The organism is Dokdonella sp. (genome assembly GCF_035511235.1).
GTDB lineage: Bacteria > Pseudomonadota > Gammaproteobacteria > Xanthomonadales > Rhodanobacteraceae > Dokdonella.
In genome coordinates, this window is the sequence record NZ_DATKFQ010000017.1 from 1 (window position 1) to 57,671 (window position 57,671).

General features: G+C 70.6%; 47 protein-coding genes (1 of these 47 running past the window's edge). 15 read left to right on the forward strand and 32 right to left on the reverse strand.

What is annotated here, in order from left to right:
• The first annotated feature begins 329 nt into the window (after positions 1 to 329).
• Entirely contained in the window at positions 330 to 1,343 is a 1,014-nt protein-coding gene (locus VMR06_RS08695) for a hypothetical protein (RefSeq protein ID WP_325375242.1), read from the forward strand.
• A 371-nt stretch (positions 1,344 to 1,714) separates the two neighbouring features.
• Positions 1,715 to 2,179, forward strand: coding sequence for a DUF962 domain-containing protein (locus VMR06_RS08700; RefSeq protein WP_325375244.1), 465 nt, complete (start codon positions 1,715 to 1,717; stop codon positions 2,177 to 2,179).
• A gap of 513 nt (positions 2,180 to 2,692) precedes the next feature.
• Here VMR06_RS08700 and VMR06_RS08705 read toward each other — a convergent pair.
• The 9 genes from VMR06_RS08705 to VMR06_RS08745 all read right to left on the reverse strand — a co-directional run bounded on the left by VMR06_RS08705 (position 2,693) and on the right by VMR06_RS08745 (position 16,049).
• Positions 2,693 to 5,194, reverse strand: coding sequence for an efflux RND transporter permease subunit (locus VMR06_RS08705; RefSeq protein WP_325375246.1), 2,502 nt, complete (start codon positions 5,192 to 5,194; stop codon positions 2,693 to 2,695).
• Positions 5,191 to 6,330: a hypothetical protein gene (locus VMR06_RS08710; protein ID WP_325375248.1), complete on the reverse strand. Its 1,140-nt coding sequence runs from the start codon at positions 6,328 to 6,330 to the stop codon at positions 5,191 to 5,193. Before VMR06_RS08710 ends, VMR06_RS08705 begins: the two co-directional genes overlap by 4 nt.
• 208 nt (positions 6,331 to 6,538) lie before the next feature.
• The gene (locus tag VMR06_RS08715) at positions 6,539 to 7,915 is read right to left on the reverse strand and encodes a DUF1329 domain-containing protein (protein ID WP_325375250.1); all 1,377 of its coding nucleotides are present in this window, start codon (positions 7,913 to 7,915) and stop codon (positions 6,539 to 6,541) included.
• Positions 7,916 to 7,932: 17 nt separating this feature from the next.
• Complete coding sequence (locus VMR06_RS08720) at positions 7,933 to 9,831, reverse strand: DUF1302 domain-containing protein (protein WP_325375251.1); 1,899 nt, start codon at positions 9,829 to 9,831, stop codon at positions 7,933 to 7,935.
• A gap of 30 nt (positions 9,832 to 9,861) precedes the next feature.
• Complete coding sequence (locus VMR06_RS08725; RefSeq protein WP_325375253.1) at positions 9,862 to 12,021, reverse strand: Ig-like domain-containing protein; 2,160 nt, start codon at positions 12,019 to 12,021, stop codon at positions 9,862 to 9,864.
• A 153-nt stretch (positions 12,022 to 12,174) separates the two neighbouring features.
• Positions 12,175 to 13,050, reverse strand: coding sequence for an NAD-dependent epimerase/dehydratase family protein (locus VMR06_RS08730; RefSeq protein ID WP_325375255.1), 876 nt, complete (start codon positions 13,048 to 13,050; stop codon positions 12,175 to 12,177).
• Positions 13,051 to 13,992: a hypothetical protein gene (locus VMR06_RS08735; RefSeq protein WP_325375257.1), complete on the reverse strand. Its 942-nt coding sequence runs from the start codon at positions 13,990 to 13,992 to the stop codon at positions 13,051 to 13,053.
• A 13-nt stretch (positions 13,993 to 14,005) separates the two neighbouring features.
• Positions 14,006 to 15,055 carry a sensor histidine kinase gene (locus VMR06_RS08740; RefSeq protein ID WP_325375259.1) on the reverse strand — a complete coding sequence of 350 codons (1,050 nt, stop codon included), beginning with the start codon at positions 15,053 to 15,055 and terminating at the stop codon, positions 14,006 to 14,008.
• A 37-nt stretch (positions 15,056 to 15,092) separates the two neighbouring features.
• Complete coding sequence (locus VMR06_RS08745; protein WP_325375261.1) at positions 15,093 to 16,049, reverse strand: sodium:calcium antiporter; 957 nt, start codon at positions 16,047 to 16,049, stop codon at positions 15,093 to 15,095.
• A gap of 203 nt (positions 16,050 to 16,252) precedes the next feature.
• Here VMR06_RS08745 and VMR06_RS08750 point away from each other — a divergent pair, with 203 nt between their 5' ends.
• Genes VMR06_RS08750 through def form a run of 4 tightly spaced genes read left to right on the forward strand, consistent with a single transcriptional unit; the run spans position 16,253 to position 19,018 of the window.
• On the forward strand, positions 16,253 to 17,161 hold the full coding sequence (locus tag VMR06_RS08750; RefSeq protein ID WP_325375263.1) for an AsmA family protein: 909 nt from the start codon (positions 16,253 to 16,255) through the stop codon (positions 17,159 to 17,161).
• Positions 17,158 to 18,210 carry an A/G-specific adenine glycosylase gene (gene mutY, locus VMR06_RS08755; protein WP_325375265.1) on the forward strand — a complete coding sequence of 351 codons (1,053 nt, stop codon included), beginning with the start codon at positions 17,158 to 17,160 and terminating at the stop codon, positions 18,208 to 18,210. Before VMR06_RS08750 ends, mutY begins: the two co-directional genes overlap by 4 nt.
• A complete protein-coding gene (locus VMR06_RS08760; protein WP_325375267.1) occupies positions 18,198 to 18,464 on the forward strand; it encodes an oxidative damage protection protein in 267 nt (88 codons plus the stop codon). The genes mutY and VMR06_RS08760 overlap by 13 nt, the downstream gene beginning before the upstream one ends.
• Positions 18,465 to 18,478: 14 nt before the next feature.
• Positions 18,479 to 19,018, forward strand: a complete 540-nt coding sequence (gene def, locus VMR06_RS08765) for a peptide deformylase (RefSeq protein ID WP_325375269.1) — start codon at positions 18,479 to 18,481, stop codon at positions 19,016 to 19,018.
• An 84-nt stretch (positions 19,019 to 19,102) separates the two neighbouring features.
• Here the strand turns inward: def and VMR06_RS08770 are convergent, their stop codons facing one another.
• Positions 19,103 to 19,519 carry a DUF6491 family protein gene (locus VMR06_RS08770; RefSeq protein WP_325375271.1) on the reverse strand — a complete coding sequence of 139 codons (417 nt, stop codon included), beginning with the start codon at positions 19,517 to 19,519 and terminating at the stop codon, positions 19,103 to 19,105.
• A gap of 195 nt (positions 19,520 to 19,714) precedes the next feature.
• Between VMR06_RS08770 and VMR06_RS08775 the strand changes: the two genes are divergently transcribed.
• Positions 19,715 to 22,981, forward strand: a complete 3,267-nt coding sequence (locus VMR06_RS08775; protein WP_325375273.1) for a S41 family peptidase — start codon at positions 19,715 to 19,717, stop codon at positions 22,979 to 22,981.
• 63 nt (positions 22,982 to 23,044) lie between these two features.
• On the opposite strand, the gene folP is transcribed toward VMR06_RS08775, so the two are convergent.
• The 3 genes from folP to rlmE form a co-directional block, all read right to left on the reverse strand.
• Complete coding sequence (gene folP, locus VMR06_RS08780) at positions 23,045 to 23,944, reverse strand: dihydropteroate synthase (RefSeq protein WP_325375274.1); 900 nt, start codon at positions 23,942 to 23,944, stop codon at positions 23,045 to 23,047.
• Between the two features lie 112 nt (positions 23,945 to 24,056).
• Positions 24,057 to 25,988, reverse strand: coding sequence for an ATP-dependent zinc metalloprotease FtsH (gene ftsH / locus VMR06_RS08785; RefSeq protein WP_325375276.1), 1,932 nt, complete (start codon positions 25,986 to 25,988; stop codon positions 24,057 to 24,059).
• A 160-nt stretch (positions 25,989 to 26,148) separates the two neighbouring features.
• Entirely contained in the window at positions 26,149 to 26,766 is a 618-nt protein-coding gene (gene rlmE, locus VMR06_RS08790; RefSeq protein ID WP_325375400.1) for a 23S rRNA (uridine(2552)-2'-O)-methyltransferase RlmE, read from the reverse strand.
• A gap of 84 nt (positions 26,767 to 26,850) precedes the next feature.
• Between rlmE and yhbY the strand changes: the two genes are divergently transcribed.
• Entirely contained in the window at positions 26,851 to 27,144 is a 294-nt protein-coding gene (gene yhbY, locus VMR06_RS08795) for a ribosome assembly RNA-binding protein YhbY (protein ID WP_325375278.1), read from the forward strand.
• A 25-nt stretch (positions 27,145 to 27,169) separates the two neighbouring features.
• Positions 27,170 to 27,565: an Mth938-like domain-containing protein gene (locus VMR06_RS08800; protein ID WP_325375280.1), complete on the forward strand. Its 396-nt coding sequence runs from the start codon at positions 27,170 to 27,172 to the stop codon at positions 27,563 to 27,565.
• A gap of 18 nt (positions 27,566 to 27,583) precedes the next feature.
• On the opposite strand, the gene VMR06_RS08805 is transcribed toward VMR06_RS08800, so the two are convergent.
• From VMR06_RS08805 to surE, 5 genes are read right to left on the reverse strand one after another with little or no spacing between them, the layout of a single operon-like run.
• Positions 27,584 to 28,453, reverse strand: coding sequence for a sigma-70 family RNA polymerase sigma factor (locus tag VMR06_RS08805; RefSeq protein ID WP_325375282.1), 870 nt, complete (start codon positions 28,451 to 28,453; stop codon positions 27,584 to 27,586).
• A 9-nt stretch (positions 28,454 to 28,462) separates the two neighbouring features.
• Positions 28,463 to 29,425, reverse strand: a complete 963-nt coding sequence (locus VMR06_RS08810) for a peptidoglycan DD-metalloendopeptidase family protein (protein ID WP_325375284.1) — start codon at positions 29,423 to 29,425, stop codon at positions 28,463 to 28,465.
• A 9-nt stretch (positions 29,426 to 29,434) separates the two neighbouring features.
• Positions 29,435 to 30,040 (reverse strand): YqaA family protein, encoded by a 606-nt coding sequence (locus VMR06_RS08815; protein WP_325375286.1) that lies wholly within the window; start codon positions 30,038 to 30,040, stop codon positions 29,435 to 29,437.
• Positions 30,037 to 30,711: a protein-L-isoaspartate(D-aspartate) O-methyltransferase gene (locus VMR06_RS08820; protein ID WP_325375288.1), complete on the reverse strand. Its 675-nt coding sequence runs from the start codon at positions 30,709 to 30,711 to the stop codon at positions 30,037 to 30,039. The genes VMR06_RS08815 and VMR06_RS08820 overlap by 4 nt, the downstream gene beginning before the upstream one ends.
• Before the next feature lie 13 nt (positions 30,712 to 30,724).
• Positions 30,725 to 31,501, reverse strand: a complete 777-nt coding sequence (surE, locus tag VMR06_RS08825; RefSeq protein WP_325375290.1) for a 5'/3'-nucleotidase SurE — start codon at positions 31,499 to 31,501, stop codon at positions 30,725 to 30,727.
• A 217-nt stretch (positions 31,502 to 31,718) separates the two neighbouring features.
• Between surE and VMR06_RS08830 the strand changes: the two genes are divergently transcribed.
• Complete coding sequence (locus VMR06_RS08830) at positions 31,719 to 32,264, forward strand: Smr/MutS family protein (RefSeq protein ID WP_325375292.1); 546 nt, start codon at positions 31,719 to 31,721, stop codon at positions 32,262 to 32,264.
• Positions 32,261 to 33,976: a hypothetical protein gene (locus VMR06_RS08835; RefSeq protein WP_325375294.1), complete on the forward strand. Its 1,716-nt coding sequence runs from the start codon at positions 32,261 to 32,263 to the stop codon at positions 33,974 to 33,976. The genes VMR06_RS08830 and VMR06_RS08835 overlap by 4 nt, the downstream gene beginning before the upstream one ends.
• Before the next feature lie 39 nt (positions 33,977 to 34,015).
• Here the strand turns inward: VMR06_RS08835 and VMR06_RS08840 are convergent, their stop codons facing one another.
• The 13 genes from VMR06_RS08840 to VMR06_RS08900 form a co-directional block, all read right to left on the reverse strand.
• Complete coding sequence (locus VMR06_RS08840) at positions 34,016 to 35,722, reverse strand: BatD family protein (protein WP_325375296.1); 1,707 nt, start codon at positions 35,720 to 35,722, stop codon at positions 34,016 to 34,018.
• The gene (locus VMR06_RS08845; protein ID WP_325375298.1) at positions 35,719 to 37,647 is read right to left on the reverse strand and encodes a VWA domain-containing protein; all 1,929 of its coding nucleotides are present in this window, start codon (positions 37,645 to 37,647) and stop codon (positions 35,719 to 35,721) included. Before VMR06_RS08845 ends, VMR06_RS08840 begins: the two co-directional genes overlap by 4 nt.
• A 13-nt stretch (positions 37,648 to 37,660) precedes the next feature.
• Entirely contained in the window at positions 37,661 to 38,665 is a 1,005-nt protein-coding gene (locus VMR06_RS08850; protein ID WP_325375300.1) for a VWA domain-containing protein, read from the reverse strand.
• A complete protein-coding gene (locus tag VMR06_RS08855) occupies positions 38,658 to 39,137 on the reverse strand; it encodes a DUF4381 family protein (protein ID WP_325375303.1) in 480 nt (159 codons plus the stop codon). The genes VMR06_RS08850 and VMR06_RS08855 overlap by 8 nt, the downstream gene beginning before the upstream one ends.
• Positions 39,134 to 40,051, reverse strand: coding sequence for a DUF58 domain-containing protein (locus VMR06_RS08860; RefSeq protein WP_325375305.1), 918 nt, complete (start codon positions 40,049 to 40,051; stop codon positions 39,134 to 39,136). Before VMR06_RS08860 ends, VMR06_RS08855 begins: the two co-directional genes overlap by 4 nt.
• Positions 40,052 to 40,290: 239 nt before the next feature.
• Positions 40,291 to 41,277: a MoxR family ATPase gene (locus VMR06_RS08865; RefSeq protein WP_325375307.1), complete on the reverse strand. Its 987-nt coding sequence runs from the start codon at positions 41,275 to 41,277 to the stop codon at positions 40,291 to 40,293.
• A 99-nt stretch (positions 41,278 to 41,376) separates the two neighbouring features.
• Complete coding sequence (locus VMR06_RS08870; protein WP_325375311.1) at positions 41,377 to 42,534, reverse strand: EAL domain-containing protein; 1,158 nt, start codon at positions 42,532 to 42,534, stop codon at positions 41,377 to 41,379.
• A 165-nt stretch (positions 42,535 to 42,699) separates the two neighbouring features.
• Complete coding sequence (locus VMR06_RS08875) at positions 42,700 to 44,976, reverse strand: hypothetical protein (RefSeq protein WP_325375313.1); 2,277 nt, start codon at positions 44,974 to 44,976, stop codon at positions 42,700 to 42,702.
• 74 nt (positions 44,977 to 45,050) lie between these two features.
• Positions 45,051 to 47,309: a type IV pilus secretin PilQ gene (gene pilQ, locus VMR06_RS08880; protein WP_325375315.1), complete on the reverse strand. Its 2,259-nt coding sequence runs from the start codon at positions 47,307 to 47,309 to the stop codon at positions 45,051 to 45,053.
• Between the two features lie 22 nt (positions 47,310 to 47,331).
• On the reverse strand, positions 47,332 to 47,868 hold the full coding sequence (locus tag VMR06_RS08885) for a pilus assembly protein PilP (protein WP_325375318.1): 537 nt from the start codon (positions 47,866 to 47,868) through the stop codon (positions 47,332 to 47,334).
• 1 nt (position 47,869) lies between these two features.
• Positions 47,870 to 48,592, reverse strand: a complete 723-nt coding sequence (locus VMR06_RS08890) for a type 4a pilus biogenesis protein PilO (protein ID WP_325375320.1) — start codon at positions 48,590 to 48,592, stop codon at positions 47,870 to 47,872.
• The gene (locus VMR06_RS08895) at positions 48,589 to 49,377 is read right to left on the reverse strand and encodes a PilN domain-containing protein (RefSeq protein WP_325375322.1); all 789 of its coding nucleotides are present in this window, start codon (positions 49,375 to 49,377) and stop codon (positions 48,589 to 48,591) included. The genes VMR06_RS08890 and VMR06_RS08895 overlap by 4 nt, the downstream gene beginning before the upstream one ends.
• Positions 49,377 to 50,435, reverse strand: a complete 1,059-nt coding sequence (locus tag VMR06_RS08900) for a pilus assembly protein PilM (protein ID WP_325375324.1) — start codon at positions 50,433 to 50,435, stop codon at positions 49,377 to 49,379. Before VMR06_RS08900 ends, VMR06_RS08895 begins: the two co-directional genes overlap by 1 nt.
• A gap of 238 nt (positions 50,436 to 50,673) precedes the next feature.
• Here VMR06_RS08900 and VMR06_RS08905 point away from each other — a divergent pair, with 238 nt between their 5' ends.
• The 3 genes from VMR06_RS08905 (at position 50,674) to VMR06_RS08915 (ending at position 55,619) form a co-directional block, all read left to right on the forward strand.
• The gene (locus VMR06_RS08905) at positions 50,674 to 53,157 is read left to right on the forward strand and encodes a penicillin-binding protein 1A (RefSeq protein WP_325375326.1); all 2,484 of its coding nucleotides are present in this window, start codon (positions 50,674 to 50,676) and stop codon (positions 53,155 to 53,157) included.
• A gap of 2 nt (positions 53,158 to 53,159) precedes the next feature.
• Entirely contained in the window at positions 53,160 to 53,810 is a 651-nt protein-coding gene (locus VMR06_RS08910) for a hypothetical protein (protein ID WP_325375328.1), read from the forward strand.
• Positions 53,811 to 53,912: 102 nt separating this feature from the next.
• Positions 53,913 to 55,619, forward strand: a complete 1,707-nt coding sequence (locus VMR06_RS08915) for a PQQ-dependent sugar dehydrogenase (RefSeq protein WP_325375330.1) — start codon at positions 53,913 to 53,915, stop codon at positions 55,617 to 55,619.
• 60 nt (positions 55,620 to 55,679) lie between these two features.
• Here VMR06_RS08915 and VMR06_RS08920 read toward each other — a convergent pair whose 3' ends face one another.
• Positions 55,680 to 56,990, reverse strand: a complete 1,311-nt coding sequence (locus VMR06_RS08920) for a NupC/NupG family nucleoside CNT transporter (protein ID WP_325375332.1) — start codon at positions 56,988 to 56,990, stop codon at positions 55,680 to 55,682.
• A 234-nt stretch (positions 56,991 to 57,224) separates the two neighbouring features.
• On the opposite strand from VMR06_RS08920, the gene gltB reads away from it, so the two are divergent.
• A protein-coding gene (gltB, locus tag VMR06_RS08925; protein ID WP_325375334.1) for a glutamate synthase large subunit crosses the window boundary here: on the forward strand, positions 57,225 to 57,671 show its start. 4,020 nt of this gene lie beyond the right edge of the window; the window shows 447 of its 4,467 coding nt (coding positions 1-447); it begins with the start codon at positions 57,225 to 57,227; the stop codon falls past the right edge of the window.

A 57,671-nucleotide genomic window follows, 5' to 3' on the forward strand; every position in this document is an offset into this window, starting at 1 on the left:
TGGATGTAGTCCTCCAGCCGATCAGGGAGCAGGAGTCCCTGGGAACGATCGACTTCATCTACGAATCGCTTCATGCAGAGCCCCAATTGACTGGCGCTGAAATCTTGCCAGCCAGATGGGGGTTTTCACACAGCCTCGGCCGATAGCGGACCGTACCTCTGGTCAACCCGACGCCGTGGTCGGCCATCACCGGGACCGAGGATCATCTTGGCAAGAACCGGCTGGGCGGGGAATTTTATCCGGCAACCTCATGAAGCGATGAGGGTTTTCCGATTCTATGGGGCATTTTTACACGTATCTCGGCTGAACCCCAAGGCGAGCGCGCACAAGTGCTGGAGCAATCGGGCGAGGATCCGATCGGCGCCTACCGTGCCGCCATCGGCCATATGCGCATCGCCGTGGAGCGTGCGCCGCAGGCACCGTTCCTGCGCCTGAACCTGGCCAATGCGCTGGGCATCCTCGCCTACGCACTGGCGCAGCGCGGCCAGCCCGACGTCGAGCTGACCCGGCAGGCCATCGCCCAACTGCAGGAAGTGGTGGCGGCTCAACCCGGACGCGCCGATGCATGGCATTCGCTGGCCAACAGCCACTGGGATCTGGCGATGGCCCGGAGCTGGCGGGGCGAGGATGCGCAAGCCTCGATTGCCGAGGCCGATCGCCTGTTCGACCACGCCGCCACCCTGGCACCCACGCAACTGGCCATCCCGTTCAACCACTACAACCTGTCGTTGTTCGCCGCCGCCGAAGCCCTGCGCGACGAACAGCCGGCGCAACACTGGCTCGCACGCGCCGAAGCGCTGGCCGCCGCGATCGACGCGCGCACGCAACAGGACTGGATATCGCCGTGTCCACGCGCCGAGTACGCGCTGCGCCGGCTGCAGGCGGCCACCGTGGCCGGACGCTACGAGCCCGCCACGCACGCACAGGCCGCCGCGCTGCTCGAACGTGGGCTGGCCGCGCAGCCCGACAGCGTCGACTGCGCGCGCCGGCGCATCGAACTGGCCGCGATCGCGCTGCCGTTTCTCGACGCCCGGCGCCGGCAGCGGGAACGCGAGGCCGCCGCCGCGCTGCAGGCCCGGCATCCGCGATCGCTCGAGATCCATCTGGCCTGGGCCGGTGTGCTCGCCGCCCGGGCTCCCGTGGATCCCGCAGACGCCGCCGCACTGGACGCGCAGATCGCTGCGCTCGAACGCGATACCGGCGGAAACTGGATCGGGCGTCTGCGTCCGCTGCATGCCAGACTGGCCGCACTCGCAGGCGAAGGGCGGCTCCCGGATGCGGCCGGTACCGGACTCATCGCCGAAGAGCGCGCCGGTCGTAGCGCGGCCCGGCCGGACCACTGAAGTCGCGCCCGGATCCGCTCTCGACGCGCGAACCTGGACCACGGCGCATCGAGTCCGGCTCGCCGATGCGCAGGCCCCGACTTGGCCCGAGGAGGAATCGGCGCATTCGCGGTCGTCACCGCGGGCCGGCGAATGACGCGCGACCTGCGGGCCGCCCTTGGCCGAGCGCTTGGCGGAGGCGCGACCGGCCGCTCGGCGACCGCCGATTCTCGTCCACCATCGCGCGGCCGCTGCAGGCCCGATGGCCGTTGCGGACGGTCTGCGAGAGTCCGCTGTCCGGCTCGATCCATCTGCGCTTGTGCGCCGCATCTTTATCGCCGCCGTACGCGCGCGTACAGTCGCGCCGTCCTTCGATCGCGATGGGGTGCCGCGTGCGCACGGTCAACGAATGGTTCGGCAACTACAGCCGCGATCACCAGCACCCGACCAACCGGCTGATCCACTGGATCTGCGTGCCGGCGATCCTCTGGGCCGTGCTCGCCGCGCTCTGGGTGATCCCGGTGCCGGCGGCGCTCGGCCGCCCGGGCTTCTGGGCCGGCATGGCGATGGTGCTGGCGTTCGCGTTCTACTGGCGGATGTCGCGCCCGGTCGCGCTGGCGATGCTGATCGTGTTCGTGCTGTTCGGCGTGCTGACCGAGGCGCTGTACCGCCTGCTCGGCCCGGTCGATCTGCTCTGGCTGGCCGGCGGCGTGTTCGTCGCGGCCTGGATCGGCCAGTTCGTCGGCCATCTGATCGAAGGCGCGCGCCCCTCGTTCTTCACCGATCTGGCCTATCTGCTGATCGGCCCGGCCTGGCTGGCCGGCAAGATCATGCGCAGGCTGCATATCGCCTACTGACCAAGCAGCGCTCGCGACCCGCCGATCGCGGAACTCGGCACAATAGCCGTCGCGCTCCAGCCGCTCTTCGCCGACACTCGGCCCGGGCGGCCTCGACCAGGCAGGAGCGATCCTGCCGTGCCGGCTTCTCGCGCCGCGGTCTCGACGGGCAAGCCTCGGCATATGCGGCAAGCGCCACGCTCCGTACGTGTCTGACCAAGTGGCGAGTTCTGGGGCCGGAGCGGCATGAACAGCCCGCTTCTTCTGCCTCCGCCGGCCCGACGGGCCTGGCCGTGTGGCCGTTCGACGGTATTGCCGATGTCGCGGTCCGGGTGCGAGCGAGCCTGAACCGGCGCCCGGCCGGCATCAGACGCCCCGTATCCGGCACGCGTGATCAGCGTCGGCGGATGTGGATCAGCTTGCCTGCCGCCCACTCGGTTTCACCGCATCCGAAAGCCGCACCGGCCTTTCCTGCCGGACCCTGGCGCGCCGGCGCGTTTCCTCAAAGGCTCGCCGTCGAGACGGTGTCCTCGCTCACACCACGCGCTCGCGCGGACGCAGCAGCCAGCGGCACAGCGCCGGCAGGAACACGATCGCCGCGATCATGTTGACGACGAACATGAAGGTCAGCATGACGCCCATGTCGGCCTGGAACTTCAGATCCGAGAACACCCACGTGAACACGCCGACCGCCAGCGTCAGCGCGGTGTAGAAGATCGCGATGCCGGTGGTCTTGAGCGCGGAGAAGTACGACTCGGTCAGCGGCTTGCCGGCCTGCATCGCCTCGCGCATGCGCGCGAAGATGTAGATCGCGTAGTCCACGCCGATGCCGACGCCGAGCGCGATCACCGTCAGCGTGTTGACCTTCATGCCGATGTCGAGCTCGACCATCAGCGCATGGCCGAGTTCGGTCACCAGCACCAGCGGCAGCACGATGCACAGCGCCGCGAGCGGGTTGCGGAAGCTCAGCAGGCACATCACGAACACCGCCGCGTAGAGCAGCAGCAGCATCGTGCGCTTGACCGCGCGTACCTCGTCGTTGGTCGCGGCCATGACGCCGACGTTGCCGGTCGCCAGGCGCAGATTGATGCGGTGGCTGGTCGTCGTCTCGCCGCGCGCCTGCGCGGCGGCGGCCTCCTCGGCCAGCTGCTTACGCAGGTTGACGTCGGGTCCGGCGAACAGGCCGTTGTCGTCGCGGAACTGCTTGACCGCGGCGACGACGCGGTCGATCGTCGTCGCGCGGTGATCGGTCAGGAACATCATGACCGGCATCGCGCTGCAGTCGCCGTTGAGCAGGCCGGTGTCGGTCTCGAAACCCTGCGTGTCCTGGCGCAGCGTGTCCGAGTCGCGCGGCAGCGCGCGGTAGCGCACGTTGCCCTCGTTCCAGCCGGCATGCACGAGCTTGGCCGCGCTCGGCAGCGTCATGACCTGGGCCACGCCTTCGACGTTGCGCATGTGCCAGGCGAAGCGGTCCAGCGTCTCCATGACCGGATAGCTGCCGATGCACGCCGATGGCGCGGCCTCGGCGATCACGTTGAGAATGTCGACGCCGAGCGCGAATTTCTCGCTGATCAGGCGCGCGTCCTGGTTGTAGCGCGCGTCCGGGCGCAGCTCGGCGACGCCCTCCTGCGCGTCGCCGATCATCACGCGGCTGCCGTAATGGCTGGCGGCCAGCCACGCGGCGACGCCGATCGCGATGATCACGGCGGCCGGCACCGGCCGCGCGAAGCGCGCCAGCACGGCCCAGAGCTTGTCGAACTGGGTCAGCTGGCGCAGCCGGTACTCGCGCTTGCGCGGCAGGTTGCGCAGGCGCGTGTAGGACAGCAGCACCGGCAGCAGGACCAGGTCGGTCAGGATCGTCAGGCCCACGCCGATCGTCGCGGTGATCGCCAGCTCGAAGATGATCCGCACCGGGATGATCAGGATCGTCGCGAAACCGATGCAGCCGGCAATCAGCGCGACTGAGCCCGGCACCAGCAGCATGCGGAACGCCAGCCGCGCCGCGGTCGCCGGATCCACGCCCTCGCGCCGGCGCAATTCCTCGACGCTGCCGTCCTCGAGGCCGCCGAAGAACAGCTCGCCGCGGAAGCGGTTGATCATCTGCTCGCCGTGGCTGACCGCGATCGCGAAGATCAGGAACGGCGTCAGCATGTTCATCGGATCGATGCCGAAGCCGAGCAGGCGCAGTGCGCCGAGCATCCACAGCACCGAGATCAGCGCGCAGAACACCGTCAGCGAGGCCAGCTTGGCCGACGAGGAATAGACGAACAGCAGCAGCCAGGTGAACGCGATCGTCAGGAAGAAGAAGCCGATCACCGAACGCGCGCCGTCGGTGATGTCGCCGACCATCTTGGCGAAGCCGATCACGTGGACGCCGATGTGCTCGTTCTCGTACTTGCCGCGCAGCGCCTCGAGTTGGGCGGCGATCTTGTTGTAGTCGACGTGGATGCCGTGTTCGGGATCCTCGGGCACCAGGTCGACCCAGACCATCGCGCCGGAGAAGTCCTTGGCGACCAGACGCCCGACGATGCCGGCCTTGACGATGTTGTCGCGCACCGTCGCGAACTGCTCGGGCGTCGGCGCGAAGCCTTCGAGATTCGGGCTGAAGCCGTTGGGGATCACGTTGCCGGCGTCCAGACCGTCCTCGACGACCTCGATGTAGCGCACGTTCGGCGTGAAGATCGAACGCAGTCGCGCCTCGTCGACGTTGTCGATGCTCTTGGCCTCGAGCGTGATGTTCTCCATCGCCTGCATGAACGGCAGGTTGAACATGTCGCCGCCCTTGTCGACCACCGCGATCAGGATGCGGTTGGCGCCGCCGAAATCGCGCTCGTAGTCGAGGAAGGTCTGCATGTACTCGTGCTGCAGCGGCACCTGTTTCTTGAAGCCGGCGTCCACGCGCAGCTGCGAGGCGAAGAACGCCATCGCCAGCGTGATCAGCGCGAAGACGACGAGGACCGCCGGCCGGTTGCCGAACACGAGCCGCTCGGCGAAGCGGTGGAACGCGCCGGGATGAGTCGCACTGGCCGGATTCATGGCAGCTCCACCTCGCCGACGCCGTTCTCGCCGACCAGCAGCAGCCGGCGTCCGTCCAGCGCCACCGCGCCGGCGAGTACGCCGGCACCGGGCTGGGCCATCGTCTCGAACGGCGCATCGGCGCTGCGGCGCATCAGCACCACGCCGTTGGCGCCGACCAGGACCGCGCCCTCGCCGTCGAGCGCACTGCCGCCCATCAGGCCTTGCTCGGTCCCGCTGGCGCGACGGGTCCAGCTCTCGCCGAGGTCGCCGGTCTCGAACACGTTGCCGCGCAGGCCGAACGCGAGCACGCGATCGCCGGCATAGCCGATCGCGCCGAACATCGAGCCGTCGTATGGCAGCTGGATGCGCTGCCAGGTGTCGCCGCCGTCGCGCGAGCGGAATGCGCTGCCGCGCTCGGCGAGGATCATCAGACCGCCGCTGCCGGTGCGCACGATCGCGTTGAGATGGGGATCGGACTCCTCGCCGAGCGCGAGCTCGTCCTCGCTGAAGACCATCGAGCCGTCCTCGCCGTCCTGCGCCGCGTCGGCCGCGGGCGAGGCCCCGGCTGGCGCGGGCGCCGCTGCGGCCGGCTCCTTGGACGCGTTCGCCGGCGCGACCGCGAGTGTCTCGGGCTGCCAGCTGGCGCCGCCGTCGCGCGTGACCAGCATCCGGCTGTAGGCGCCCACGGCGATGCCGTGGCGGTCGTCGACGAACAGCACGTCGAGCAGCGGCGCGCCGTGGCGCGGATCGGCCGCGGCCGCTGCGCCGTCCTCGTAGCTGTCGCGGTGCTGCACGTTCCAGTGCACGCCGCCGTCGGCACTGTGCACGATCACGCCGTCGTGGCCGACCGCCCAGACCGAATCGCCGCGTGCGGTCGCCGCGGTCAGCAGCACGCGGACCGGCACCTCGGACTGCGTCCAGTCACGGCCGTCGGCGGAGCGCAGCACGTGGCCGCGGTCGCCGACGACGAGGTAGCCGTCACCGGCACGCAGGGCGTCGAGCAGCAGCGAACGCGCGGCCAGCGGCATCCTCTCGGCCGGCGACGACACCGGATCGGGCCAGGCCGGCGGATCGGCGGCCTGGCCGGCCAGCGGCAGCGCGGCGCACAGACCGAGTGCCGCGGACCGGCACCATGAGAACGAGGATCGGGTCATGTCGGAACGGAGCGGCGGCGGATGGGGAGAAACCGATGATGCCCGAACCGCGATGCCGTGCGCGGCAGGCGCGGACCGGCACGGGCGGCGGCGCGGCGAAGCGCACCGGCCGCGCGCGGGCGCGCTGCGGCGCCGTGCGATCGGGAGACGGCAGCCCCGGGCGCCGCAGCGGCGCCCGGGACCGCGGAGGCTGCGAGCGGCGACGCGCTTACTGGATGCCGCGCTGGCGCAGCGAGTTCGGCGAGAACGCATCGGGCGAGAGCTGCACCGAGAAGTTGTAGCCCGAGTCCTCGTTGTCGAGACCGCCGACGATGTAGCGCCCGTTCTTGAGGTCGTGATGGGTCTCCAGCGTCGACCAGAACGTCGGCAGATCGTAGTAGGTCACGCTCGGCGCCTCCGAGTAGCGCCACAGCTTGCCGTCGGTGTCGTAGTGGTCGGTCAGCAGGATCTGCCAGCTGTCCTCGTCGAGATAGAACGTGCGGCGCGGATTGATGTGGCTCATGCCGGGCTTGAGCGTGGCCTCGACGACGTAGATGCGGTGCAGCTCGTAGCGCAGCAGGTCCGGATTGATGTAGCCGGGCTTGATCAGGTCGGCGATCTTCGCGGTGTGCGCCTTGTACGAGTTGTACGGCACGTACATCTCGCGCTTCTCGACGAGCTTCCAGTCGTAGCGGTCGAGCGCGCCGTTGAACATGTCGAGCATGTCCGAGGTGCGCAGATTGTCCGAGGCGGTGCCGGGGTTGTCGTAGGCGACCTGCGGCGCGCGGCGCACGCGGCGCTGGCCGGGGTTGTAGACCCAGGCCTGGCGCGGCGAGGTCTTGGCGTTGAGCGTCTCGTGCACCAGCAGGATCTGGCCGGCGTAGCGCGGCGGCGAGGTCACTTCCTGGTAGAAGTAGATCAGGATGTTGTTGATGTTCTCGATCGTCGCGCCGGGCCGGAAATACGGCGACAGCGTCTGCTCCTTGATCCTCACCAGCGTGTACTGGCCGCCGGCGGTCGGCATCGCCTGGTTGTACCAGTGGTCGAGCGTGATGCCCTTGAACTTGAGCTTGTGGTTCCAGATCGCCTGGGCGCCGGCGGTGGCGGCATCGGTGCTGAGGATCGGGAACGGGAAGCCCTGCGAGACGCTGCCGACGCCGTCACCGTCGCTGACCAGTTCGCCGGTGGCGGCGTTCTTGATCGTGGCCTCGTAGATCGTCGCCGGGAACGCCGCGCTGCGCCGCGTCGGATAGACCACCATCTTCCAGTTCGGGTACTTCTCGAACATCGCGATCTGGCCGGCCGACAGCTTGTTGCCGTAGGACTTGTAGTTCTGCGCGGTGATCTCGACGGTGGGCTTGTCGTCCGGATACGGGTCGACCTGCTGCTTGCCCGGCGCGAAGCCGGCCGGCGCCTGCGTGATGCCGCCTTCCCAGGCCGGGATCGAGCCGTCGGCGTTGCCGGCGCGCAGCGCGCCGGTCGGCGTCAGCTCGGTGCCGCTGACGCCGAGCTTGGCCACTTCGCCGGCCGGCGCCTTGGCGAGCGCCGCCGACGCGCAGGCGGCCGCTATCGCGAACGCGAGGAGTGTCTGCTTGATAGTCGTCATCGTCTTGCCTCTCCTCGTCAGAACGAATACTTGGCGGTCGCCGCGACGAAGTCACGGTCGTTGATCAGGTTGAAGCTGCCGCCACCGAAGAAGTTGGTGTAGCTGAGGTCGAACGCCCACTGGTTGAGGTAGGTGAGCTCGGCGCCGAGCGTCACCGACTTGCGGCCTTCGAGGAAGTTGCCGCCGGGGCCGGGCGAGGTGCCGTTGACGTCGTGGTTGAACGCGATGCGCGGCGACAGGTTCATCGCCTTGCCGAACACGTTGTTGTAGTCGGCGCGCGCGGCGATGCGATAGCCCCACGAGAAGTCGGTCGGGAAGCCGCCGACCTGCGTGATCGGATTGCGCAGGCTGCCGGTGAGGACGTCCGGGCCGCCGCCGGTGTCGGTGCCGTCGCCGTTGAAGCGCACGCCGTACGGCAGGCTGACCTGCGTGAAGCCGACCTCGCCGACCAGCGAGATCTGATCGGCGCCGACGAAGTTGCCGGGACCGAACACCTTGGTGCCGGTCAGCTGCAGCTGCCACTGCTTGGCGCGCTGGTAGCCGCGGATCTCCTCGCCGGGCGAGAACTGGCCGAGCTGGCTCTGGAAGCGCAGGCCCGGCTGCGGGATCACCGCATTGAGCGGCGACAGACCGGCGAACAGGATCTCCACGTCGTCGAGCTGGAACGGCATGTTCGGCCGGTAGCTGACCTCGCCCTGCAACGCCACGCCGCTCTGCTCGAGCAGCGTGTTGAAGCTCAGGCCGTACAGGCGGATGCCCTCGGGGTACTCGGTGAAGAAGCTGCCAGAGTTCGGCGCGGTCGTGGTCACCGCGAAGCCGCTGATCAGCGGCAGGCGGCTGTGATAGCGCATCGCGTAGAAGCCGAACTCGGTGTTGTTGAGCCAGTCGGCGAAGTAGCGCAGCGCCAGGCCGCCCTGCCCGTCGTCCTGCGGCTTGCGCGTCGGGCTGCGCGGGAACGCCGCCGAACAGCCGGCCGCGACCAGGGTGGCCGGCAGGCCGGTGTCGCTGGCACCGTAGTTGCCGCCGACGCAGACCTCGTCGAACAGGTTCGGATTGATGACCGGCTGCGGCACCGTGCCGAAGTTCAGCATGACGTAGCGGCCGCCGATCACCGCGAAGTCGTTGGTCGAGAAGTACGTGCCGACCGGATCGGCGTCGGTCTCGTCGTAGTCGAGCTGGTAGAACGCCTCGAGCGAGACGCGGTCGGACAGGTTCAGCGAGCCCCAGAGCATGTTGACCGGCAGGAAGGCCTGCTTGAGCTCGGCACCGGCGACGCGCAGCTTGGAGACGTCGACCGGATTGATCGCGTTGATGCCGTTCTGGATGAACGTGCTCTCGCCCCAGCTGACGACCTGCTTGCCGACGCGCCAGCTGCCGCTCTGGTTGCCGACCGTGAAGTTGTTGAACAGGAACGCGTCGTAGATGCGGGTCTGCGTGCCGACGCGGTTCTTGGCGGCGTGCGAGAGGTTGTCGCGGTCCTCGTTCTCGAAGTCGTAGAAGCCGTAGCCGCGCACGAACAGGCCCCAGTTGGCGCCGTAGTTGAGGCTGAGCTCGACGTTGGCGCCGACCGCGTTGGAGAACGGATCCCACTGGTCGTAGGCGAGATTGCCGTCGTCGCCGTTGACCGAGTAGCGGCCGCGGGCCGCGCGCTGCGCCTCGCTGCCGAGTCCGAGCGCGCTGACGGTCGGATCGTAGAAGGCCTTGCCGATCAGGTCCGGATCGCGGTCCTGCACGCGCACCGAGATGCCGTAGGACAGCGTCGTGTTGAGCGTGCCGTGGAAGCCGTCGTCGTCGCCGAAGCTGATCGCGGCCGCCGGAGCGGCCAGGCCGGCCAGTGCGAAGGCGGTCGCCAGCGCCAGTGCGTTGCGCGCCGGACGTGCACGCAGCGGCAGCGTCGAGATGTTGATCTTGTTCATGTCGTATGGACTCCCCAGGATCCCGGTCGATTACTGCGTGCGGATGACGGACGGATTGGCGATCTGCACCGCGGTGCCGCCGCTGACCAGCAGGCTGGCCATCTCGCCCTGCATCTCCGCGGTCGCGGCCGGCGATGCGGCCGGGCTCAGCAGCGAGCCGTGATCGCCCTGGGTGAAGCGCACCGCGCCGCGGATGCCGGCGGCGTTCTGCGTGGTGGCCGTGATCGAGGCCAGGCCGAGCGCGCGAATCAGCGGTTCGGTACCCGACAGCGGCGCACCGGCGACGCTGTTGGGAATGACCTGGTCGGGCAGTACGTCGCCGCCGCCGACCACTTCCTGCAGCAGCAGGCGCTTGCCGGCCGTCGCGAACGCGAAGTTGATCGGATCGGCCGAGTCGATGACGGTCTGCGCGGCGCCGAAGAACGCGTCGTAGTCGGGCGTACCCGGCTGCAGGCCGGCCGAGGCGGCCAGGCCCGCGCGGATGCGCGGCCCGAACGTCGGCGAAGCCTCGAGCAGGCGCGCGATGCCGCCGCCCGGCACGTTCAGCAGCGCGGTCTGCACGCCCGGCTCGGTCGCCATGAACACCGTGCCGATGATGCCGCCGAGCGACTGGCCGACGAAGCTGATGCGCGTCGCGTCGAAGTCGGCCGAACCGCTGCTGGAGATGCGCATCGCCGGGATCGCCCGCGTCAGCGCGATCAGGTCGGCCGCAGCCTGGCGGATGTTGTCGCGCGAGGTCAGCAGGCTCGTCAGGTTGATGAAGTGCGTGCCGGAGCTGTCGATCGCGCCATCCGGACCGGGCGCGCCGCTGGCGTTGTCGACGTAGTCGACGTCGAACGTGCGCTCGTGCGCGCCGAGTGCCGCGAACGGCGTGTTGCCGACGTAGAGCGGGCTGGTGCGGTCGGTGACGCCGTGCAGCGGCGCGTCGATCGCGACCACCGCGAAGCCCTGGGCGGCCAGCGTCGCGGCCACCGCGAACGCATCGGTGCGGTTGCGCGTGATGCCGTGCTGGTAGATCACGACCGGCCAGCCGGCCGCCGGCCGCGAGCGGCCCGAGGCGGCGTTCGGCACGGTCAGCACCATCGGCACGGTCTGCGTCGAGGTGGCCACCGGCAGCGGATTGGCGAACGTCACGTGGGTCGAGGTCGGGTCGAGGCCGGCCGCGTTGAACGGCGGCACGTAGGCGCCCGGACCGGCCTGCCAGAAGCTGTTGAGCGGCGCGGTCGGATTGGTCACGTTGGGCGTGCCGAGGTAGTACGGCAGGTCGATCACGCCGATGTGCACGTCGGCGACCGGCGGCAGCGCCGGGTTGATCGCGGCCAGGGTCAGGCCGGTCGGCGCGGTGCGCGTCGTCGGCGCGGCGGCCGCGACGGCGCGCGCGCGGACCGCCTGCATCACCGGCGTCACGCTCTGCGTGGTCGCGACCCAGCTCAGCACGATGCGGTCGCGCGGCACGCCGGCGGCGGCGGCGGCGGCCTCCTGCGCATTGGTCAGACGGCGCAGCGGCTCCAGTGCGCAGGCGGTCGCGTCCGGCAACAGCGGCTCGGTCGAGGCGCCGTTGCTGCACAGCGGGCTGGTGCGCTGGGTCAGGAAGTAGGTCTGGTCCGGCGTCGCGTCGTTGCCGCGGCTGTCGGTGATGCCGTCGGTCAGCACGGCCATGTACGAGGTCAGCTGCGCGAGCGGCTTGGTCGGCACGATCGCCAGCGTGCGCGAGGACGCGTCCGAGGTCGTCAGCGCGACGACGAAGTCGGCATTCGGCTGCAGCTCGCGGGTGACGCCGGTGACCGCGCCGCCGGGACCGCTCAGCGTCACCTGGAACACGCGCACGCTCTGGCCGGCGACGATCGAGGTCGCCCTGGGCGCCGCCGAGAACGTGGTCGTCCACGGCGTCGTCGTGCTCCAGCCGTCGAGCGCGTTGATCGCCACGCGCGGGTTCGAGTAATCGGTGGGATCGGGAACCGGGATGTTCAGCGTCAGGTCGGTGGTGCCCGACAGCAGCAGATTGGTCGGCGAAGGCACCACGCTGACGCTGGGGTCGAAGCGCGCGGTGATGACGCCGGTGACCGGCGACCCGTCGTTGTTGGTGGCCGGCGGGTTCGCCGGCGGAGCGCTGGAGCTGTTGCTGCCGCCGCTGCAGGCGGACAGCAGTGCGGTCGCCAATGCGACCGCCAGAATCGATCGGGCCTGCATGAATCCTCTCCCCTTCTTAAATTTCTGTAGGCGACGTGTCGGGCGTCGCATCTTAGGCGGTCGCGAGTTCGCTTTGCAATGCCGGAGCGCCTAGAAAATCGTTTCTACTTCAATATGTTGCGTCGCACCATACGCAGAGGCATGGTGCGCGCCTCAGAGGGCCGGCGGCGGCGACCAGCAGGCCGGGTCGGGCCGGAACGGCCGCGGCGACCAGCCCAGGTCGGCGGCAGCGGCTGCATCGTCGGCGATCAGATCCGCCGACAGCCGCTCGACGATGGCGGCCAGCCGCGGCATGCCGGGCGAGGTTCGCCATAGTGCGCCGCCGACCCGCAGCAGGGCCAGCGGCACCGGCAGCGGCAAGGTCGCCACGCCGAGCCCGGCCCGCACGCGTTCGAGCATCGCCGCGAACGGCAGCCGCTCGCCGCCGCCGAGCGCATAGACGCGCCCGGCCGCGTGGCCGTGTGTCATTGCGGACAGACAGGCGCCGGCGAGGTCGGCGGCATGGACCGGCTGGCGCAGGCCCTCGCCGCCGAGCAGGCGCGGGAACACGCGCAGACGGCGCGCCAGCCGCGCGATCGGGGTCAGGCTGTGGTCCATGCCGGCGCCGTAGATCAGCGTCGGCCGCAGCACCGTCCAGCCGGCGCCGAGCGATGCGGCAGCGGTCGCAAGCGCCTGCTCCGACGCGGCCAGACGTGCCGCCAGCGCGCGTTCGGCCGGGTCGGGCGAGGCGCGCTTGCTCTCGGCGCTCATCGAGCCGAACGCGACGATGCGGCCGATGCCGCCGGTCTTCGCCGACGGCAGCCAGCCGGCCAGGCCATCGAGCGGTCCGAGGCTGAACAGCGCGTCGATCGCCGGCAGCGCCGGCATCGCGCCGTAGAGATCACCGCAGCGCCATTGCAATCCCGGCCGCTGCGAGGGCGGCCGCGGCCGGCGGCTCAGCGCGATCACATGCCAGCCGGCGTCGAGCAGGCGCGGCACCAGAAAGCGGCCGATCTGGCCGTCGGCGCCGGCGACGAACGCGAGCGGCATCTAGCGCCCGGCGGCCTGGCGCGCGACGCGCGCCGGCAGCGCCCGGATCCGCGCGAGCTGCGAGGCCGACGGCAGCGCCAGCAGCGGCTCGGCCGCGGCGACGGCGGCCAGCGCGTGACGCGGCAGCGCATCGGGACTGCGCTTGATCAGCATGTAGCGCTCCAGCGCGGCGGCGATCGCCTGCTCGCACTGGCGCAGATCGAGCGGCCGCGCCAGCAGCCGGAACACGCGCGCCTCGTTGGCGAGCGCGATCGCGCGCGCCGGGTCCTGGCGCGTGCACGCGGCCACCGCGAGGATCTGCGGCTGGTGCGCCTTGAGCGCCTGCAGCCAGCCGCCGAGATCGCCGTGGCGGGCGTCGACCTCGGCAAAGACGACACCGGTCTCGTACTGCTCGACGACCTGGATCGCACGCTCGGCCGAGCTGGCGAACCGCACCTGATGGCGCGCCTGCAACTGATCGCGCAGCCGCTGCTGCAGCGTCGGATCGTCCTCGATGACGAGCACGCCGACCTGGGCGCGTGCCCAGGCCTGCTCCTGCGCGAGAGCGGCGTCCGGCAGCAGCACCGGCACCGAGCGCGCGATCGTGCCGGCTTCGGCGACCACGGCCGCCAGCACGTCGTTGCTCGGCCACGGCACCGTCGCCACGTGCCAGACCTCGGCCTCGTTGACGGCTGCGGCGACCGCCGCGAAGGTCTCGCGCTCGAACAACGCGATGCGCTGCGCGCGCGGCTGCGCGGTCCGCAGCGCGGCCAGCATCGCGACCGCGTCGCCGCCCGCGAGCCGGCCCGAGGCGACGATCACATCGACGTCGCGCTCGCGTGCCGATGCCAGCGCATCGTCGCCGTCGGCCGCGACGATCACCTCGTGCATGCGCAGCAGCGCCTTCAGCGCGCGCACCAGCGGCGCGTCGGCGACCAGCAGCAGGACCCGCAGCGGCTCCATCGGCGCCTCCGGATCAGGCCGCCGCCAGCGGCGGGACGGCCAGCGCATCGGCGGCCGAGCCGGCAGCCGGCAGGCTGACGACGAAGCGCGAACCGCCGCTGGCGGTATGTACCTGGATCGAGCCGCCGTGCGCCTTGACGATGCGGTGCACGACGGCCAGTCCGATGCCGAGCCCCTGCCCGACCGCGCGCGTCGTGAAGAACGGCTCGAAGATCCGGGCCAGCACGTCGTCGTCGATGCCGTGCCCGGAATCGGCGATCTCGATCTCGACGGTGCCGCCCGCACCGTGCCGCGTCGCGACCGTCAGCCGGCCGTTCGCCGGCATCGCCTGAACGGCGTTGGTGACCAGGTTCAGGACCATCCGGCCGAGCTGGCCGGGCACCGCACGCATGCGCGGCAGCTCGGCGCGTTCGCGCCTGAGCTCGATGCGGTCCGCGCGCAGGTGCGCGGTTGCGTCGAGCACCGAATCGACCAGCGCGTTGAGATCGACCCAGTCGGCGTCCTCGCGCTCGCCGCGCGCCTGCGCGCCGAGCTCGCGCGCGATGCCGTCGAGCCGCGCCAGGCCGGCGTCGGCATCGCCGAGCAGGTCGCGCGCCTCGTCAAGGAACGCGCTGCGCTCGAGGTTGCGGCGCGCCTGGAACAGCTTGGCGCGCGCGCCCTCGACGTGGCGCACGACGTTGTCGAGACTGGCCGGATCGGCGCCGAGGATCAGCTCGACCGGCTGCAGGCAGTACTGCACGGCCGCGTCGTAGGCCTTGACGAGCGCGCGATAGTCGGCGATCTGGCCGCCCGCCAGCTGCACGTTGTTGCGCGCCGCACCGAGCGGCCGCGCGAGTTCGCGGCAGAAGCCCGCCGCGATCTGGCCGAGTCCGGCGTATTCGCCGGCCTGGGCGGCCTGCACCTGGCGCGCCTCCAGTTCGGTCAGCTCCTCCATCAGTGCCTGCTTGCCGCGTTCGAGACTGGACGCGCGTTCACGCTCTCGGCGCAATGCGCCGTGCGCCATCAGCCCTGCGACCAGGAGCGCGGCGGCGACGATCCAGCCAGCCCAGGCGATGGCGTTCACGGGCGTCCCTCCAGGTGGCGCGCCCCGCGGCGCCGGCTCACGTCCAGGCCCCGATCAGGAACGTCTCGCCGAGCATGAACAGCGCGAACAGCGCCACCAGCAGGCCGCCTTCGCGCGCCGACAGCTCGCCGTCGCTGCGCATCATCGGATACAGCGCGAACGCCAGCGCGAACAGCACCGGCAGCTCCACGCGCTGCAGCGAGCGCGCGACCGGCAGCGGCGCCCAGACCGCGAGCACGCCGACCAGCAGCAGCACGCACAAGGCGGCCGCGAACGCATGCGCGAGCACGAAGTCGCCCTGCCCGCGCCGTGCCGCGATCAGCGCCGGCGGCAGTCCGGCCAATGCGGTCGCGATGCCGAGCGGCAGCAGGCCGGCGACGACCGGCGCGAGTCCCCAGCCGTCGGCGAGCGCCGCGGTCGAACGCACCAGCCATACCGCCGCGAACGGCAGCATGACCACGCCGACGACGACGCGCAGCGAATCGCGCCAGACCAGCATCGAGGTGCCGGTGGCGGCAGCCAGCTCGTTGCGTACCGCGGCATCCTCGCGCCGCGCCGCGATCACCGCGACCGCCATGACGACCAGCCACGCGGCGATCAGGATCGCGCCGTCGAGCGGGCCGAGCCCGCCGTCGGCGCCGAGCGCCCAGAGCAAACCGATGCCGAGCAGCAGCGCCGGATGGGCGATGCGGAACAGACGCAGGCGGATCAGCAGCGGCGAGGCCAGGGCCGCCAGGCCCAGGATCAGCGCCAGATGCGCGATGCCGCCGCCGATCAGGCTGCCGAGCGCGAGTTCCGGCTGCAGCGCGAACGCCGCCGCCAGCGCGACGGCCAGCGCAGGCAGCACCGCACCGAGCACGGTGGCGCCGAGCGCGACGCCGTAGGTTCTGGCGCCGCTGCACAGGAAAAGTCCGGTGACGCCACGGACGAAGGCGTCGTTGGCGACGATCAGCAGCACCGTGGCCAACGCCAAGATACCCAGTTGCGCGAGCATGAGTTCCCTCCGGAGCGGCAGTGTATCGACTGCCGTCGACGCCGGCCCAGGGAGGCCGGCGTGCCGCGATTTCATGCCAGAACGCCATCGCGTGCAAGCACGGCGCCATCGAACGGTGCCGTCGATCACCGATGGGCTGCAGCGGCGGCGGCTCCTGCGCGGCGGCGAGCGATCGTCCTCGCGCCGGCGCACGGCGCGTTTCGATGACGCACGACGGCCGGCAGCGGCGAGCCGGTCCGCATGCGCGGCGCTGCCGACGTGATGCGCGGACGCGCACGGCCGGCCGGCGGCAGACAATCCGCTGCGCTCGGTCTACCATCCCGGCGACTGCATCCTCCCGCTCGACTGCGAACCGCCTGCGGCTTCCGCGAGCCCGCCGGCCGATCCGATTGAAATCCCTCGAACCCGTGTCACGGCCCACCGATCCGCCAGCCGCACCGCGGCGGCGCCGGCGCGCCCGGCGCTGGCTCGCCGGTCTGCTCGCGAGTGTGCTCGTCATGACGGCCGCCGGCGCCTGGCTGCTGCGTCCGGCGACGCTGACGGCGCTGCTGACCGATCAGGTACGCCGCCAGTTCGGACTCGAGCTGCGCCTGGCATCCGAACTGCGCTATGCGCTGACGCCGAACCTGTCGCTGCGTCTGCCGGCGGCCGAAGTCCGCAGCATCGGCGAGAGCGGCCTCCTGTTCAGTGCCGCCCGTGTCGAGCTCGCGCTGCCGTGGTCGAGCCTGTGGCGGCGCCCGCCGGCGATCGAGCGGCTCGTGCTCGAGCGGCCGGAGCTCGACCTCGACGCGCTGGAGCGCTGGCTGGCGCGGCGGCCGGCCGGCGAGGCGGCCGGCGGCCTGCCTGCGTTCCGGCTCGAGATCCGCGACGGCCGCCTGCGCCGTCAGGGCGCGCTGCTGGCGAGCGGCGTCGACCTCGATCTGGCCCATGCCGGCGATCTGGATGCCTGGCTCGCGCGATGGCGGCAAGGCGCCGCGATCGAGACGCTGCCGCCGCTGTCCGGTCGCGCCGCGATACGCGCGATCGAGATCGGCGGCACGCGCATCGAAGGCCTGCGGCTCGATATGCAGCCGGGCGCCGACGCGCCCGCCGCCGAGAAGAGCGGACCGTGAGCGCGATCGCCGCGCGCCTGCTCGCCTGGTACGACGGCCACGGCCGCCACGACCTGCCGTGGCAGTCGCCACGCACCCCGTATCGGGTCTGGCTCAGCGAGATCATGCTGCAGCAGACCCAGGTGCGCACGGTGATCCCGTACTTCGGGCGCTTCGTCGACGCGTTGCCGACGCTGCCGAGCCTGGCCGCGGCGCCGCTGGACACCGTGCTCGGCCTGTGGTCGGGCCTGGGCTACTACAGCCGCGCGCGCAATCTGCATCGCGGCGCGCAGATCTGCGTTGCCGAACACGGCGGCGAACTGCCGCGCGACGCGGCGGCGCTGGCGGCGCTGCCGGGCATCGGCCGCTCGACCGCGGCGGCGATCCTGGCCCAGGCCTGGGGCGACCGCCACGCGATCCTCGACGGCAACGTCAAGCGCGTGCTCGCGCGCCACCGCGGCGTCGCCGGCTGGCCCGGCCTGCCGCGCGTGCAGGCCGTGCTGTGGACGCATGCCGAGGCGCAGACGCCGCCCGCGCGCGTCGCCGACTACACGCAGGCGATCATGGATCTGGGCGCGACCATCTGCACGCGCGCACGGCCGATCTGCCTGACCTGCCCGATTCAGTCCGACTGCATCGCGCGCCGCGAAGGCCGCGTCGCCGAGCTGCCGACCGCGCGCCCCAGGCGCGAGGTGCCGACGCGCAGCACGACGATGCTGGTTGCGCGCGACCGCAGCGGTCGCATCCTGCTCGAGCGGCGCCCGCCGGTCGGCGTCTGGGCGCAGCTGTGGAGCCTGCCCGAGACCGACGATGCGGCCGCCGGCGTGGCCGCACTCGGCGAGACGGCCGGGCCGCTGCGGCCCAGTCCGCTGCAGCCGCCGCCGTTCGAGCACGTCTTCACGCATTTCCGCCTCAGCGTCGTGCCGCTGCTGCTCGACGCGCCGGCGCCGGCCGCCGGCGTCGCCGACGATCCCGATCGCGGCTGGTTCGCCGCATCGGAATGGGCGACACTCGGCCTGCCCGCGCCCGTACGCAAACTGCTCGAGACTCTGCCGCCATGCCCCGGATGATCCACTGCGTCAAACTCGGTCGCGAAGCCGAAGGCCTGGACTTCGCGCCGTGGCCGGGCGAACTGGGGCGGCGCCTGTTCGAGCAGGTGTCCAAGCCGGCCTGGTCGGAATGGCTGGCGCACCAGACGATGCTGATCAACGAGAATCGGCTCAATCCGCTCGATCCGAAGAGCCGCACCTTCCTCGCCGCGGAAATGGAGAAGTTCTTCTTCGGCGGCGGCGCCGAGAAGCCGGCCGGTTACGTGCCGCAATAGCCGGACCGCGCCGCATGATCCACCCGATCCTCAAGATGGGCGACCGGCGCCTGCTCGAGATCGCCGAGCCGGTGCCCGAGGCCTGGTTCGGCGGCGGCGAACTCGACGCGCTGATCGCCGATCTGTTCGACACGATGCGGGCGGCCGGCGGCGTCGGCCTGGCCGCGCCGCAGATCGGCGTCGGGCGGCAGGTCGTGATCTTCGGCTTCGAGCGTTCCGAGCGCTATCCCGATGCGCCGGCGGTGCCGCGCACGATCCTGATCAATCCGGTCATCACGCCGCTGTCGGACCAGACCGAGGAAGGCTGGGAAGGCTGCCTGTCGGTGCCGGGCCTGCGCGGCGTGGTCGCGCGTCACCGGCAGATCCGCTACGCCGGCCGCGACGCGCGCGGCGAGCCGATCGACCGCATCGCCGAGGGCTTCCACGCACGCGTCGTGCAGCACGAATGCGATCACCTGATCGGCCGGCTGTATCCGTCGCGCATCACCGACTGGACGCGTTTCGGCTACGCCGACGTGCTGTTTCCGGGGCTGGCGGCCGACGCCGAGGACTAGCCTCGCGCCGGCGCGCGGCCGGTCGCCTGGCCGCCGCGACGGTCGCGGACCGCGCGATCCGAACGACGCAACGATCGCAGCGGATCAGCTCGAGCCGGCGCCGGACATCTCGTCCTGGCGCAGCCGCTTGTAGTCGATCGGCCGGATCTCGCTGATCCGGCAGCGCTCGCCGGAGGCGATCACCGAATCGAAGCGGCGGTTGACGGTATTGGCCGAGGACGTCACGCCGATCGCCTTGGCCCATTCCAGTTCGCGGCATGGCGGGTCGACGGTCAGCAGATAGGCCTCGCTGACGCGGGTCCAGACCACGACCTGGTAGCGCCCGACGCGCTCCCACTGGTCGAGCTTGAAGAACTGAAACGACTCGACCGGCGCGCCGGCGTAGGCAAGATACTTGTCGAGGTTGCGCTGCAGCGCCTCGTCGCTCTGTGCCCGAGCCGGAGCCGTGAACACGGCAGCCAGCGCGGCGAGCACAACGGTGGAAACGAAACGAGAGTTCATGGCGGCATTCCGGTGGTGAGGGGCCGGGTCGAAGCGCGAGCATGACGCGCCGGCTCGGACCTCCAAGGACGCGCCAGGGCTCCGTTCCGTCGCCGCGCCGCGCGCACGCAATGCCCCGGCCGCCATGGCTTTCGGCCCACTGCGCGGCGGCGGCAGGCGACTACAATCGCCGCCTCGTCCGTCCCGGAGCCGCCGATGCGCCGTCCTGTCGTCCCGATTCTTCTCGCCCTCGCCGCCGTTCCGGCCGCCCATGCGGTCCCGCCCGGCTCGACCGGACTGCTGCGCTTTCCGGACATCTGCGGCGAGACCGTCGCTTTCGTCTACGGTGGCGACGTCTATACCGCCTCGGTCAACGGCGGCACGGCACTGCGGCTGACCTCGCACGAAGGACGCGAGCTGTATCCGAAATTCTCGCCGGACTGCCGCTGGATCGCGTTCTCGGGCGAGTACGACGGCACGCGCCAGGTCCACGTGATCCCGGCCGCCGGCGGCAGCCCGCGCCAGCTGACCTGGTACAACGACGTCGGCGCGCAGCCGCCGCGCGGCGGCACCGACTACCGCGTGCTCGACTGGACGCCGGACGGCAAGAACGTGCTCGTGCGCGCCAACCGCGTGCCGATGGACGACCGCGGCGGCCGCCCGTATCTGGTGCCGTTCGAAGGCGGCATGGAGCGTCCGCTGGCGGTGCCCGAGACCGGCGGCGGCATGCTGTCTCCGGACGGCCACCGCTATGTCTACACGCCGATCGACCGCGAGTTCCGCAGCTGGAAGCGCTACCGCGGCGGCCGCGCCCAGGACGTGTGGATCTACGACCTCGCCGCCAACAGCGCGCAGCGCCTGACCGACGACCCGGCCAGCGACAATCAGCCGATGTGGATCGGCGACACGATCTACTTCACGTCCGACCGCCACTACACGGTCAACCTGTTCTCGATGCCGGCCGCCGGCGGCGAGCCGCGCCAGCTGACCCATTTCACCGATTTCGACGTGCTGTGGCCGAGCGCCGGCCGCGACGCGATCGTGTTCGAGAAGGGCGGCGGCCTGTGGCACTTCGATCCGGCCAGCGGCCAGGCGCGCGAGATCCCGATCCGCGTCGCCGGCGATTTCCCGCAGACCGTGCCGACCTGGAAGAACGCCGCCGAGCAGGTCGAGTCGTTCGACCTGACCGCCGACGGCAAGACGCTGATCTTCGGCGCGCGCGGCGAGGTGTTCCGGGTCAGCGGCAAGAACCGCGACGTGACCAACCTGTCGCAGACGCCCGATGCGCGCGAGATCGGCGTGACGCTGGCGCCGGACGGCCGCAGCTACGCCTATCTGTCCGATGCGACCGGCGAGTACGAGCTCTATCTGCAGCCGACCGACGGCGGCGCACCGCGGCAGCTGACGCGCGACGGCGGCATCTGGCGCTTCGCGCCGCTGTTCTCGCCGGACGGCAAGCACGTCGCCTACGCCGACAAGCAGCAGCGCCTGCGCATCGTCGAGGTCGCCAGCGGCAAGACCACCGACGTCGACACCAGCCGCAACGACGACATCACCGAGTACACCTGGTCGCCGGACGGGCGCTGGCTGGCCTATACGCTCGAAGGCGACAACCACCTCACGCGCGTGTGGCTGTATTCGCTGGCCGACGGCAAGCGCCATCCGGCGACCGCGGCGAACTCGAGCGCGTACAGCCCGGTGTTCGATCCGCAGGGCCGGCGCCTGTATTTCCTGTCCAATCGCGACTACAACCTGACCTTCAGCGCGTACGAGCAGAACTACCTCTACACCAATGCCACGCGCATCTACGCGGTCAGCCTCGCCGCGGACGGCCCGGCGCTGTACCGCGACGATGCGCCCGCGGCAGCCGAGGAACCGGGCAAGGACGACAAGAAGGAGCGCACCAAGACGCCGCCGCTGCGCATCGACCTCGACGGCCTGATCGGACGCGAGCAGGCGCTCAAGGCACCGGCCGGCAACTACCGCGGCCTGGCCGCCAATGCCGACGCGGTGTTCTACGTCACCGCCGGCAGCGACCGCGGCGGCAGTCCGCTCGAGCTGCGCATGCTGCCGCTGGACGCCGACAAGGACGCGACCGTCGTGCGCGGCGCCGGCGGCTATCGCCTGAGCGCCGACGGCAAGACGCTGATGGTGCAGCAGGGCGACAAGTTCGCGCTGATCGAGGCCAAGCCCGACCAGGACTTCGCCAAGGGCACGGTCGATCTCTCGCGCATGCAGCTCCTGGTCGACCCGCGCCGCGAATGGCGCCAGGCCTTCGTCGACGGTTGGCGCATCCTGCGCGACTGGTTCTACGATCCGGGCGTGCACGGCGGCATCGACCGCTGGAACGCGATTCGCGCGCGCTACGAACCGCTGGTCGCGCACGTCGCCACGCGTCAGGACCTGGACTACCTGCTGCAGGAGATCGCCGGCGAAGCCAATGCCGGCCACGTCTACGTGCAGCAGGGCGACGAGCCGAAGATCGAGCGCCGCGCCGGCGGCCTGCTCGGTGCCGAGTTCGAGACCGACGCCTCGGGCTACTTCCGCATCGCCCGCATCTACCCGGGCGAGAACTGGCAGGCATACTCGCGCTCGCCGCTGACCGAGGCCGGCGTGCGCGTGCAGCCGGGCGAGTTCCTGATCGCGGTCGACGGCGTCGACGCGCGCAGCGTCAAGAACGTCTATCAGCTGCTGCAGAACAAGGGTGACGCCGACGTCGTGCTGCGCATCAACGGCAAGCCGACCGCGGCCGGCAGCCGCGAGGTGCGCGTGCGTACGCTGAGCTCCGAGCTCGGCCTGCGCTACCTGGACTGGGTCGCCTCGCGCCGCGCGATCGTCGACCGGCTCTCGAACGGCCGGATCGGCTACATCCACGTGCCGAACACGGCCGTCGAGGGCAACCGCGAGCTGTTCAAGGGCATGCTGGCCTATGCCAACAAGGACGCGCTGATCATCGACGACCGCTACAACGGCGGCGGCTTCATTCCCGACCGCATGATCGAGCTGGTCGCGCGCGAACCGCTGAACTACTGGAAGCGCCGCGGCCTCGATCCGCAGGCCACGCCGCTGCTGTCGCATGCCGGTCCCAAGGCGATGCTGATCAACGGCCTGTCGAGCTCGGGCGGCGACGCCTTCCCGTACTACTTCAAGAAGCTCGGCCTCGGCAAGGTGATCGGCACGCGGACCTGGGGCGGCCTGGTCGGCATCTCGGGCAATCCCTCGCTGGCCGACGGCGGCTCGATCCTGGCGGCCACGTTCCGCTTCCTCGGTACCGACGGGCGCTGGGCGGTCGAGAACGAGGGCGTCAGTCCCGACATCGAGATCGTCGACCGGCCCGACGCGATCGCCGCCGGCGGCGATCCGAGCATCGAGAAGGCGGTCGAGGTGCTGATGGCCGAGCTCGAGCGCCAGCCGCCGCAGCACATCGTCGCGCCGCCGGCGCCGACCGACTTCGGCGACCCGCAGGGCTCGGCACGGCGCTGAGGCGCCGGCGCCGCGCATCCGCACGCGAAGGCCGGGCCGCGGCCTGGTCTTCGCCGGCGTGGTTCAGTCCTCGTCCCAGGGCGTGCGCGGCGATCGCGCCGAGGCCGACGGCGCCGCACGCGGCCGGTCGCCGGCCGCGACGCCGGCCCACACCGCGAGCGCATCGCGCGTGACGGCGACGTCGTGCACGCGCACCAGCGTGGCGCCACGCTGCACCGCGATCAGCGCCGCGGCCGCCGACCCGGCCGCGCGCGCCGCCGGATCGTCACGCCCGGTCAAGGTACCGATCATCGTCTTGCGCGAAAGCCCCACGTAGACCGGCGCGAGCTCGGCGAAGCGCCCCAGATCACGCAGCAGCGCGAGATTGTGCTCGAGCGTCTTGCCGAAGCCGAAGCCGGGATCGACCAGGATCCGCTTCTTGTCGATGCCGGCCATCTGGCAGGCGAACAGGCGCTCGGCCAGGAAGCGATGGACCTCGCCGACGACGTCGTCGTACTCGGGCGCGGCCTGCATCGTGCGCGGCTCGCCGCGCATGTGCATCAGGCAGACCGGCACGCCGAGCGCGGCGGCTGCGTCGAGTGCACTCTCGCCGCGCAGCGCGGCGACGTCGTTGATCAGGCCGGCACCGGCCTCGACGGCCGCGCGCATGACCTCGGGCTTGGACGTATCGATCGAGATCGGCACCGAGGTGCGTTCGCGCAGTGCCGCGATCACCGGCACGACGCGCGCGATCTCCTCGCCGGCCGTTACCGGCTCGGCACCCGGGCGCGTCGATTCGCCGCCGACGTCGATCAGGTCGGCGCCTTCCTCGATCAGGCGCAGTGCGTGCTCGACCGCCTGGCCGGGATCGGCCCAGCGGCCGCCGTCGGAGAACGAATCGGGCGTGACGTTGAGGACGCCGGCGATGCGCGGCCGGTCCAGCACCAAATCGCGTCCGTTGCAGTCGAGCGTGATCGCGAACATGTACCCTACCCCCGAAAAGACACGGGCCGCGCAGGGCGGCCCGTCGATGCCCGCGTCGGCACGCAGCCGGCGCGATCCGATGATGGCGGCGCTGCCGCCGGTTCGAGCCTGATCAGTCGGCCGACGTGCGCGGCTGCACGGCCGGACCGCCGATCGGGCTCTCGCCGCCGCGGCTGCCGCCGTCACCGCCGCTGCTGCGCTTGGGCGTACCGGTCCAGTCCTTCGGCGGCGTCGGTGCACGGCCCTGCATGATCTGCTCGACCTGCTCGCGGTCGATCGTCTCGTAGGTCAGCAGCGCATCGGCCATCGCGTGCAGGACGTCGATCTTCTCGGTCAGGATCGACTTGGCGCGCGCGTACTCGCGATCGAGGATCGAACGCACGACCTCGTCGATCTTGCGCGCGGTCTCGTCCGAGACGTTCTTGTGCTGCGTGACCGAGCGGCCGAGGAAGACCTCGTCCTCCTGCTCGCCGTAGGCGATCGGACCGAGCTCGTCGGACAGGCCCCACTTGGTGACCATGTTGCGCGCCATCTGCGTCGCGCGCTCGATGTCGTTGGACGCACCGGTGGTGACGCGATCCTCGCCGAAGATGATCTCCTCGGCGACGCGGCCGCCGTAGAGGCTGGCCAGGCGGCTGGCCAGCTCGGTCTTGCTGTAGCTGTGGCGGTCCTGCTCGGGCAGGTACATCGTCACGCCGAGCGCGCGGCCGCGCGGGATGATCGTGACCTTGTGCACCGGATCGTGCAGCGGCACCGACAGGCCGACGATCGCGTGGCCGGCCTCGTGGTAGGCGGTCAGCTTCTTCTCGTCCTCGCTCATGATCATCGAGCGCCGCTCGGCACCCATCATGATCTTGTCCTTGGCGCGCTCGAAATGCAGCATCGTGACCTCGCGCGCGTTCTCGCGCGCCGCGAACAGCGCCGCCTCGTTGACGAGGTTGGCCAGATCCGCACCCGAGAAGCCCGGCGTGCCGCGCGCGATGACGATCGGCTCGACGTCGGACGCGACCGGCACCTTGCGCATGTGCACCTTCAGGATGTGCTCGCGGCCCTTGATGTCCGGCAGCGGCACGATGACCTGGCGGTCGAAACGGCCCGGGCGCAGCAGCGCCGGGTCGAGCACGTCCGGACGGTTGGTCGCGGCGATGACGATCACGCCCTCGCTGCCCTCGAAGCCGTCCATCTCGACCAGCAGCTGGTTCAGCGTCTGCTCGCGCTCGTCGTGACCGCCGCCGAGGCCGGCGCCGCGGTGACGGCCGACCGCGTCGATTTCGTCGATGAAGATGATGCACGGCGCGTGCTTCTTGGCCTGCTCGAACATGTCGCGTACGCGCGCCGCACCGACGCCGACGAACATTTCGACGAAATCGGAGCCCGAGATCGAGAAGAACGGCACCTTGGCCTCGCCGGCGATCGCCTTGGCGAGCAGGGTCTTGCCGGTACCGGGCGAGCCGACCATCAGCACGCCGCGCGGAATCTTGCCGCCGAGCTTGGTGAACTTGGACGGATCGCGCAGGAAGTCGACCAGCTCGGAGACCTCCTCCTTGGCCTCGTCGCAGCCGGCGACGTCGGCGAAGGTGATCTTGACCTGGTCCTCGCCCTGCAGCTTGGCGCGCGAGCGGCCGAACGACATCGCGCCGCGCCCGCCGGCACCGGCCTGCATCTGGCGCATGAAATAGATCAGGATGCCGATGAACAGCAGGATCGGCAGCCACTCGATCAGCACGCGGAACACCGAATTGCGGTTGTCCGGCGGCTGCACGATGACCTTGGCGACGTTCTTCTGGATCTCGTCGATGTTGCTGTCGGTCGGCAGGAACGTCGTACGCAGCTTGCTGCCGTTCTTGAGCGTCGCCTCGATCGAGCGGTTGTCGTTGCCGACGGTGACCTGATCGACCTGGCCGCTGCGGACCTGGGCCATGAATTCGGAATACGGAACCGGACCGCTGTTCTCGGCTCCACGCGGATTGAAGCTCTGGAACACGGTCAACAGCACGACCGCGATCACCACCCAGAGCAACAGATTCTTGGCTATGTCATTCATGCTCGCTCGTTCCGCCTTTCGCCTGGGGAAGGCCACCGCTCGGGATCGAGCCGCGCGTTCCGCCTGTCATCCTACTTCGTTCCCGTTTCCGGCTCCGGCCGCCGCGCCGTTCGCGCGATCAGACCGGTCCGTGCCTGAACCCATGCCGCCCCGGCGCCGTCTAGCGCTTGCCGGTGGCCAGCGCGTAGACCTCCGGACTGCGTGACCGCGATGCCTTCGGCTTCCGGATGCTGACGCGCTGATAGGCCGCGCGCAAGCGTCGGACGTAATCGTCGAACCCCGGTCCCTGGAACAGCTTGGTCAGATAGGCGCCGCCGGGTCTCAAGTGTTCGGAAGCGAACGCTTCGGCCAGCTCCGCCAGATGCATCGCCCGCGGCTGGTCGACCGCGGTCATGCCGCTCATGTTGGGGGCCATGTCCGAAAGCACAAGATCGACCGGTGCGCCGTCGAGGCGCTCGCGCAGCTGCGCCAACACCGACTCCTCGCGGAAATCGCCTTCGATGAAGTCGACGCCGGCGATGCCCTGCATCGGCAGGATGTCCAGACCGATCACGCGGCCCCGGTCGCCCAGGCGCGCGCGCACCATCTGCGACCAGCCGCCCGGCGCAGCGCCCAGATCGACCACCGTCATGCCCGGCTTGAGCAGATCGTCGCGCTCGATCAGCTCCTCGAGCTTGAACACCGCGCGCGAACGCCAGCCCTCGGCCTGGGCCCGTTTGACGTACGGATCGGCGAAATGTTCCTTGAGCCAACGATGACTGGATTTGCTGCGGGCCATGGGAAACCGAGGTTCGGCACGGCCCGCATGATACCCTGAAAGGCTTCCCGGCCCCGTCGCCGCCGCTCGCCTCCCCTCCCATTCATGTCGTTGAACCCGAACCAGAAGCGTCACCTGCGCGGCCTCGCCCATGCGCTGCATCCGCTGATCCAGATCGGCCAGCGCGGCATCACCGAGCCGCTGCTCGCCGAACTGGGCCAGGCGCTCGATCATCACGAGCTGGTCAAGGTGCGCCTCGCCGGCGATCGCGACGAGCGCCAGGCGCAGACCGCTGCGCTGATCGAGGCCACCGGAGCCGAACTGGTGCAGGCGATCGGCGGCATCGCCTGCCTGTTCCGGCGCAATCGCGAGCAGCCGGTGATCGAGCTGCCGCGCTGAGACCGGCCGAGACGACGAGCGTCCCGTGCAGCTGATCCACGACCGGCCCGAGGGCTACTTCTTCATACGCGCCAGTTCGCCACGCTCGATCCGCGTGATCGACCGCGAGCTCGCCTCGAGCTTCCTGCTCGCGCCCGATGCGGTCGTCGAGGACTGGCCGGTGCGCGATGCCGGCGCGCTCGACGCCGCGGCGGTCGAGGCGCTGCTCGCGCTGCGCCCCGAGCTGGTGCTGATCGGCACCGGCGAACGCCAGGTGTTTCCGCCGCGCGAGCATCTGGTCATGCTGATGCGGCGCGGGATCGGCGTGGAGGTCATGGACAACGCCGCAGCCAGCCGCACCTACAATCTGCTCGCGGCCGAGGGACGCCGCGTCGTCGCCGCGTTCATCCTGCCGGAGCCGGACGCTCCGGCGCCGGACTGAACGCGCAGCGGGCGACGCTCACTGCAGCAGCCGGCGCAGCTTGCGCAGGGCTTCTTCCTGGATCTGCCTCACCCGCTCGCGGGTGACGCCGAGATCGCGCGCGATCTCGGCCAGCGATTGCGCGGGCTGTTCGTTGAGGCCATAGCGGCGCTCGACGACCGAGCGCTGCCGCGCGGTCAGATGGTCCAGCCACTCCGGCAGGCGGACACCCGGTCCTTCGCCGCCGCTCCTGCCGGCGTCCTCCTGATCGGCGATCTGCTCGATCAGCGCGCGGCTGTCGTCCTCGGACAGCGGCGCGTCGAGCGAGCTGATGCCCTCGCTGATCCGGAACAGCTCGGCGAGCTCGCCCGGCGCCTTGCCGGTGGCCTGGGCCAGTTCATCGAGCGTCGGCGACCGGCCGAGCTGGGTGGTCAGCTCGCGGTCGACGCGCAGCACCTGGGCCAGGCCGCGCAGCACGTGCACCGGCAGGCGCACCGTGCGCCCCTGATTCATGACCGCCTGCTGGATCGCATGGCGGATCCACCACACCGCGTAGGTCGAGAAGCGCAGCCGCCGCTCGGGCCGGAAACGCTCGACCGCGCGGATCAGGCCGAGATTGCCCTCGGCGATCAGGTCGATCAGCAGCAGGCCGCGGCCGACGTAGGCGCGCGCGACCGTCACGACCAGGCGCAGGTTCGATTCGATCATGCGCCGCCGCGCCTCGCCGTCGCCGCGATGTACGCGCTCGGCCAGCGCCCACTCCTGCTCGCCGGTCAGCAGCGGAATCAGCGCGATCTCGTTGAGGTATACGCCGGTCGACGAGCGCGCCTCGTCGTCCTGCGGCTCGATCGCGTCGAGCAGCGCAAGGAGATCGTCTGATTCGGGATCCGGAGGCGGTGAACCAGCCATCGCGCAAGCTTAGCGCGACGGCAGGTATTCGAGCGGGTTGATCGGCTTGCCGTTCCTGCGGATCTCGAAATGCAGGATCGGCCGGCCGCTGGCGAGCTCGGCGATCGGCTGCCCGGCCTTGACGCGGGCGCGCTCATCGACCAGACGCCGCCCGTTGCGCGCGTAGGCCGACAGCAGCGACGGGCTGTGCTTGATGATGACCAGCTCGCCGTAGCCGACCAGGCCATTGCCGCTGTAGACGACTTCGCCGTCGGCCGCCGCGACGACCTGGCCGCCGGCCTTGCCGGAGATGTCGATGCCCGAGCGCGCCGGATCGCCGGCGACATAGCCGGCCAGCACCGACCCGGCCAGCGGCCAGCGCCAGGCGATCCCAGCCGAGGTCGAGGACGCCGCCGGTGCCGGTGGCGGTGGCGGCGGCGGCGGCGGTGCAGCCGGCGGCGTCGCGGCAGGTGCCGGCGCCGGCGCGGTCGAAGCCGCGCTCGACGTCGTCGTCGCCGGCGTGGCGGGTCGCGTAGCGGCGCTCGCGGCTGGCGGCAGTGCCGGCGTGGCTGCCGGCGGCGCGCTCGTCGTCGCGACCGGGCGCGACGGCGGCGGTACGCTGGCCGGCGGCCTGGGCGGCGGCGCGGCGGCAGCCGAGCGCGCCGGATCGGTCAGGCGCAGCTGTTCGCCCACGCGGATCGTGTACGGCGGGCCGATGCCGTTCCAGCGCGCCAGATCGCGATAGTCCAGACCGTTGCGGAACGCGATGCCGTACAGCGTGTCGCCCCTGACGACGCGATGGCTGGCGCCGGCCGGCAGCGCCGCCACGGGCCGCTCGGCCGCGGCCGGCGGCCGCGAGCGGCCGCTGCGGTCCTCGACCGGGGCCGGGCCGGTGGACGCGCAGCCGGCGAGCAGACCGAGCATCAGCCAGGCCCCGAACCGCCGCGCGTAGCGTCCGAAGACGGCGTCGCGTTCCTTATCCGATCTTTCCACGTCAAACATTTAGTGCAGGAACTTGAAGTAGAGTACCAGCAGGATCAGCAGTCCGACGGCAGCCCAGCCGATCACCTCGATCCAGCGGTGCAGCGCCCGTTCAGCCCGCACGCCGCCGAGCCGGATCAGACCGCACAGCAGATAGACGCGCTTGCCGCGGCCGACCAGCATGCTGGCGAGGAACGGCAGCAGCGGCACGCCGACGATGCCCGAGGCCCAGGTGAAGATCTTCAGCGGGATCGGCGTGAAGCCAGCCAGCACCAGCAGCCAGAACGCCTGCCACGGCGACTGCGCGACGACCTCGCGCAGGTGCGCGACATGGGCGTCGATCGCCGTGCTCCAGCCCAGCCACTGGATCAGCGGCTGCAGCGCCGCAAACGCGAAATGGCCGAGCGCATAGCCGACGGCGGCGCCGAGCAGCGAGCCGATCAGGCTGATCGTCGCGTAACGGAACCATTGCTGCGGCCGCGCCAGCGTCATCGGCGCGAGCATGACCTCGGGCATCACCGGGAAGATGATCGCCTCGACGAAGCTCAGGCCCGCCAGCATCGACACCGCGCGCGGATGCGCGGCCCAGCGCATCGCGCGTTCGTACAACGGTCCGAACAGTTTCAACCGGTACCTCCGAGCAGGGGAACGAAACTGACCGGGCCCAGATCCTCGCGCGTCCAGCCGTCCTCGCCGGCGCGGATCCGCGTCAGCGTCTGTCGGCCGGGCGGACCGACCGGCGCGATCAGGCAGCCGTCAGGCGCCAGCTGCGCGAGCAGCGCGGCCTGCAGCTCGGGCCCCGCGGCGGTGACCAGGATCGCGTCGAACGGCGACTCTTCCGGCCAGCCGAGACGGCCGTCGTCGTGGCGGGAGCGGATGTTGTCGAGCTTGAGCGCACGGAACCGGCGCCGCGCGCTGCGCAGCAGTTCCTCGATCCGCTCGACCGTGTAGACGGTGCCGACCAGACCGGCCAGGACCGCGGCCTGATAGCCCGAGCCGGTGCCGATCTCGAGCACGCGCGCAGGCAGGCGCGTCTCGATCAGCGCCTCGGTCATGCGCGCGACAACCCACGGTTGCGAGATCGTCTGGCCACGGCCGATCGGCAGCGCGGTGTCCTCGTAGGCGCGCGAGGCCAGCGCCTCGTCGATGAACTGATGCCGCGGCAGGTGCCGGATCACCTCGAGCACGCGGCGGTCGCCGATGCCGTCGGCCTGCAGGCGCTCGACCATGCGGTCGCGCGCGCGCTGCGAGGTCATGCCGCTGCCCTGCGCCTCGCGGTTGCGGTGCGAGAACGACATCACCGGCCTGCGCTCACGACAGCGCCTCGCTGCGCGCCTGCAGCGACTCGACCCAGCCGCTGACCTTGTCCAGGGCCTGGTAGCGCGTCAGGTCGACGTGGATCGGCGTGATCGAGACCTTGCCTTCGCGCACGGCGTGGAAATCGGTGCCCGGGCCGTCGTCCTCGGCGGCGCCGGCCGGACCGATCCACCAGATCAGGCGGCCGCGCGGGTCGGTCTGCGGCAGGCACGGCGCGGAGCGATGACGGCGCCCGAGCCGCGTCACCGCGAAGCCGCCGATCGCCTCCCACGGCAGATCCGGCACGTTGACGTTGAGGATCGTGTCGGCCGGCAGCGGATCGCGCAGCAGCTTGTTGATCAATGCCAGCACGGCGTTTGCGGCGCTCTCGTAGTGCACGCCCTCGTGATCGACCGTGACCAGCGACACCGCGATCGCCGGCAGCCCGAGGAACCGCCCCTCCATCGCCGCCGAGACCGTGCCCGAATAGATCACGTCGTCGCCGAGATTGGCCGCGTTGTTGATGCCCGAGACGACGATGTCGGGCTCGTGCTCGAGCAGGCCCGACAGCGCCAGATGCACGCAATCGGTCGGCGTGCCGGCGACGCGGTAGCGGTCGGCGTCGAGCCGCGCCACGCGGATCGGCTGATCGAGGGTCAGCGAATTGCTGGCGCCGGAGCGGTCGCGATCGGGGGCGACCACGGTGACCTCGCCGATCGCGCGCAGGCGCTCGGCCAGGACGCCGATGCCCGGAGCGTCCACGCCGTCGTCGTTGCTGACCAGAACCCGCATCGCACCCCTCGAGCCGAACCGCTGCACGCCGATGCCTCGGTGCCGCAGCCGGCACCCGGCGAGATATCGGGAGAAGCGGCGATGATACCGGATTCGCCCCGATCGCTTCAGCCGACGCGGCCTCGTGCCGGTCGCGTGCGGCGATCGAACCCGGCGCCACGAACGAGGATGCGGCGCGCGTCAGCGAACAAAACCGCGTTGCGGTAGGCTCGCCGCGATGAAGCGCTCGCCGCCGCCCGACGAAGACGACAGCCGCCTGTTCCGCGAGGCGATCGGATCGGTGCGCCCCCTCGCCACACCGTCGCAGGCGGCGCCATCGCGGCCCAGGCCGCAGCCCGAGCCGCTGCAGTTCATCCGCGACGAGGCGGCGGTCGGACGCGAGTTGCTCGATCATCCGTTCGATCCGGCCGCGATCGAGGTCGGCGAGGAACTGGTCTGGCTGCAGAACGGACAATCGCCGCGCCTGCTGCGCCGGCTGCGGCGCGGCCAGTTCAGCGTGCGCGCCGAGATCGACCTGCACCAGATGACCGCCGCGGTCGCGCGCGTGGCGATCGCGCAGTTCATCGACGAATGCCGGCGCGAGAACGCACTGTGCGTGCGCATCGTGCACGGCAAGGGCCTGCGCTCTAAACCGGAAGGACCGGTCCTCAAGAAGCTGACCGACCAGCTGCTGCGCCGGCGCGCCGACGTGCTCGCGTTCGCGTCGGCACGCGCGTCCGAGGGCGGCACCGGTGCCGTCCTCGTCCTGCTGCGGCCGCTTTGAACGCACCACCGCGCGATGCCTGGTCGCTGCATGCAGGCGGGCCGGCCGCGCTGACCTGCCGCATCGCGGCGCTTGCGGTCGCCGCCGCCGGCGTCGCGCTGATGCTGCTCGCCGCGCCGCGCGTGCCGTATGCCGATGCCTGGCGCCTCTACGCCAAGCTGCTCGAGCAGCCGTTCCTGGCCGGCGTGAGCTCGGCCGACAACGGCCACCGCGAGATCGTGCCGAATGCCGTGCGCTGGATCGAGGTGCACCTGCTCGGCGGCGATCAGACGCTCGGCATCGTGCTCGGCGCCCTGCTGGCGATCGCCGCGGCGGCGGTCTGGCTGCGCACGATCGCACGGACGCAGCTGCCGACGGCCACGCGCGCGGCTGCAAGCCTGATCGCGGTATTGGGCCTGTTCTGGCTCGGCAACGAGCGCGCGCTGGCGCATGCGCACGAATCGGTGCGCGTCTACCTGATCGTGCTGTGCCTGATGCTCGCACTGGCGCGAATCGCCGACGGCCGCGTCGACGCGCGCGCGGCGGCCGGCGCGGCAGCGCTGGCGCTGCTGGCGACGCTGACCTTCGGCAGCGGCATCGCCAGCTTCGGCGCGATCGCGATCGTGATGGCGCTGGGCGGCGCGACGCGTGCGGCCTGGGGCGTCTGGGCGGCGGGCCTTGCGGTTGCACTCGCGCTGTACCTCGGCGGCGCCTCGGCGGCGGTGACCGGTACGCTGAGCTTCGACCCGATCGGGCAGGCCGTGGTGCTGGTGCGCTGGCTCGCCAGCCCGTTCGTCTACGTCTTCTGGCCGCTGCTCGATCCGGCGATCGCGGCGCAACTGCCCGGCGCGCCGCTGCGCGCGGCCGCGATCGCGGCCGCCGACGCGTTCACGACGCGCTACGGCCCGGTACGGACCTCGCTCATGCCGCAGGCGCTGATCGGCGCATCGGGCCTGGCGTGCCTGCTGATCGCGAGCGGACGCGCCTGGCGCGCGCCGGCCGCCACCGTGCCGGCGCGCCGCGCCGCCCTCGGCGTGGCCTGGTTCGGCCTGGGAGTCGGTGCAGTGATCGCGGTGTCGCGCTCGGCCTACTTCGCCGATTTCCCGGAGCAATTGCAGGCGCCGCGCTACCTGCCGTGGTCGAGCCTGTTCTGGGCCGGACTGCTGTGCGCGGCGCTGCTCGCGCCCGGCCGTCGTTCTCGCCCGTCGATCGCCCTGCTGGCCGCCGCCGCCCTCGCGCCGAGCTCGCTATGGATGGCCGAACTGGCGCTGTCGATGCAGCGTGCCGCCGAACGGACCGCGACGGCGGCCGTGGTCGGCCTGGTGCCCGACTCGCAGCCGCTCGGCGAGACGGTCGCGGCCGAGCTGGCAGCCGCCCTGCCCGCGCTGCGGCGCGACTCGCTCGGCCCCTATCGATGGCCCGAGGCGCGCTGTCTCGGACGCCGCCTGCGCGAGGACGCGATCGATCGGCTCGACATGCGCGAGCCGGCGATGAGCACGAGCGCGAACCGGATCGGCGCGGCCGGGCGGCTGATCCGCTTCGAGCTGACCGAACCGGCGCAGGGCCGCCTGCTGATCGTCGATGCGGCCGGCGTACTGCGCGGCCTCGCCGTGCGCGATCGCGCGCGCGGCCGCGGCACCTGGGAAGGCTGGCTCGCGCCGGATCCCGATTCGGCTACCGTCGTGCCGACGATCGCCCGGCGCGTCGGGACGCCGTTGTGCGCACCCTTATGAGTTCGACGCCGCCGTGAACCCGGCGGCGCCGGTGCCGTGTCAGCGCTCCGGATACAACGCCGGCAGCGCCGAAGCGGCGCGCAGCGCCGACGGCGCGGCGGCCCAGCGCAATCCGTCGCGGAATGCGCGTTCGAGACGCCCGCCGAGACCGTCGGCCGAGGCGCCGGCGTAGCGCGCGCGCTGCAATGCCAGCAGGGCCTCGCGCTGCGCCTCGTCGCCGAGCGCGGCGATCAGCTCGCCGACGTTGCGCAGCTGCGGCCGTTCGGTGCGCGCCCAGGCGATCAGGCTGCGCTCGGCGCCGGCCAGCTCGCCGAGCGCGGCGGCGCGCAGGAAGCGGCTGCGCGCGGCGCTGCCGTCCTCGTTCGGACCCGGCACCGCCCGTGCGCCACCGCGCCGGCGCGAGCGCCAAGCCCACAGCGCGAGCGTCGCCAGCCACAACGCAAAGCCCGCGGCGGCCAGCGCCTGCCAGAGCCGCAATGAAGGCAGCGGGGTCTCGACCGGGGCCGTCGTCGGCGGCGGCGGCGCATCGGCCGGTGCCGGCAGCGCCGGAGCTGCGGCACCGGCGGCCGGTGGCGCTGCGGCATTGGCCGCGGCCGGCAACACCTGGACGACGCGTGCCGGCAGCACCGCGATCGCCTCCTCGCCGGTCGCCGTATTCCACCAGCGCAGCCTGATCTCGGGCAGCTCGAGCCGCCCGGGCTGCGTCGGCACGACCGCGAACTTGCGCACGCGCTCGCCGAACAGCCAGGTCCCGTCGTCGCGCGTGACGACCTGCGACTTGTCCGGGTAGATCTCGGCACCGGCGAGCGGCGGGAAATCGAGCTCGGGCAACTGCTCGTAGCCCAGACCCTGCGCCTTCATGCGCACCGTGCGCGTGACCGGATCGCCGACGCGGACCTCGGCCGGCAGATCGGTCTCGTCGGCGAGCGTCAGATCGACCGCCGGCAGCCATGGGTCGGTCCCCCAGCCGTCCGGCCGCGGCCGGACGTTGAACTCGACCGCGTCGGAACTGGCCGACACGGCGCGGCCGCGATTGAAGAAGCCGGTCGGATCGCGCGGGTCCAGCGCGCTGCCGCGGAACACCAGTGCGGCGATGCGCAACGTCCCGCTGGCTTCCGGGATCAGCGCGTAATGACGCTCGACCACGTGATAGCGGCGGTCGCCGATGCTCGCGACGTAGCGGCGATCCTGTCCGAGCCGCTGCACGACGAGGCCGTCGGCCTTGGGCTCGGCGAGGTTGCCGTCGGTCAGGTCGAACGCGAAATACAGCTTGACCGTGTAGCGGATCTGCTGCTGGACGTAGGGCGCGAGCGGATCGGCGCTGACCTCGATGAAGAGATCGTCGCCGGGCCGGCCCTGCGCTCCGGTCGGCTGCGGCAGCACGGTCAGCGTCAGCGGTTCGGTACGCGCGCTGCCGACCGCCACCGGCGGCACCGTCAGCACGCCCTCCTGCTTCGGTTCGAGCGCGACCGCCCACAGGGTCTTGATCACCGTGGTGCCGTTGACGATGTTGACCTGGCGGCTGGACTGCGTGCCGAGCTGACGGAAATCGCGGTCGAGCACCGAGAAGTCGGGCTGGCCGGCGGCGCCGCCCTGACTCTCGACGTTCAAGGTCACGCTCTCGCCCAGATGCATCGTGTCGCGATCGAGCCAGGCGCGGACGCCGTCGTCGGCCGCGAGCGCCGGCACGGCCGTGCACAGCCAGATCAGCGCGGCGATCAGGCCGCGCCATGCGCGAAACGTCATGGTCCGTTTCCTCCGGCCTGTTGGCGCCGCTGATACTCGAGCAAAAACTTGCGCCGCAGCAGACCGCCGGGATCGTCCGGTACGCGCTCCATCCACTGCTTCATCGCCTGCTGCTGTTCCTGGTCGGCCGCCTCCTGCGGCGAGAGCGAGCGCGGCTCGCCCTGCTGCGCGGACGAGTCGGGCCTGGCCGCATCGGCCTGCTCGTCAGGGCCGCGTTCGAGCGCCTCGTCGATCGCCTTGGACAGCGCTTCCTTCTGCCCTGCCCGCTGGCCCGGATCCTGAGCGGCCGATGCTAGCGTGGACGGATCCTCGGCGCGCTGTTCGCCGGCGCGGCCGTCGCGCGCGGCGTCGGAATGCTGCCCGCCGTCCTGACCGTCCTGCGCCGACGATGCCTCGTTGCTGCCGTCCTGCTGCGCATCGTCGCCCTGCTGCGAACGCTCGCCGCCGTCCTGGGACGCCGATTCGCCGGCGGACTGGCCGGATGTGCCGTCCTGGCCGCCCTGCTGACCTTTCTGGCCCTGCTGGCCGTCCTGCGGCGGCGGTGACTGCTCGGCCTGCTGCTTCAGCCAAGCCTCGATCGCCTCGCGGTTGGCCTTCGCGTCGGCCATCTCCGGTGCCTGCGCGAGTGCGCGATCGTAGGCGGCGATCGCCGCCTCGTACTGGCCGAGCTTGGCCAGCGCATTGCCTTCGTTGTAGGCCGCGTCCGGACCGCTGGCCTGCTGCCAGGCCTCGGCCGCGCCCTGGTAGTCGCCGGCGCGGAACGCGGCACTGCCGCGCCATTCGGGCGAGTGTGCGCGATCGAGCGCCGCCTGCGCGTCGCCGCGCGCCAGGGCCGCCGCAGCCTGCTGATCGGGTCGCCGCCACAGATCCGCGAGCGATGCCGCCTCGGCCTGAGGCGCCGGCAGGCCGACGCACAGCGCCAGCGCCATCAGCCATCCGCGCCGGAAGCCGGCCAGCGCGAACGGCAGCACCAGCAACAGCAGCCACGGACCGCGATCGCGAAAGCGCGTGCTGCGGGCCGCATCGTCCGCATCGGGCGCCGCACCGCGCACCGCATGCGTATCGTCGAGCAGGCGCTGCAGATCGCTCGCGTCGGCGCTCAGCGCGACGTAGCGGCCGCCGCCGGCGGCGGCCAGCGCGCGCAGCCGGTCCTCCTCGAGCTTCGGCACGACGATGTCGCCGCCGGCGCCCTTGAGAAAGCCGCCGTCGGGCAAGGCGACCGGTGCGCCGGCAGCGGTGCCGACCGCCAGCACCGACACGTGCATCCCCTGCGCCAGCGCGGCATGCGCGGCCGAGTCGGCATCGGCCGACGCGCTGTCGGCGATCACGATGATCTCGCCGCGGCCGGCACCGGCCTGGCGAATCAGATCGGTCGCGCGCGCGATCGCACGTCCGGTGGCATTGCCGGCGACCGGCATCACGGTCGGATCCAGCGCCTGTACCAGATTGCGCACGGTATTGACGTCGTCGGTCAGCGGCGCGGCGACGAAGGCGTCCCCGGCATAGCCGATCAGTGCGGTCTGCTGGTCGCGGCTGCGGTCGAGGATGTCGCCGATCTTGTGGCGCGCCCGCTCGAGCCGGCTCGGCTTGACGTCCTGCGCGAGCATCGAGGCGGCCAGTTCGAGCACGATCACGCGTGCCGATTCGTTGCGGTACAGCGGTATCGATTCGCGCTCCCAGGCCGGACCGGCCAGCGCAAGGCAGCTCAGGATCCAGGCCGCGGCGGCCAGACGCGCCCCGCCGCGTCCCGCGGCCTCGTCGCCGCGCTCGATCAGATGCGGCAGCAGCTGCGGATCGACCACCCGTCGCCAGGCACCGGCCTCGGCTCGCGCGTGGCGCACCCGCCAGGCGAACAGCGGCAGCGCCAGCAGTGCGAGCAGCCAGAGCGGGCGCAGGAAATGGAAATCGGCGAGCGTCGCATCCATCACGTCGTATCCGTCACGGAGCGGCCTGGAAGCCGCGCCAGCGCAGCGTCGGGGCGACCAGCGCGAAACCGCCGACCAGCAGCGACAGCGCCAGCGGCGGCCAGTACAGCTCCTGGACCGGGCGCAGGTTGTCGGCCTTGTCGGCCGCCGGCTCGAGCTGGTCGATCGCCGCGTAGATGCCGGCCAGCTCGGCGCTGTTGCGGGCGCGGAAGTAGCGGCCGCCGGTCTGCTCGGCCATCGCCTGCAGCATGGCCTCGTCCAGATCCTCCGACGGGTTGACCACGCGGCTGCCGAACAGGCTGTCCACGCGCATCGCCTCGGCGCCGACGCCGATCGTGTAGATGCGCACGTGATTGGCGGTCGCCAGTTCGGTCGCCTTGCGCGGATCGAGTTCGCCGGCGTTGTTGACGCCGTCGGTCAGCAGCACCAGTACGCGCTGGTTCTCCGGACGGTCGCGCAGGCGCTTGACGGCCAGGCCCACCGCGTCGCCGATCGCGGTCTCGCGGCCGGCCAGGCCGATCGCCGACTCGTGCAGCTGTGCGGCGACCGTGCCCAGATCGAACGTCAACGGTACCAGCAGATAGGCGCGGCTGCCGAACAGGATCAGGCCGACGCGATCGCCCTTGCGCCGCTCGACGAAGTCGGCGCCGATCGCCTGGATCGCATTGAAGCGCGGCGTCGGCACCGTGGTCGCGCCGAGCTGCATGTCCTCGATGCTCATGCTGCCGGAGGTGTCGACCGCGAGCAGCAGATCGCGCCCGGTGCGGGCGACGTCCTCGGGCGGACCGAGCCATTGCGGGCGGGCCGCGGCGACCACCAGCAGCAACCAGGCCGCCAGCGCCAGCCAGCGCCGCCATGCCGGCACCGGCGCCGGCTGTGCGGCCTGCTCGAGCCGCAGTCCCGGATGCGGCAGCCGCAGCGCATGGGCGCTGGCGGTCTTGCCGCGCGGCAACAGCCAAGCCGCGAGCAGCGGCAGCGGCAGCGCTGCGAGCAGCCATGGCCAGGCCAGCTCAAGCATCGGGGCGCTCCTTCGGCAAAGCGCGATCGAGCCAGTCGCGTGCGAGTCCGACCAGGACCGCAGTGTCGATCTCGGCGCTGCGCCGGAACGGCGCGTCGAGCAGGACGCGCCCGGGCCCGTCGGCGAAACCGCCGCCGCCGTGGCGGTCGAGGAACGCCAGCCAGGCCTCGCCGCTGAGCGCGGCGGCGCGCCGATCGATCAGCAGGCTCGCGCGCCGCAGCAGCAGCGAGATGCCGCCGGCCAGACGCACGGGATCGGGCGCGGCCGCATCGGCCGCGACCAGACGGTCCAGTTCGGCGAACACACCGCTGCGCCAGCGGCGACGTCCCTGCCGGCTCCGCCAGCGGCGCAGCGCCCACCAGCCGAGCAGCAACACCGCCACTACGAGGATCCACCAGCCCGGCGCCGGCGGCCACCAGGCCGGATCGGGCGGCAGATGGATGTCGCGCAGCACGGGACCTTCGGCGTTCATGCGACCCCGGTGATGACTCGCGAGCGCGCCAGCAGCGGCGCCAGCGTGCGTTTCAGATCGGCATCGGTGTCGAGCTCGAGCACGCGCACGCCGATGCGCACGCTCTCGGCGCGTACCCGTTCGCGCAGTGCCGCGAAGCGCTGCGGCCACGCCGCGCGGACCTGCGGGTCGGCGAAATCGAGCGTCTGCCTGACGCCGCCGCTGCTGAGCGCATAGCGTCCCGGCGGCGGCGGCGCGATTTCGAGCGCGTCGCGCAGCAGCACCACGGCCACGTCGTGACGGCCGGCCAGCTGCGCCAGCGGCGACCATGCCGCCGCGTCGGCATCGAAGCCGTCGCTGAGTACGACCAGGCGCATGCCGGGCCGCAGCAGGCGCCGGATCCGCGGCATCGCCGCGGACCAGGTCGACATCTGCGCCGCATCGCTGGCCGCGTCCCAGTCGCGCAGCGCGCGCAGCACGCGCAGCACGCCGCGCCGCCCGCCGCCGGGCTTGACCTCGCCGGCGATGCCGCCGCCGAACCCGACCAGGCCGACGCGATCGCCCCCGCCGGCCGCGAGCCAGGCGAGCAAGGCGGCGGCGCGCCCGGCCTGCACGCTCTTGAAGCGCTGGCGCGTACCGAAGCGCATGCCCGGATTGAAATCGACCGCCAGCAGCAGGCCCTGCTCGCGCTCCTCCTCGAACACCTTGGTATGCGCGCGGCCGCTGCGCGCGGTCAGGCGCCAGTCCATGTGACGGATGTCGTCGCCGACCTGGTAGACGCGCGATTCGCGGAAGTCCACGCCGCGGCCGCGCCAGCGCGAGGCATGGCCGCCGCTGCGCGTGGCGGTGCTGCGCCGCGGCTCGGTCAGGCGGCCGCCCTGCGCGAGCACGCGCAAGGCGATCAGGTCTTCGAGATCGATGGCGGTAGCGGACATGGGGCGGCTTTCAACGGAGGTGGATCACTCGCAAGACAGTCGTCCCGCTTCCCGACGGAAACGGACATCCCCCCCGTGCAACGCCCCCGGTATCGAACTCGCACATGCTGCTCAGATCCCTCCGAATGCTTCGTTGACGCCGCGGCCCGTCCGCCGCCGGGCCGCACGCGCTGCGGACAGCGGCCGCTCGAGCGGGCAAAGCCCGATCGCAGAAGGCGCCCTCCGGCTCCGGCCTCCGCTTACGGCAGCGGAACCCGCTCGAGCAGCAGGCCGATAACGCGATCGGACTGGACGCCCTCGGCCTCCGCCTCGTAGCTCAGCAGCACGCGGTGCCGCAGCACGTCCGCCGCGACCGCGTGCACGTCCTCCGGCGTCACGTAGTCGCGGCCGGCCAGCCAGGCATGTGCCCGCGCGCAGCGATCCAGCGCGATCGTGCCTCGCGGACTGGCGCCGAACGCGATCCAGCGCGGCAGATCCTCGCCGTAGCGCGAGGGTTCGCGCGTGGCCAGGACCAGCTGCAGCAGGTATTCCTCCAGCTGCGGCGCCAGATGGACGTCGAGCACCTCGGCGCGCGCCGCGAAGATCTGCGCCTGCGTCAACAAACGCAGCGGAGCGGCGGAAACGGTCAGCGTCTCGCGCGCACGGGCGCGTGCCAGCTGCAGGATCGCCGCCTCGGCCGCGGCCTGCGGGTAGTCGATGCGCACATGCAGCAGGAACCGGTCCAGCTGCGCTTCGGGCAGCGGGTAGGTTCCCTCCTGCTCGATCGGATTCTGCGTGGCCATGACCAGGAACAGCTCCGGCAGCTGATAGGTGGTCCGTCCGACCGTCACCTGCCGTTCGCCCATCGCCTCGAGCAGCGCCGACTGCACCTTGGCCGGGGCGCGATTGACCTCGTCGGCGAGGATCAGATTGTGGAAGATCGGCCCTTCCTGGAACTGGAACGTGGCCGACTGGGGCCGGTAGATCTCGGTGCCGGTCAGGTCGGCCGGCAGCAGATCGGGCGTGAACTGGATGCGGTGGAAATCGCCCTCGATGCGCGAGGCCAATTCCTTGATCGCGGTGGTCTTGGCCAGGCCCGGCGCGCCTTCGACCAGCAGGTGGCCGTCGGCCAGGAGGGCGATCAGCAGCCGGTCGACCAGGGCCTCCTGGCCGATGATCCGGGTGACCAGTTCGGCGCGCAGCGCGGAGAAGGCGGCCGAGGCCGCGGAAGTGTCGGGCATGTCCATGGGGAAATGTGGAAGCGGTCTCTATGATCGCACGCAGGCGCGTGGCGCTTCGCAGTGGACAGCGCGCCGACGCATTGGTTCATCGCGGGAACGAATCGCTCAGTCGGCGACGACCTCGTGGATCGGCAGCGGGTGGCCGACCAGCCAGCCCTGCGCGTAGCGGCAGCCCAGGTCGCGCAGCAGCGCGTACTGCGTCGCGGTCTCCACGCCCTCGGCGACGACCTGGCAGCGCAGGCCGCGCGCCATCGCGACGATCGCGCGCACCAGCGCCAGGCCGCGCGAGGACGACAGACGGTGAACGAGGCTGCGATCGAGCTTGATGCAGTCGAAGTCCAGATCGGCCAGCACGCCGAGATTGGCGTAGCCGGTGCCGAAATCGTCGAGCGCCACGGTCATGCCGGCGGCATGACAGGCATCGAGCAGCTGCGCGATGCGCGGCGTGTCGAACATCAGGCTCTCGGTGATCTCGATGCGCAGGCGATCCGGCGGCAGGCTGTGCGCGGCCAGCCGCGCGATCCAGCGCGGCACCAGACAGGCGTCGGCGAGCTGGCGTGCCGAGACGTTCAACGCGATGAACGGCAGCGCTCCGACGCGGCGTTCGCGCAGACGCTCCAGCATCGCGCAGACCCGGTCGAGCACGTAGTCGCCGATCGGCAGGATCAGCGAGGTTTCCTCGGCGAGCCGGATGAACTCGGCCGGCGAAACCTGGCCGCGCTCGGGATGGCGCCAGCGGATCAGCGACTCGTAGCCGGCGATCGTCCCGTCGCTCATGTCCTGCAGCGGCTGCAGCAGGACGTCCAGATCGCCGCGCTCGAGTGCCAGGCGCAGTTCGCTCTCGAGCCGGATCTTGTCGAGGCCCGGATCCACGTGCGGCACCGGCGCCGCCAGGCCGGGCGCGATCTCGCCGCCGCGCGTCAGCATCGCCAGCGCCGAGCGGTAGCGCGCCAGCTGGCTCATCAGCAGGGCGCGCACGACCGGATCGGCGGCCTCGAGCCGCTCGGAGAACTGGTCGCGGTCGATCGGCAGCAGGACGCAGTCGCTCAGCGCGCGCGCCGAGGTCGACCGGAGCGAATTGTCGAGCACGGCCATCTCGCCGAGCAGCTCGCCCGGCCCGAGCTCGCCGAGCACCTGCACGCGACCGTGCTGGACCGTACTGATCTCGATGCGGCCGCTCTCGACGAGGAATGCGGTGGTCGGCGGATCGCCCTCGGCGAAGATCAGCTCCTGCGCGGCGACGTAGCGGCGTTGGCTGCGCATCGATGTGCTCGTGAACGGCCGCTGGTGACGGCCTGGCTAGGCTGACATTGCGCGACGCGCGCGACAAGTAGCGGCCGCGGCATCGGTCCGGTCCCGAACGCCCGGAGGCGGAAAACGAAAAGGGCTGCCGAAGCAGCCCTTTCCGGTCTTTCCGAAGATGCCCGCTTACGGACCGGTACAGGTGCCCGGCGGCGGGCTCCAGCCACCGGTGGCCGAGCGGACCGGCACGACCACGCTGCGCGTCGTTCCGGCAGCCGCGAACGTGCACTGGCCATCGGCCGACAGGGCCGCACTCACCTGGACCGCGAAGGAGGCCACGCCGTCGGCGCCGGTCGTCGCGCTGCCCGGCGTGACCGAGATGCCGGTCGTGCAGGTGCCGGTGACGTTGACGTTCGGAACCGGCGCGCCGCCCTGGTCGATCGCACGGATCGCGACCGGTGCCGAGAACGGCACGCAGTTCACGGCGAGCGAGTTCGGCGAGGCCTGCAGCGCGGCGAGCTGGACGACGATGTCGATCGTCGTGCTGGCGCCCGCGCCGGTAAAGACGATCTGGCCACTGTTGCCGTTGGCCGCCGAGATCGGCAGGCCGCTGGTCACGACGTTGCCGTCGACGCAGCCGTCGGCATCGGTGGTGTTCGACAGCAGGCCGTTGGAGGCCACGCCGTCGATCGAGCCGGTGCCCTGCAGGCCCTGGAACGCGAATCCGACCGCGAAGCCGCGCAGCGGAATGCCGAGCGCGTCGGTCAGGCAGACCGTGACCGTCTGTGCGACGTTGCCGCGGATCGGGTTCGGGAAGGCCGTGATCGACGCCGGCGCGACGCCCGGATAGGTCATCGTGACCGCATCGGTGACCAGGCGCGTGCCGCCGGTGACGGTATCGGTGCCGTTGCCCTGCGCCCACAGCGCGACCGCATTGCCGACCGAGCGCACCGTATAGGTCAGTTCGCCGATGGCGACGCCGAGCTCGTTGGTCGTCGCGGTGGCGGTCACGTTGCCTTCCATCGCGCGGCCGACCAGGTACGGCAGGACCGCGCCATAGTTGACGCTGCTGCCGGTGGTGTTGTTGAGATTGAACGCCGGATTGACGGTCAGGCTGGTCTGGCTGTTGACGCTGGTCACGGTGACTGCGGTCTCCAGATCGGCATTGCCCTGGACCGCCTTGCCGAACACGACCAGCGCATCGCCCGGACCCGCACCGCCGCCGGCGGTCTGGAACTGACCGGTCGGCGCGACGAAACCGGTGCCGCCTTCGGTCGGGTTGCCGTCGGTGCCGGAGATCAGGAAGCGGTTGGACTGGGCGGTACCGAACGCGCCGACCGGCGCGTCGACGGCGCCGAAGCGCAGGGCCGTGCCCGGCAGGACCGGGTTGCCCTGACGGTCGGTCGCGAGCACCGCCACGCGCAGGCTCAACGTCGCGTCGGGCTGCGGCGGAATGATCACGCCGTTCTCGCCGGGCTCGAGCTCCACGTCCTCGTCGACCGGCAGTGCGTTGATCTCGATGCCGGGCAGCTCGGCCGCGAACACCGGCGAGGTGACCTTGAGCGTATAGAGCTTGCCGTCGGAGACCACGACCGTCGTGGTCACGCTGAGCGCGTCGGTGATGCCGTTGCTGACGTTGTTGTCGGCTCGGTCCGCAGTCGCGCGGATCTGCACCGGCCCCTGCACCGTACCGGCCTGGAACGAGACGTTGGCGATGCCGTTGACGGTCGAGGCCGTCACCGAGCTGCCGGACTGGCTGCCCGCGACGAGTCGGCCGGCGCCGGCATTGCCGCCGACGATCTCGAAGCGCAGATTGTCGCCGCCGGTCGGATTCGGGATCAGCTGGCTTCCGCCGTCGGTGACCGCGGCGCGGATCATCGAGTTGGTATTGCCGCCGGAGTTCTCCATGTAGACCTGGTTCGGCGTCGCGACCAGCTCGATGTTGGCCGGCAGGTTGCCGGCACCGCTGACGACCGTGACGTTCAGCGTGCTCGATACGGTGCGATTGGTAATCGGATCGACCGCCGAGACCGTGATCGTCGTCGTGCCGGTGGTATCGCCGGACGTCACGAAGATCGTATTGCTGCCGTTGTTGAGCGTCAGCGGGAACGTGACCCAGCGCGTGGTCAGTTCGTTCTCGGGCGTCGTCGGATCGTCCGGAAACGACACCGCCGCGACGGCGACGTTGCTGGTCGTGACGGTCGCATCGCCGAGCGGTGCGGTCAGCGTGCCGGACGCGTTGCGGAAGCTGATCGCCACCGTCGCAGTGTACGGACCACCCGGGTTGGCCAACACCATGTTCGGGTTGACCGGCAGGCTCGTCGTCGTCGCATTCAGCGTGATCGAGCCGTTCTGCGGCGGGCTGGTCGCGCCGCCGCCGTCGCCGCCGCCACCGCCACAGCCGGCGAGGCTCAGTGCGAGGCCCAAGAGCAGCAATCCCAGGGTCTTGCTGTGAAAGGTCATCATCGTTCTCCGAAATCGCGGTTCAATCAGGTGCCAGGTGCGAGCGGCGGCCTACCGGCCACCCTAGATCTGTCTTATTTCAGGCTGTCGTTGAGGATCTTCGGCGTCACGAAGATCAGCAGCTCGGCCTTGGTATCGGTACGCCCGGTCTTGCGGAACAGGTTGCCGAGGATCGGCACGTCGCCGAGCAGCGGCACCTTGGTCAGGTCATCGCGCTTCTCGACCTCGTAGACGCCGCCGAGCACGACGGTCTGGCCGTTGTCGACGAGGACGCCGGTGTTCATCTCGCGCTTGTCGAGCTGCGGAACCGAGCCGCCGCCGGGCACTTCGATGTAGCCGGCGATCGCGTCCTTCTTGACGTTGAGATTGAGATAGACGCGGTCGTCGGCGGTGATCGTCGGCGTCACGCGCAGCTCGAGCACGGCCTCCTTGAACTGCACGGTCGCGGTGCCGACGCCACCGGCGCCCGAGTTCTGGTAGGTCACGTAGCCCACTTCCTGACCCTGCTTGATCAGCGCCTCCTTCTGGTTGGCGGTGACCACGCGCGGACTGGAAACGACTTCGCCACGGCCCTCGGTTTGAGCGGCGGAGAGTTCCAGATCGAGCAGGTAATCGGCGCCTAGGATCGCCAGGCCGAAGCTGCCGGCCGGCGTGGTCGCCGGCAGGTTGACGTTGAGGCGCTCGTTGAGCGGCGGCACCGCGATGCCGCCGGGGATCGGCGCTGGCGCCACGACCGGCAGTCCGCGCCCGCCGTTCAGGCGATTGATCAGGGCGATGTTGTTCATCCGGTTGGTTGCCGCGGACGATCCGGCGGTGGTGATCACGTTGCCGTGGTTGTCCTCGTAGCCGCCGCTGATGCCGAAGCGGGCGCCGAGCTCGCGTGCGAAGCTGTCGGTGGCGATCACGATGCGCGACTCGATCAGGACCTGCTGTACCGGCCGGTCGAGCACGGCGACCAGCTGCCGGATCTCCTGCACCTTGAGCGGAATGTCGCTAACCAGCAGCGTATTGGTGCGCTCGTCGTAGGTCACCGAGCCGCGCACCGACAGGAAGCCGCGCTGCTTGCCGCCGCCACCGCCGGCGCCGGCGCCACCGCCGCCCTGCGCGCCCTGCGCGTCCTTGGTCAGCAGTTCGGCGATGTCCTTGGCCTTGCCGTAGTTGACCGGGATGTAGTCGGAGATCAGCTCGTCCTGCTCCTCGCGCTTGAGCCGCGCATCGGCCAGCGCCTGTTCGCGCTTGGCGATCTCTTCCTGCGGGCCGACCCAGATCACATTGCCCTGCAGGCGCTTGTCCAGGCCCTTGGCCTGCAGCACGAGATCGAGCGCCTGGTCCCACGGCACGTTGATCAGGCGCAGCGTGACGTTGCCCTGCACGGTGTCGGCGACGACGATGTTGACCTGCGAGACCTCGGCCAGCAGGTTCAGCACCGAACGCGCCGGAATGTCCTGGAAGTTGAACGTCACTCGCTCGCCGGAATAGTTCGGCTCGCTGTTGCGGCCCTTGCCCTGCGGGTCCTCGCGCTTGGGCGCGATCTCGACGATGTATTCGGTGCCGGTCTGGTACGCCATCTGCTCGTACGGCGGCGTCGCCAGGATCTCCATGCGCACGCCGTTGCCGCGCGAGCGCGTCTCGATCGACTGCACCGGCGTGGCAAAGTCGAGCACGTCCAGACGCTGGGCCTGGTTCGCGCCGAGCCTGACGTTGGCGATGTTGAGCACGATGCGGTCGCCCTCGCGCTTCAGATCGGCGGATATCCCGGGCTGCGAGAAGCTGACGATCAGACGGCCCTCGCCGGTCTTGCCGCGGCGGAAGTCGACATTGGTCAGCTCCGCGCCCTGCTGGGCCGAGGAGGTCTTGGTCGGGTCGACCATCGCCGTCGTCGCGGCGACACCGGTCGCGCCGGCCATGCCGTTGTTGACGGCCACGACCAGGGCATTGCCGTTGATCCGCGTCGTGTAGGTCGAGGTCCGGTAGAGGTCGACGACGACGCGCGTGCGGCCGCCGGCCTCCACGGCCGACACGCCCGCGGTCGCGCCGGTGCCGATCTCGATGCGGCGCCTGGTCAGGCCGTTACGCGTATCGGGCAGGTCGAGCGCGATCGTCGGCGGCGTCTCGGTCGTGAAGGCGCGCGGATCGGTGACCGGCTCGGCGAACTTCAGCGTGATCTCGACCTTGCCGCCCGGCAGCGCCGTGTAGTCGATCGCCTCGAGCGTGTTCTGCGCCTGCGCGGTGGCCGCCGTCACGCCGAGCAATGCGGCGATCCAGAACAGCCGGGCACGAAGCCTGCGCAATCCCGATCCACGCTCCGGGTTCATGATGTGTGCATTGATCATTGCATTACCCCCAACGGGTCGGTCACTTCGTATCGGTCAGTGCCATCGATGCCGGACGTTCCATCCATCCGCCCACGCCGTTCGGCACCAGCTCGACGAGGTCGATCTGACCTTCGCTCATCGACGTGATGCGGCCGTAGTTCTGCCCCAGGTAATTGCCGGGCCGGACGCGATGGATGATGCCGTCCGGATCCTTCACCAGGCCTTCCATGTTCGCGCCGGTTCCCAGCGTTCCCATCATCTTCAAGCCGTCCAGCGGATAGCGTTCCAGCTCTTCCTTCTGGCGGTTCTGGTCGGGACGGGGACCGGCGTCGGCCGCCGCCATCTCTTCCTGTTCCTGACGGCTCGCACCGAACGGATCGCGCAGATCCTGCGCCTTGTACTCGAACGTCTCGAACGTCTTGATGACCGGCAGCGGATCGAGCGGGCCGCCCTTCTTGGCCTTCTCCTGCGCGAGCCACTGGTCGAGGTCGCCCTGGCCGCCGCCGCAGCCGGACAAAGCGAGCATCAGCACCGCCAGTGCGGCCGAACCGGTGAGCCGGGATACGGAATGGCTCATCTCACTTCCCTCCCGCCGGCTTGGGCGCGGGCCGCGGTGGCGCCGCCTTGCGGCCGCCGGCGGCGGCGGCTTTGGCCGCCTCGGCCTGGTTGATCGCGGCCGCTTCGTCATCGTCGACGTAGCGATAGGTCTTGACGGTGCCTTCCAGCACCAACAGGTTGCCCGGCCGCGCCGGCTGTCCTGCCCCACGTTCGGCCGGCTTCAGCGAGACGTCGTGCAGGGTCAGGATCACGACGCGCGGCAGCGAGGCCACACCGCTGATGAACGTGCCGAACTGGTGGTAGCTGCCGACCATCTTCAGCTGGATCGGCTTCTCGGCGTAGAAGTCCTCGGTCAGGATCTTCTCGCCGCCGGGCTGGAACAACTCGGTCTCGATGCCGGCGGCCAGCGCGGTCTGCGAGATATCGACCAGCAGATCGGGCATGTCGGTCTTGCTCGGGAGCTGGCGCAGCATCTGGCGCAGGATCTCGTTCATGTCCTCGAGCTGCTTGCGCAGCGCCGGCAGATTGACCACGCGCGACTGCTTCTTCGAGAAATCGGCCTTCAGCGTGCCTTCCTTGCTGACCAGGCGGTCGAGCTCTTCCTGCTGCGGGCGGATCAGGAACCACCAGCCGCCGAGCACGATCAGCACGATCAGCAGCACCGCGAACAGCGTCTTGACCGACTTGGGCCAGCCGCCGACGTTCTGGGTGTCGAGGTTGCGGATGTCGTCGATGATGCTCACTGTCCGCCCTCCTTCTTCTCGGCCGCCTTCGACGCATCCGACGCGGTCGCCTGCGCCTTGGCGGTCGCGCCGGCCGGTGCGGCCGAGGCCTTGGTGTTGGCGTCGATCAGCTGGCCGGCGGCGTTCTCGAGCTGCGCGCCGAGCGGTGCGCGCGGCTGCGCGCCGGCCGGCTGCGTCGCGGCATCGGCGGCAGGCGCATCGCCATTGCCGTCTTCGGGCTTCTGGTCGCCGACCTTGAGCAGCTTGACGTTCAGCGAGAACACGTTCGGCAGCCGCACGTCGACGATGTCCTTGCTGCCGGCCTTGTTCTCGATCTTCTTGAGGTCGCTGCGCCCCATCCACGGCGACTTGTCGATGTTGCGCATGTAGCTGGCGACGCGCGCGTTCGACTCGGCATTGCCCTCGAGCGTCAGCATGTCGCCGGATTGCTTGAGGCCGGTCAGGCGCGTGCCGTCCGGAATCGTCTTCACGATCTCGTCGAACAGGTGGACCATCTGCGAACGGTTGGCCTGCAGCTGCTCGATCGCGTTCTTGCGCGTCAGCAGCCGCGACCGCGTGCGGTCCAGCTCCTCGATCTCCTTGATTTGCTCGTCGAGCTTCTTGATCTCGGCGGTCAGCCGCGCGTTGCGCGCGTTCTGGTTGTCGATCCTGGCGCCCATCATCAGGTAGCCGAGCAGCACCGCCAGCACGCCCGCCACGGCGGTCGCGCCGAGCAGCACGTAGAACTCGCGCTCGCGCTGCTTGCGCCGTTCGGCACGCCAGGGGAGGAGATTGATCTTGGCCATCAGTCGAAGCTCCTCAGCGCGAGGCCGCACGCGATCATCAGGGCCGGCGCGTCCTGGGCCAGCGCCTGTGCCTGCACGCGGTTGGACAGCGCCATGTTCGACAGCGGGTTGGCAACCACGCAGGGCACGCCGAGCTGCTCCTCGATCAGATCCGAAACGCCGGCGATCGCCGCGCAGCCGCCGGCCAGGACCACCTGGTCGACGCGGCTGTACTCGCTGCCGGCGAAGAAGAACTGCAGCAGGCGGCTGATCTGCTGGACCATCGCCTCCTTGAACGGCTCGAGCACCTCCACTTCGTAGGATTCGGGCAGACCGCCCTGGCGCTTGGCCAGGCCGGCCTCCTCGTAGGACAGGCCGTAACGGCGCATGACCTCGTCGGTCAGCTGCTTGCCGCCGAAGACCTGTTCGCGCGAGTAGATCGTGCGCTGGTTGCGCAGCACGATCAGCGTGGTCATCGTCGCGCCGACGTCGACGACGGCGACGACCGCGTCCTTGGACACCGAGAGCTGGTCGGTGATCAGCCGGAACGCGTTCTCCATCGCGAACGCCTCGACGTCCATGACCTTGGCGCCGAGGCCGCCGAGATCGAGCGCGGCCACGCGCAGGTCGACGTTCTCGGTGCGCGAGGCGGCCAGCAGCACGTTGACCATGTCCGGGTTGTCCTTGACCGGACCGACCACCTCGAAATCGAGGCTGACTTCCTCGATCGGATAGGGAATGTACTGGTTGGCCTCGACCTGGATCTGCGCTTCCATGTCGTCTTCGCTGAGATCGGCCGGCATCGGGATGATCTTGGTGATCACGGCCGATCCGGCGACGGCGGCGGCCGCGGCGCGGGTCTTGGCGCCGGACCGGTTCAGCGCGCGGCGCAAGGCCTCGCCGACGGCCTCGACCTCGACGATGTTCTTCTCGACGACGGCGTTGGGCGGCAACGGCTCGACCGCGTAGTGCTCCACGCGATAGCGCCCCCCTACCTGCCCCAACTGCAACAACTTGACCGCGGTCGAACTGATGTCCACACCGATCAGGGCCGGTGTCTTCGCAGTGAACAAGCCCACGCTTTTCCCCTTCCTACGCGCCCTTACGAGCGAAAGATGCGCCTCTACATTAAATCGGAGCTCTTACGAATTGGCAACCGTCACTTAACGAAACCGTCGATTCCGTGGCAGTTCAGAGCCGATTTGCCGGCGTCGGCGATCCCGGAGGTCGCCCGCCTGTCGGCGCCGGGGGCGACGATCTATACTCCGTTTGCCGAGCCGGCAACCTTGACTGGCTTCACATCTATATGTTTCTGGAATGAAAATCCTTTACCGTCTGCTCCGTTACGGCATCTACCTCGCGTTGACTGGAGCCTTGTTCGGGGCCCTGGCGATCGGTGTCACGTACTGGCTGATCGCCCCCCGGCTGCCGTCCGTTGAGACCTTGCGCGACGTCCGCCTGCAGGTTCCGCTGCGGGTCTATTCGGCCGACGGACGCCTGATCGCGACGTTCGGCGAGACTCGGCGCATTCCGGCCCGGATCGAGGAGGTGCCCGAGCAGCTCAAGCAGGCCTTCGTCGCCGCCGAGGACGCCGACTTCTACCAGCATCGCGGGATCGACTTCGGTGGCATCATGCGCGCCGTCTGGCTGATGGTCACGACCGGCAGCAAGCACGTCGCCGGCGGCTCGACGATCACCCAGCAGGTCGCGCGCAACTTCTTCCTGAGCTCCGAGGTCAGCTTCACGCGCAAGATCTCGGAGATGTTCCTGGCGATCCGGATCGAGAACACGCTCGAGAAGGACGAGATCCTCGGTCTGTATCTCAACAAGAGCTTCTTCGGCAATCGCGCCTACGGCGTCGCCGCGGCCGCGGAGTTCTATTACGGCAAGACGCTCGACCAGCTGTCGCTGGCCGAGTGCGCGATGCTGGCCTCGATCCCGAAGTTCCCGTCGACCGGCAATCCGATCGCGAACCGCCCGCGCGCGCTGATCCGACGCACCTACGTGCTGCAGCGGATGCTCGACAACCGCTTCATCGACCAGGCCGCGTACGAGGCCGCCGACCGCGAGCCGGACCTGTCCTACCCGCACGAGCCCCCGATCGAGCTGGAAGCGCCGTATCTGGCCGAGATGGTGCGCCTGCAGGCGATCGAGCAGCTCGGCAACGACGCGCTGACCGGCGGCTACAGCGTGCGCACCACCGTGCAGTCGCAGCCGCAGGAGGCCGCCAACCGCGGCCTGCACGACTCGCTGTTCGCCTACGACCGCCGCCACGGCTGGCGTGGCGCCGAGGCGCACGTCGAGCTCGAGCCGGGCGCGGGCAAGGCCGAATGGGACCAGCACCTGATCGGCTACCGCTCGATCGCCGGCCTCGCGCCCGGCCTGGTGACCGCATCGGATGCCGATCGGGCGACCGTCTATCTCGGCAAGGACGAGCGCGTCGAGCTCGATCTGGACGCGGTGGCCTGGGCCCGGCCCTACGTCAACGAGAGCAGCCGCGGCGCCGCGCCCAAGCGCGTCGATGCGGTGCTGACCCCCGGCGACATCGTGCGCCTGGCGCCGGACGAGGAGAAGGGCTGGACGCTGTCGCAGCTGCCCAAGGTCCAGGGCGCGTTGGTCGCGCTCGATCCGAGCGACGGCGCGATCATCGCGCTGACCGGCGGCCTGAGCTTCCAGCGCAGCAAGTTCAACCGCGCCACGCAGAGCGCGCGCCAGCCCGGCTCGAGCTTCAAGCCGTTCATCTACTCGGCCGCGTTCGAGCAAGGATTCAATCCGGCCTCGGTCGTCAACGACGCGCCGCTGGTGTTTCCGGATCCCTCGCGGCCCAACGGCTTGTGGACGCCGAAGAACGACGATGACAGCTTTCGCGGACCGGTACGTCTGCGCGAGGCGCTGACGCGCTCGATCAACCTGGTCTCGGTGAGGCTGCTCGATGCGATCGGCGTGCGCTACGCGCGCGAGTATTTCACGCGTTTCGGCTTCAAGCCCGAGCAATTGCCGGAGAACCTGTCGATGGCGCTCGGCACGGCGGCCGTGGCGCCGCTGGACATGGCACGCGGCTACGCGGTCTTCGCCAACGGCGGCTTCCTCGTCCAGCCGTACTTCGTCAGCGAGATCCTCGACCGCGACGGCGTGGTGGTCTATCGCGCCAACCCGGCGGTCGCCTGTCCGGATTGCACCGATCAGGCCGCCGCCGCGCCGGCCTTGCCGGCGGAAGCGGCAGGCGCCGGCTCGACCGCCGCCGCGCTGTCGCCGATCGGCTCGGCGCACGCGGCCGCACCGCCGCCGGTGGCCGAGGCGCCGCGCTATGCGACGCGCACCATCGACGCGCGCAACGGCTATCTGGTGACCTCGATGATGCGCGACGTGATCCGCCGCGGCACCGGCTCGGCCGCGCTCTCGCTCAAGCGCCAGGATCTGGCCGGCAAGACCGGCACGACCAACGAGCACCGCGATGCCTGGTTCGTCGGCTTCAATGCGAAGGTGGTCGCCGCGGCCTGGACCGGCTTCGACGATTTCAGCTCGCTCGGACGCGGCGAGTTCGGCGCCAAGATGTCGCTGCCGGTTTGGATCGACTTCATGCGCACCGCGCTGCACGAAGTGCCCGAACAGCCGTTCGACATGCCGCCGGGCGTGGTGACCGTGCGCGTCGACCGCGCGACCGGCGCGCTGGCCTCGGCCTCGGATCCCGACGCGATCCTCGAGGTGCTGCGCAGCGAGGACGTCTCGCGGCTGGCCACCCAGGTGCACTCGACCGATCCCAACGCCGACCGCCAGAACGACGCCTACGACGTCTTCTGACGATGGCGCGACGTCCCTCTCCCCGCCCGCGGGCGCCGGCGCACGGCCACGGCGAGCCCAGACGCACCGATCTGCGCCGCACGATCGCCGTCGAGGCCGCCCGCCTGATGGCCGAGAGCGGCCTGCGCGACTTCGGCCAGGCCAAGCGCAAGGCCGGGGCGCGCCTCGGCGTCACCGAGGAGACCGGCCTGCCGAGCAATGCCGAGATCCAGGACGCCCTGCGCGAACACCAGCGGCTGTTCCAGGCCGATTCGCAGCCGCTCGTGCTGCGCCGCCTGCGCGAGGCGGCCGTCGAGGCGCTGCGCTTCTTCGCCGCGTTCGAGCCACGCCTGGTCGGCGCCGTGCTCGAGGGCACGGCCGACGCGCATTCGGCGGTCTGCCTGCATCTGCACGCCGACGATCCGGCCGAGGTGCTGATGCGGCTGCGCGAACACGGCATCGATTTCGACCAGCAGCAGCGCCGCCTGCGCCTGGACGGCACGCACGATCTGGACTGTCCGGTGATCCGTTTCGATGCCGGCGATGCGACGATCGACCTGACGATCCTGCCGTACGCGCGGCGCCGCCAGGCGCCGCTCGACCGCATCGGCGGCGGCCCGATGCCGCGCGCGGCGCTGGCCGCGGTCGAGGCGCTGCTCGCCGACGCGTCCTAGCGATCCCGGTCCGGCACTGCCATCGCGCGCCATCGGATCGTCGCTCTTCCCAGCGAGACGCCCGCGCGTGAGAATCGGCCGCTCCGAGCCGGTATCCCGCCAATGAAGCCCCAGCCGTCCGTCGCCCTGCTGCTGGCGCTCGCGCCGGCGATCGCGTACGCGCAGACCTATCCGAACGGTTTCCGCCAGACGCACGTGCTGACCGGCCTGTCGACGCCGACGCAGATCCGGTTCGCGCACGACGGACGCGTCTTCGTCGCCGAGAAGAGCGGACGCATCCGCGTCTTCGACAACCTGCTCGACGACACGCCGCAGCTCGTCGCCGACATCGGCGCGGACGTTCACGACTATCACGATCGCGGCCTGCTCGGCCTCGCGCTCGATCCGCACTTTCCGGAGCGCCCCTATCTGTACGTGCTCTACACGCACAACGGCGGCCTGTTCGACGACCGCCCGCCGCGCTGGCCGATCGCCAACTGTCCCAACCCGCCCGGCGCGACCAGCCAGGGTGGCGGCTGCGTGGTATCGGGCCGTCTCGACCGCCTGACGATCGCCGCCGGCCAGTGGGTCGAGACGAAGGTGCTGATCGAGGACTGGTTCCAGCAGTTTCCGAGCCACTCCGTCGGCAGCGTGCATTTCGGCGCCGACGGCTATCTCTATGCCGGCGGCGGCGACGGTGCCAGCTACAACTGGGGCGACTGGGGCCAGCACGGCAATCCGGCCTGGCCGGACCGGCGCTCGCCGGCCGGCCAGGGCGGCGCGCTGCGTGCGCAGGGGCTGGAGATCGCCGAGGCCTATACCGACCGGGTCTGGCTCAACGGTACGATCGTGCGCGTCGACCCGGCGACCGGTGCGGCGGCGCCCGGCAATCCGCTCGCAGCGCCGCGCGGTGCCGATGCGCAGGCCGCGCGCATCATCGCCTACGGCCTGCGCAATCCGTTCCGCTTCACGATCCGCCCCGGCACCAGCGAGGTCTGGATCGGCGACGTCGGCGCCAACACCTGGGAGGAGATCAACGTGCTGCCGGCGATCGGCCCCGGCGCGGCGCTGCACAACTTCGGTTGGCCGTGCTTCGAGGGACGCCTGCACAACGCGCTGTACGCCGCGCGTCCGATCTGCGCGACGCTCTACGGCGGCAACGACAGTGGCGGCCGCACGCCGGCGACGCCGCCCTGGTACGCCTATGCGCACACCGGCAGCAACGCGATCAGCGGTCTGGCGTTCTATCAGGGCGGCGGCTATCCGGCCGAATACGCCGGCGCACTGTTCTTCGCCGACTACAACGCCAATCGCATCCGCGTGATCCGGGATACGAACGCCGATGGCCTGCCCGACGCGCCGGCCGACGGCACCGCATCGCTGTTCGCCGACGGCGGCAGCAGCCTGGCGGTCGATCTGCTGACCGGTCCCGGCGGCGACCTGTTCTTCCTCAACATCGGCGAAGGCCGGCTGACGCGCGTGTCCTACAACGCCGATCCGAGCCAGCCGAATCTTGCCCCGTCCGCCGCGATCGCGCTCGCGGACGGCCAGGCCTACGCCGCCGGGCCGCGCACGGTCGGCTTCAGCGCCGCCAACAGCGTCGATCCCGACGCGGCCGACACGCTCGGCTACGCCTGGGATCTCGACGCCGACGGCATCTTCGACGACGGCACCGCGATCGAGGCGAGCGCTAACTTCCAGACGCCGGGCGAACACCGCATTGCAGTGCGCGTCAGCGACGAGCGCGGCGGCAGCGACGTCGCCGGAATGACGATCCTCGTGATCGATCCGCTGATCTTCGCCGACGGTTTCGAGCCGCCCAAGCGCTGAGCGTGCGGCGACGCGGCACGCGCGCCGCCGTGCGCGGACCGGCGAGAGACCAGCGCGGCCTCAGAGATGGCTCAGCACGCCGGCGATCGTCGCGGTCATGAACGTCGCCAGCGAGCCGCCGAGCACGGCCTTCAGACCGAAGCGGGCCAGATCGGCGCGCCGGTTCGGTGCCAGTCCGCCGATGCCGCCGATCTGGATCGCGATCGACGAGAAGTTCGCGAAGCCGCACAGCGCATAGGTCGCGATCAGGCGTCCCTGTTCGGTCATGTCCGGCAGATGGCGCGCCATGTCGACGTAGGCGACGAATTCGTTGATGACGACCTTCTGGCCGATGAAGCTGCCGACCAGGGTCGCGTCCTGCCACGGCACGCCGATCAGCCAGGCCACCGGTGCGAGCACCCAGCCGAACAGCGTCTGCAGCGACAGCTCGACCTCGCGGCCGGCCTGCGCGCTGAGCCAGCCGTTGATCGAGCCGGCATCGCCCCAGGCGTGTGCGCCGAACCACTGGAACGGCGCGTTCAGCAGCGCGATCAGCGCGATGAACGCCAGCAGCATCGCGCCGACGTTCAGCGCCAGACGCAGACCGTCGGCGGCGCCGGTCGCCGCCGCATCGATCACGTTGGCGGTGGTCTTCTCGACGTCGAGCTTGACGGTGCCGCGCGTCAGCGGCTCCTGCGTCTCGGGCATCAGGATCTTGGCGATCATCAGCGTCGCCGGCGCCGCCATGATGCTCGCGGTCAGCAGATGCGTCGCGAAGAACAGCTGCTGGTCCTTGTCGTCGCCGCCGAGCAGGCCGACGTAGGCGGCCATCACGGACCCTGCGATGTGCGCCATGCCGCCGATCATGACCGTCATCAGCTCCGAGTGGGTCATCCGCTCGATGTACGGCTTGATCGTCAGCGGCGCCTCGGTCTGGCCGATGAACACGCTGGCGCACACGCTGGTGGTCTCGGCGCCGGACACGTTCATGACCTTGGTGATCAGCCAGGCCATGCCGCGCACGATCATCTGCATGACGCCCAGGTGGTACAGCACGCCGGTCAGCGCGGCGAAGAAGATGATCGTCGGCAGCACCTGCACCGCGAAGACGAAGCCGAACTTCGATACGTCCATGAAACCGCCGAAGATGAACTCCGAGCCGACCCGGACGAAGTCGAGCAGGTTGACGAAGCCGGTCGCGATCGCGCGGAACAGGTCGCGCCCCAGCGGCACCTTCAGCACCAGCGCGGCGAACAGGATCTGCAGCACGACGCCGGTGCCGACCAGCCGCCAGTTGACCGCGCGCCGATCGGCCGAGAAGGCCCAGGCGATCGCGATCAGGACGGACAGGCCGAACAGGCCGAACGCGATGTGGCCCAAGGCTGCGAGCATCGTCATCTCCCCGAATGATCGGGTCAGCGTAGAGCAGCGCTCGCATCGCGCGCAAGGCGGACCGAGGCGGCCCTCGCCGCGTCAACCTGCCGCAGCTGGAAAGCCCGGACGGGTTTGGACGGCTATTTGCCGACCGGGGCGCTTTGACGCGGTGCATCATCTGTGCTCTAGTCGGATCGCCAGGAACCGCATCCGGCGGATGCCTCATCCAAGCTCTCGGGAAGCGACCGATACATGACGCGCGCCATCGACGGTGGTCTCTACGATCCGGCCTACGATCACGACAGCTGCGGCTTCGGCCTGGTCGCGAACGTCGAAGGCCGCGCCAGCCGCTGGCTGGTCGAACAGGGCTACGCGGCCCTGGCCAAGATGGCCCATCGCGGCGGCGTCAACGGCGACGGCATCACCGGCGACGGCAGCGGCATCCTGATCTATCGGCCCGAAGCCTGGCTGCGCGCGCTGGCGGCCGAGGCCGGTCTGGCGCCGGCCGCGCGTTTCGCGGCCGGACTGGTGTTTCTCGATCGCGATCCGGCACGCGCCGCCGCGGCCGCTGCCGCGCTCGAGGCCAGCATTGCCGGCGAAGGGCTCGGCGTGGCCGGCTGGCGCGAGGTGCCGGTGGTCGACGAAGCCTGCGGTCCGCTCGGTCTGGCGCATCGCCCGGCGATCCGCCAGATCTTCGTC

Bases quoted from the DNA above. Each gene is read 5' to 3' on its own strand.
- VMR06_RS08855 (WP_325375303.1), bottom strand. From the start codon at position 39,137: ATGAACGCCGAAGGTCCCGTGCTGCGCGACATCCATCTGCCGCCCGAT.
- VMR06_RS08770 (WP_325375271.1), bottom strand. From the start codon at position 19,519: ATGAACTCTCGTTTCGTTTCCACCGTTGTGCTCGCCGCGCTGGCTGCC.
- ftsH (WP_325375276.1), bottom strand. From the start codon at position 25,988: ATGAATGACATAGCCAAGAATCTGTTGCTCTGGGTGGTGATCGCGGTC.
- VMR06_RS08730 (WP_325375255.1), bottom strand. From the start codon at position 13,050: ATGCCGCTCGCGTTCGTCGCCGGCGCCGACGGCCAGATCGGCCGCTTT.
- VMR06_RS08710 (WP_325375248.1), bottom strand. From the start codon at position 6,330: ATGACCCGATCCTCGTTCTCATGGTGCCGGTCCGCGGCACTCGGTCTG.
- yhbY (WP_325375278.1), top strand. From the start codon at position 26,851: ATGTCGTTGAACCCGAACCAGAAGCGTCACCTGCGCGGCCTCGCCCAT.
- VMR06_RS08860 (WP_325375305.1), bottom strand. From the start codon at position 40,051: ATGTCCGCTACCGCCATCGATCTCGAAGACCTGATCGCCTTGCGCGTG.
- VMR06_RS08895 (WP_325375322.1), bottom strand. From the start codon at position 49,377: ATGGCCAAGATCAATCTCCTCCCCTGGCGTGCCGAACGGCGCAAGCAG.
- VMR06_RS08725 (WP_325375253.1), bottom strand. From the start codon at position 12,021: ATGCAGGCCCGATCGATTCTGGCGGTCGCATTGGCGACCGCACTGCTG.
- VMR06_RS08875 (WP_325375313.1), bottom strand. From the start codon at position 44,976: ATGACCTTTCACAGCAAGACCCTGGGATTGCTGCTCTTGGGCCTCGCA.
- VMR06_RS08845 (WP_325375298.1), bottom strand. From the start codon at position 37,647: ATGGATGCGACGCTCGCCGATTTCCATTTCCTGCGCCCGCTCTGGCTG.
- def (WP_325375269.1), top strand. From the start codon at position 18,479: ATGATCCACCCGATCCTCAAGATGGGCGACCGGCGCCTGCTCGAGATC.
- VMR06_RS08805 (WP_325375282.1), bottom strand. From the start codon at position 28,453: ATGGCTGGTTCACCGCCTCCGGATCCCGAATCAGACGATCTCCTTGCG.
- VMR06_RS08720 (WP_325375251.1), bottom strand. From the start codon at position 9,831: ATGAACAAGATCAACATCTCGACGCTGCCGCTGCGTGCACGTCCGGCG.
- VMR06_RS08920 (WP_325375332.1), bottom strand. From the start codon at position 56,990: ATGCTCGCAGCCTTGGGCCACATCGCGTTCGGCCTGTTCGGCCTGTCC.
- VMR06_RS08830 (WP_325375292.1), top strand. From the start codon at position 31,719: ATGAAGCGCTCGCCGCCGCCCGACGAAGACGACAGCCGCCTGTTCCGC.
- VMR06_RS08715 (WP_325375250.1), bottom strand. From the start codon at position 7,915: ATGACGACTATCAAGCAGACACTCCTCGCGTTCGCGATAGCGGCCGCC.
- VMR06_RS08745 (WP_325375261.1), bottom strand. From the start codon at position 16,049: ATGCTCGCGCAACTGGGTATCTTGGCGTTGGCCACGGTGCTGCTGATC.
- VMR06_RS08760 (WP_325375267.1), top strand. From the start codon at position 18,198: ATGCCCCGGATGATCCACTGCGTCAAACTCGGTCGCGAAGCCGAAGGC.
- surE (WP_325375290.1), bottom strand. From the start codon at position 31,501: ATGCGGGTTCTGGTCAGCAACGACGACGGCGTGGACGCTCCGGGCATC.
- VMR06_RS08870 (WP_325375311.1), bottom strand. From the start codon at position 42,534: ATGCGCAGCCAACGCCGCTACGTCGCCGCGCAGGAGCTGATCTTCGCC.
- VMR06_RS08885 (WP_325375318.1), bottom strand. From the start codon at position 47,868: ATGAGCCATTCCGTATCCCGGCTCACCGGTTCGGCCGCACTGGCGGTG.
- VMR06_RS08775 (WP_325375273.1), top strand. From the start codon at position 19,715: ATGCGCCGTCCTGTCGTCCCGATTCTTCTCGCCCTCGCCGCCGTTCCG.
- VMR06_RS08840 (WP_325375296.1), bottom strand. From the start codon at position 35,722: ATGACGTTTCGCGCATGGCGCGGCCTGATCGCCGCGCTGATCTGGCTG.
- VMR06_RS08915 (WP_325375330.1), top strand. From the start codon at position 53,913: ATGAAGCCCCAGCCGTCCGTCGCCCTGCTGCTGGCGCTCGCGCCGGCG.
- pilQ (WP_325375315.1), bottom strand. From the start codon at position 47,309: ATGATCAATGCACACATCATGAACCCGGAGCGTGGATCGGGATTGCGC.
- VMR06_RS08850 (WP_325375300.1), bottom strand. From the start codon at position 38,665: ATGCTTGAGCTGGCCTGGCCATGGCTGCTCGCAGCGCTGCCGCTGCCG.
- VMR06_RS08750 (WP_325375263.1), top strand. From the start codon at position 16,253: ATGACGCACGACGGCCGGCAGCGGCGAGCCGGTCCGCATGCGCGGCGC.
- VMR06_RS08910 (WP_325375328.1), top strand. From the start codon at position 53,160: ATGGCGCGACGTCCCTCTCCCCGCCCGCGGGCGCCGGCGCACGGCCAC.
- VMR06_RS08865 (WP_325375307.1), bottom strand. From the start codon at position 41,277: ATGGACATGCCCGACACTTCCGCGGCCTCGGCCGCCTTCTCCGCGCTG.
- VMR06_RS08905 (WP_325375326.1), top strand. From the start codon at position 50,674: ATGAAAATCCTTTACCGTCTGCTCCGTTACGGCATCTACCTCGCGTTG.
- rlmE (WP_325375400.1), bottom strand. From the start codon at position 26,766: ATGGCCCGCAGCAAATCCAGTCATCGTTGGCTCAAGGAACATTTCGCC.
- VMR06_RS08705 (WP_325375246.1), bottom strand. From the start codon at position 5,194: ATGAATCCGGCCAGTGCGACTCATCCCGGCGCGTTCCACCGCTTCGCC.
- folP (WP_325375274.1), bottom strand. From the start codon at position 23,944: ATGTTCGCGATCACGCTCGACTGCAACGGACGCGATTTGGTGCTGGAC.
- VMR06_RS08735 (WP_325375257.1), bottom strand. From the start codon at position 13,992: ATGGAGCCGCTGCGGGTCCTGCTGCTGGTCGCCGACGCGCCGCTGGTG.
- VMR06_RS08820 (WP_325375288.1), bottom strand. From the start codon at position 30,711: ATGTCGTTCTCGCACCGCAACCGCGAGGCGCAGGGCAGCGGCATGACC.